This window comes from Neisseria sp. P0009.S010, from assembly GCF_051958545.1.
Lineage (GTDB): Bacteria > Pseudomonadota > Gammaproteobacteria > Burkholderiales > Neisseriaceae > Neisseria > Neisseria subflava_A.
In genome coordinates, this window is record NZ_JBQCVH010000001.1 from 228,903 (window position 1) to 286,573 (window position 57,671).

Sequence of the window (57,671 nt, forward strand, 5' to 3'; positions counted from 1 at the left end):
GGTCGGCGGCGTGCGTCCTCATCATTTCTGCCTGCCTGTACTCAAACGTGAAACCCACCGTCAGGCTTTGGTTGCTGCCGTTACCGGTGATAAGGCACACAAATTCTTCCTCGGCACGGACTCTGCGCCACATGCCAAAACTGCCAAAGAAAATGCTTGCGGTTGCGCCGGTATGTTCAGCGCGATGACCGCCATCGAGCTTTATGCTGAAGTGTTTGAGAAAGCAGGCGCGTTGGATAAACTGGAAGCCTTTGCTTCTAAAAACGGCCCACGTTTCTACGGTCTGCCTGAAAATTCCGATACCATCACATTGGTCAAACAAACGCAAACCGTTCCTGCCAGCGTATCTTACGGCGATGGCGAGCTTGTACCGATGAGGGCCGGTGGTGAGATTGAATGGACGGTGCAATATTAGATTTGCCGTCAATAAGGCATAAAAAGAAACAACCTGCTTGAAAGGGCAGGTTGTTTTTTATTGTCGTTCAGACGGCCTGTCATGGGGAGGGGAGGCATACAAGGCCGTCTGAAAACCGGATTAGAGTGTGTGTTTAGTCGGTCAACATGGATTTCAGCGCTTCCCAAGCCTGCGGCAGTTGGGTAAAGCCGTCCGAAGCCATCAAATGGCCGCCTTCGGGGATATGGGTAACAGGGCTTTTAAGTTTGGCCGCCATGTCCAAAGTCAGTTCAGGCGGAACATGGGTGTCATTGTCGGAAACCAGACAGTGTTTGGGCATGTCGATTTTGCGCAGGATGTCGAAATCGGGGGACGCTGCTTTAATGTAGGCATCAAGCGCGGGTAGGGGCGGCAGCGTATCGGCAAAACCTGCGGCAAGCAGCAGGCCGCCGATTTTTTGCGGCTGTTGGCGGCTGAGGAAATGAAGGAGGGTAATGCAGCCGAGGCTGTGGCCGACTAGGAAGGTATGGGCATCGGGCTTGCCGATGTGCTGGTCAAGGGTAAACTGCCACGCAGTCGTGCTTGGTTTGTCGGGATTGGGCATGGCGAGGGAGATTGCTTGTGTGCCGGTGCTTTTGATTTGGGCGCAAAGCCAGTCAAACCAGTTGCCGTGCGGATTGCCTTCAAAGCCATGTACGATATAAACGCGTCGATTCATGTTTCTCCTCCTTCAGACGGCCTGAGATTTTTGTCTAAATCTCTACCTGCAAGTGTTTATTATACCATGTTTGTTTATGTTTTATTGTTTGTTGCTTTGTAAGGATGATTGATTAAGCTTTTGTTGTTAAATGATATTTGCAAGAATAATAAAGCAAACAACACGGCAGGGGCGGATGGCTTTGCCGTGTTGTTCGGGTTTGAAATATATAGGCCGTCTGAAAAAACGGTTTAGAAATAGCCTTGTTTTTTGCGCTCTTCCATTGCCGCTTCCGATACGCGGTCATCCATGCGCGTGGCGCTGCGTTCGGAAATGGTTGCGGCGGCGGTTTCGGCAATGATGTCTTCGGGCGTGGCGGCAGTGCTGGCAACCGGGCAGGTGCAGGAAATATCGCCGACGGTGCGGAAGCGGACATCGCGGATTTGGGCAACTTCGCCTTCGCGTTTGGGGGTCAACGGGGTAACGGGAACGAGCAGGCCGTTTCGTTCGACAACTTCGCGTTTGTGGGTGTAATAAATCGGCGGCAGGGCGAGTTTTTCGCGTGCGATGTATTGCCAGATATCCAATTCCGTCCAGTTGGAAATCGGGAACACGCGCATGTTTTCGCCTTGGAACAGGCGCGTATTGTAGAGCGACCATAATTCAGGACGTTGGTTTTTAGGATCCCATTGGCCGAACTCGTCGCGGAAAGAGAAGATGCGTTCTTTGGCGCGCGCTTTTTCTTCATCGCGGCGCGCGCCGCCCATCAGTGCATCAAAGCCTTGTTCTTCAATGGTTTCAACCAGTGTAACGGCTTGGGCGGCGTTGCGCGAATCAGTTTCGCGGCGTAAGACGACGCTGCCTTTGCGGATGGACTCTTCTACGCTGCCGACCACAAGTTGTACGCCGGTGCGTGCGACCGTGTCGTCGCGGAACCGGATGACTTCGGGGTAGTTGTGGCCGGTATCGACGTGCAGGAGTTTGAACGGCAGCTTCAGCGGACGGCCTTCGATTTGGAAGGCTTTGACGGCAAGCGCCAGCAAGACGACGGAGTCTTTGCCGCCGGAAAACAGCAGGGCCGGGTTTTGGGCGTTGGCAATCACTTCGCGGATGATGTAGATAGACTCGGCTTCGAGCCAGTCGAGGTGGTGGTTTTGGATGGACATTTTTTCTCTACTTTGCAATCTTGGCGATAGCCGATACTTTAGTGAGGCCGTCTGAAAAAGGGAAAGAATGGTTTGTTTGTTGCAAAGATGTTTTTGTTATATTGCCCGAGTGTGTTTTCAGACGGCCTTTGCGCTTTAACTTATTTTTAACCCGATTTCTCTGACGAAGCGCCTGTCTTCGCGTACACTTTGGTTTTTTAGAAATGAGAATGGTTTATGTATCACGGCGAGAGATTTAATGCGTACAGCCATTTGGCCGGTTTCTTGTTGGCAGTGGCGGCCTTGGTGCTGATGCTGGTGAAAGCGGTGGAATCGGCGGACGGCTATCGGATTGCCGGTGCACTGACTTATGGAGTCTGCCTGCTGCTTCTGTATTTGGGCTCAACCTTATACCACAGTATTCCGCAGCCGAAGGCCAAGGCGATTTTGCAAAAGGTCGATCATTGCATGATTTATCTTTTGATTGCAGGCAGCTATACGCCGTTTACGCTGATTACCCTGCAGGGCGGTTGGGGTTGGTCGCTTTTCGGCGTGTCGTGGGGACTGGCTTTGCTGGGCATTATTCAGGAGCTGACGATTGGGCGTAAAAGCGAGAAGCGGTTGTTGTCGATGGTGATTTATGTGTTGATGGGCTGGCTGATTGTAGTGGCGGTATGGCCGCTGATACAGTCGCTTTCGGCCGGTGGATTATTTTGGCTGGTGTTGGGCGGTGTATTGTATAGCTCGGGGATTTATTGGTTTATCAACGATACGAAAATCCGCCACGGCCACGGTATCTGGCACTTGTTTGTCTTGGCAGGTAGTTTGACGCAATTTATCAGCATTTATTTTTATGTATTGTAGTTTCAGACGGCCTGAAATAAAAAACCTCTCAGTTTGACTGAGAGGTTTTTGTTTGTCGTCAACCTGGGTTTTTGTCGTGGAATTCGTGGAATTCATAGTTGTAGGTCAACTCTTTGCCGGCTTTGGTTTGTGCCAGATAATCATCGTAAACCGCACGGATTTCCTTACGTAGCAGGAAGAGGGCGATTAAGTTCGGCAAGACCATAAAGCCGTTGAACATATCGGACATACTCCAAACCAAATCCACTTTGCCCAATGTACCCAATACGATGGCCACCAAAACCAGCACGCGGTAGATGCCCAAGTGTTTGCCGCGGAACAGGAAGCGGATATTGGATTCGCCGAAGTAGTACCAGCCGATGATGGTGGTAAAGGCGAAGAAGGTCAGACAGACGGCGAGCAGTTGCGAACCGAAACCAGGGAAGGCTTTATTAAACGCCAGTTGGGTAACCGCCGCGCCAGTTTCGCCAGACAAGTTAGCGTCGGTCAGCAGGATAATCAGCGCGGTTGCCGTGCAGACCATCAGCGTATCGATAAAGATACCGATAAACGCGGCCATACCTTGTTGCACAGGGTGTTTGACGTTGGCGGTCGCATGAGCGTGCGGAGTCGAACCCATACCGGCCTCATTGGAAAACAGGCCGCGTGCCACGCCGAAGCGGACAGCTTCGCGCATACCGATACCGGCCGCACCGCCCAATACTGCTTCAGGATTGAAGGCAGCAACAAAGATACTGTGGAACATCGGGATGATGTGGTCGGAGAATTTGAACAAAATAATTACGGCACACAAGATGTAAATCACCGCCATAAACGGCACGACAAATTGCGCGATACCGGCAATGCGGTTGATGCCGCCGATGATGATCAGGCCGGCGAATACCGCCAAAGCAATGCCGACAGCCATCGGAGGAATATCGAAAGCCAAATTCATGGCCGAAGCGATGGAGTTGGATTGGGTCGCGTTACCGATGAAGCCCAGCGCGATAATCAAGGCAATGGAGAAAAAGCCGGACAGGAAACGTGCCGCGCCCCGGCCGATTTTCGGGGTCAGGCCGTGCGTGATGTAAAACGCAGGGCCGCCGATGTATTTGCCGTGGCTGACCACGCGGTATTTTTGCGCCAAAACGGCTTCTGCAAAAATGGTGGACATGCCCAAAATGGCAGACAGCCACATCCAAAAAATGGCACCCGGGCCGCCGGCGGTAATCGCAGTGGCGACACCGGCAACGTTACCGGTACCGATTTGCGCGGAAATCGCCACAGCAAGCGCTTGAAATTGAGACAGGGATTTGCCTTCGTGGTCTTTGTCTTTTTTGCTGAACAAGCCGCCGAAAACAGATTTGAAACCCGTCCCCAATTTGGTCACTTGCGGCGCGCCCAAGTACAGGGTAAAAAACAGGCCGATACCGATTAAGGCATAAATCAGCAGGTAGTCCCAAAGAACCAGATTGACTGCACCCACCAGAGCAGACAATATTTCTTCCATAATATAACCTTTAAGAAAAACAAATAAAAAGAAAATGATACGGGCAACTACTCCCGTTCATTTTCGCGGTTGGCAACAAGGGCGAGCAGGCCGTTTTGCCGTTTAATACCGGTTAAGTTGTTAACAATCCTGACCGATTTTGTCATCATACCGTAAACCTTCGTGAATTAAAACGGAAAACTGACAAAGGTTTGCCGCAAATATGCATCTTTAAAAAAGATTCTTTGTTTTTCAGACGGCCTGTTTTTGCAAATATTCGGGCCGTCTGAATATTTTGGGTAAAGGCAACTTATGATAAAATGCACGCCTTACAAATAAAGCACATCCCGCCTCAGCGCGTGAAAAAACGAAAGGAATCAATATGGCAGGTCATAGTAAGTGGGCAAATATCCAACACAAAAAAGCCCGACAAGATGCCAAACGCGGCAAAATCTTCACCCGTCTGATTAAAGAAATTACCGTTGCTGCCCGCATGGGCGGCGGCGATCCCGGCGCAAACCCGCGCCTGCGCCTGGCTTTGGAAAAAGCCGCCGAAAACAATATGCCTAAAGACAACGTGCAACGTGCCATCGATAAAGGTACGGGCAATCTGGAAGGCGTGGAATACATCGAGTTGCGTTACGAAGGCTACGGCATCGGCGGCGCGGCTTTGATGGTGGACTGTCTGACCGACAACAAAACCCGTACCGTTGCCGATGTGCGTCACGCGTTCACTAAAAACGGCGGTAACTTGGGTACCGACGGCTGCGTAGCGTTCAACTTCGTTCATCAAGGCTATTTGGTGTTTGAACCGGGCGTTGACGAGGATGCGCTGATGGAAGCAGCTTTGGAAGCCGGTGCGGAAGACGTGATCACCAACGACGACGGTTCCATCGAAGTGATTACCGCGCCGAACGACTGGGCAGGCGTGAAAGCGGCTTTGGAAGCTGCAGGCTACAAATCTGTTGACGGCGACGTTACCATGCGTGCTCAAAACGAAACCGAGTTGAGCGGTGAAGATGCGGTTAAAATGCAAAAACTGATTGATGCATTGGAAGATTTGGACGACGTACAAGACGTTTACACTTCTGCCGTGTTGAATCTGGACTAATGGTTTAAAGAACAAAAGGCCGTCTGAAATTTCAGACGGCCTTTTTATATTGAAACCAATCAGATTTTTCTGGTTTTCAACCAAGCCCAAAGCAGCAGCAATACGACGAAGCTGAAATATAAAACACTCCACACCGGCAGGGCGACGCCGAATAGATAGTCCGGCTCGGCGCAGTTGCCAAAGCCGCGGACGATGGGTTCAAACCAATCGAACAAAGGCCAGTCGCGCAGACGGAAGGTCCAAGGTGCGCCGCAAGAAGGGGCGGTGCCGGGCGGCAGGCTTTGCAACCAAATTTGATAGGCGGCGACACCGGCGCCGTAGACGGCCGGAGCAGCAATCAACAATGCCGAGAGCGAACGGGCAAATTTGGAAGATTGAGAACTGAACGCCGTAACAATGGCCAACAGCCCGACACCCAATACGCACAAGCGTTGCAGGATGCACAATACGCATGGGTTCATGCCCAAAACGTATTGGGAAATAAAGGAGCCGCAGGCGGCAAATATGGAGAGGACGACTAAAAATAAAACAGTCTTGCGGAAAAAGTTCATAAGATAAAACCTTTCAGACGGCCTGGACGCAAAACAGCCGATAAATAATGTTTACTTTAACACAAAACGCATATGCTTTTTTTGGTTTGACGGTTTTTTGCGTATGTTTGTTGATGTTGCGTAACCATATACATAGAAACAAAATGTGTCGTACAGAAAAGGCCGTCTGAAATGTTCAGACGGCCTTTAGGGGAGAGACGTTTTATTTTTTCCCGTGAGATTTTTTGACATCTGCTTCAGTAATCGTACCGCCGCCATTATTAAAGGCGTTCATGATGTAAGTGGCGACGGCGGCAACATCGGCATCATTGATGGCGGTAGAAGGCATGAAGCCGTTGTAAGGTTTGCCGTTCACTTTAATCGGGCCGTTGATGCCCTTGGTCATGCTTTGCAACAGGACTTGCGGTTTTTTGTTGATATAGTCGGACTGGAACAGTGGCGGGAACATGGCGCCACGGCCTTCGCCCTTTTTGCCGTGGCAGGCGGCGCAGTTGGTTTCGTAAATCTTTTGTCCTTTGCTCATCAGCGTGGCATCAGCGGCAAAAGCGGTTGGGAGGCTGAGTGCGGTCAGGAGGAGCAGGATAGGGCGGAGTGCAGTCATGATGTGTTCCTTTTTGAGTAGTGTTTTTGATGGCTACACGCTTGGTTTGCGTTTGAATAACTTGATGATAACGCTAAAGGCCGTCTGAAAGTGGATTTTTCAGACGGCCTTTGGTTTAGGTCAAATCCAGCCTTGCAGATTGGCCCGGCTTAATTGGGCAAGTGCGGTAATCCAGTCGGCGGAATCGTTGAGGCAGGGGATGTAACGGTATTCTTTGCCGCCGGCGGCGTGGAATTGTTCGCGTCCCATAATGGCGATTTCTTCCATGGTTTCGAGGCAGTCGGCCATGAAACCGGGGCAGAAGACGTCGAGTTTGGTCGTGCCTTGTTTCGGAAGTTCATCAAACAGGGCTTGTGTGCTGGGCTTGACCCATTGGGATTTGCCAAACTGGCTTTGGAAAGAAACGATGTATTCTTGTTCGGACAAGCCCAATGCCTGCGCGAGCAGTTTGGCGGTATGGTGGCACTCGTCAGGATAGGGGTCGCCGTCGTCATGATGCTTTTGCGGAATGCCGTGGAAACTCAACATCAGTTTTTCGCCGCGTCCGTTTTGGGCCCAATAGGCTTCAATATGCTGCTTCATGGCTTGAATATAAGCGGCATCGTCGTAATAACGGGAGACGGTGCGGATGCTCATTTGGTTGCGTTGCAGCAATAATTCTTGAAACACTTTGTCCAAAGCCGCGCCGGTGGAAGAGCCGGCATATTGAGGATAAAGCGGGATGACCAGCAATTTGCCCACGCCTTGGGCTTTGAGTTCCGCCAAAACGTCGGCAACGCTCGGGTTGCCGTAAGTCATGGCATGACGGACGATGACATCGGGCAAATGTTTGGCCAGGGCTTCTGCTTGGCGGTGTGTGTAAACCTCAAGCGGCGAACCTTCTTTAAACCAAACTTTCTCATAGGCATGCGCGCTTTTTTTGGGGCGAAAGGTCAATACCAAGCCGCGCAATATCGGTTGCCATAAGAGCTTGGGTAATTCGACAACGCGTTGATCAGACAGAAATTCTTTCAAGTAAGGCTTGACTGCGGCAGCAGTGGGTGCGTCGGGCGTGCCGAGGTTGAGCAGCAGGACGGCGGTACGGTTTTGTGCGGTATAGGCTAGGGCCGGTTCGGTATGGAAACGGGACATGATTGTGCTTTATTAATGAAGAATATTGAGGCCGTCTGAAAAGCAGTTTGACTCAAAACCTGGTTTCAGACGGCCTTTAAAAGGATTAATCCACACCACGGGCGCGGTTTTCATGGAATTGCGCCTGCCAATCGGCAAATTTGCCTTGTTCGATGGCTTCGCGCATTTCTGCCATGATGACTTGGTAGAAGTGTAGATTGTGGATGGTGTTGAGCTGTGCGCCCAAGATTTCGCCGACTCGGTGCAGGTGGTGCAGGTAGGAGCGGCTGAAATTCTGACAGGCGTAGCAGGTGCAGCTTTCATCAATCGGACGCTTGTCGAGTTTGTGTTTGGCGTTTTTGATTTTCAAATCGCCAAAACGGGTAAACAGCCAGCCGTTACGCGCATTGCGGGTGGGCATGACGCAGTCGAACATATCCACGCCGTGTGCCACGCCGTACACCAAGTCTTCAGGCGTGCCGACGCCCATCAAATAATGTGGCTTGTGTTCCGGCAGGATAGGGCCGACGGAGCGCAACATGCGGTACATTTCGGGCTTGGGTTCGCCAACGGACAAGCCGCCGATGGCCAAGCCGGGGAAGTCGAGCTCTTCCAAACCTTTCAGCGATTCTTCGCGCAAATCTTCATACATTGCGCCTTGTACAATGCCAAACAGGGCATTTGGGTTTTTCAGGTCTTCAAAAGCCTTTTTGCTTCGCTCCGCCCAGCGCAGGCTCATTTGCAGCGATTTTTGCGCTTGGCTGTGTGTTGCTTCGCCAGGAGTGCACTCGTCCAACTGCATCACGATGTCGGAATTCAATACGGTTTGGATTTTCATCGACACTTCGGGCGAGAGGAATAGTTTGTCGCCGTTGATCGGGCTTTGGAATGTACAGCCTTCTTCGGTCAGCTTGCGCATGTCGGACAACGAGAATACTTGGAAGCCGCCCGAGTCGGTCAAAATCGGCTTGTCCCAACCGATAAATTCGTGCAGGCCGCCGAATTGTTCGATGACTTCCAAGCCTGGGCGTAGCCACAGATGGTAAGTGTTGCCTAAGATGATTTGTGCTTTGATGTCATGCAGGTTTTGCGGGTTCATCGCTTTGACCGAACCGTAAGTGCCGACCGGCATAAATACAGGCGTTTCGATTTTGCCGTGGTTCAGTTCCAAAGTGCCGCGTCGGGCATGACCATCTTTTTTGTGTAAGGTAAATTTGAGCATAGTAATAATAGATTGGACGTTCGCGTGTGTGCGAAATGAAAGGGCAGATTATAAAGGATTTTTCGTTGGTTGACGGCTGGATTTTATCTTTGTCAAAACAATGCTTCAGACGGCCTGAATAATAGAAGAAATAAAAAATGAGGCATAAATCAAACAAAAATATCCAGGCCGTCTGAAAAGTATTTACAGATGCTTGCAAAAGGGAACACGCTTCGTTACAATAAGCGACTTAGATGAAGGCACATAGCTCAGTTGGTTAGAGCACCACCTTGACATGGTGGGGGTCGTTGGTTCGAGTCCAATTGTGCCTACCAAATTTCCATAACGGCTTTATGCCGTTATTTTTTAATGTTTTGGAGCTTTCTGATGTTGAACATTACCTTGCCGGACGGTTCGGTCCGCCAATATGAATCACCCGTTACCGTGGCGCAAATTGCAGCGTCTATCGGTGCAGGTTTGGCAAAGGCAACGGTAGCGGGCAAGGTTAACGGTAAATTGGTGGATGCTTGCGATCCGATTACCGAAGATGCCCACGTTCAAATCATTACGCCTAAAGACAAAGAAGGTGTGGAAATTATCCGCCACTCCTGTGCGCACTTGGTCGGTCATGCGGTCAAGCAGCTCTACCCTGATGCCAAAATGGTTATCGGCCCGGTCATTGAAGACGGGTTCTATTACGATATTGCAACTGAAAAACCATTTACGCCTGATGATGTAGCCGCCATCGAAGCGCGCATGAAAGAATTGATTGCACAAGACTATGACGTCGTTAAAGTGATGACGCCCCGTGCAGAAACCATCAAAATTTTCCAAGATCGCGGCGAAGAGTACAAATTGCGTCTGATTGAAGACATGCCTGAAGTGGAAGCAATGGGTATGTATCATCATCAAGAATACGTCGATATGTGCCGCGGTCCTCATGTTCCCAATACCCGTTTCTTGAAAAACTTCAAGCTGACCAAACTGGCAGGCGCATACTGGCGCGGCGACAGCAACAATGAAATGCTGCAACGTATTTACGGTACAGCCTGGGCAAGTAAAGACGAATTAAAAGCATATATCCAACGCATCGAGGAAGCGGAAAAACGCGACCACCGTAAGCTGGGTAAACAATTGGATTTGTTCCACCTGCAAGATGAGGCGCCGGGCATGGTGTTCTGGCATCCTAAAGGCTGGGCTTTGTGGCAAGTGATTGAGCAGCACATGCGCAAAGAGCTGAATGCTGCCGGTTATAAAGAGGTGAAAACGCCTCAGATTATGGATAAAACCTTCTGGGAAAAATCCGGCCACTGGGAAAACTATAAAGACAATATGTTCGTGACCAGTTCCGAAAAACGCGAATACGCGGTTAAACCGATGAACTGTCCGGGTCATGTACAAATTTTTAATAACGGCTTGCGCTCATATCGCGATTTGCCAATGCGTTTGGCTGAGTTCGGTTCTTGCCACCGCAATGAACCAAGCGGTGCGTTGCACGGTCTGATGCGTGTTCGCGGTTTTGTGCAAGATGATGCGCATATCTTCTGTGCCGAAGATCAAATCGTTGATGAGGCACGCGCATTCAATGAATTGCTGGTTCGCATTTACAAACAATTCGGCTTCCATGATGTTGCTGTGAAGTTGTCCCTCCGTCCTGAACAACGTGCAGGTTCTGACGAAGTTTGGGATAAAGCCGAACAAGGCCTGCGTGACGCATTGACTGCTTGCGGCGTAGAGTGGGAAGAGTTGCCTGGCGAAGGTGCATTCTATGGTCCTAAGATTGAGTACCATGTCAAAGATGCCTTGGGTCGCTCTTGGCAGTGCGGTACCCTGCAGTTGGACTTCGTATTGCCGGAGCGTTTGAATGCAGAATATGTAACAGAAAACAACGACCGTGCGCGTCCTGTAATGTTGCACCGTGCTATTTTGGGTTCATTGGAGCGCTTCATCGGTATTCTGATTGAAAACCATGCAGGCTCATTCCCATTGTGGCTTGCTCCGGTTCAAATGGTGATTATGAATATCACCGAAAACCAAGCAGATTATTGTCGCGAAGTGGCTGCTAAATTACAGGCAGCAGGCTTCCGTGTCGAATTGGATTTGCGTAACGAAAAAATCGGTTACAAAATCCGTGACAACAGCCAATACCGTTTCCCTTATCAAATCGTTGTCGGCGATAAAGAGAAACAAGAAAACAAAGTTGCGGTACGCCGCAAAGCAGAAGACTTGGGTTCTTTGAATGTAGATGATTTTATTGCACAATTGCAGCAAGAAATCACTGACGCCCTCGTCAATCATTAATTTTTATAGGAGTATTCATCATCGCTCAAGAACGCGAAGCACGAATCAATGGTGAAATTACCGCCAAAGAAGTGCGATTAATCAGTGAGTCAGGCGATCAGCTTGGTGTCGTTTCAGTTCGTGAAGCTTTGGCTATGGCCGAAGAGCAAGATGTCGATTTGGTAGAAATTTCCCCGACTGCCAAACCGCCCGTATGCAAACTGATGGATTACGGTAAATACAAATACCAACAAGCCAAAAAGCGCGACGAAGCTAAGAAAAACCAAAAGCAGGTACAAATCAAGGAAATTAAATTCCGTCCGGGTACTGATGAAGGCGACTATCAAATCAAGATGCGCAACATCAACCGCTTCCTTGCCGATGGTGACAAAGTCAAAGTGACATTGCGTTTCCGCGGTCGCGAGATGGCCCACCAACAATTGGGCGCCCAACTGCTTGAACGCGTAAAAGAAGAGTTGGCTGAAGTGGCGCAAATCGAGTCCTTCCCTAAAATGGAAGGCCGCCAAATGGTGATGATGATTGCGCCTAAGAAAAAATAAAGCTATAATGCAAGGCTTATTTCGATTGCCGCTCGGAATAAGGTTTAATTAGCGGCAAAAACCGTGGTATTTTGGGTTCCAAGTGTTTGAAATTTATTTCAAAACCCCTTATACCTTATCTAATAACGAATGGAGTTTTCCAATGCCTAAAATGAAAACCAAGTCTAGCGCGAAAAAACGCTTTAAAGTACTGGGTAACGGTGGTGTAAAACGCGGTCATGCGTTCAAAAGTCACATCCTGACCAAAAAAACCACTAAAACTAAACGTCAATTGCGCGGCACCGCTATGGTGGATTCACGCGATTTGGCTTCTGTTGCTAAAATGTTGCCCTACGCTTAAGGAGTTTAAAATATGCCACGCGTAAAACGCGGTGTTACCGCTCGTGCTCGTCACCAAAAAGTCTTCGCGTTAGCCAAAGGCTACCGCGGTCGTCGTAAAAACGTTTACCGTGTTGCCAAACAAGCGGTAATGAAAGCCGGTCAATACGCATACCGTGACCGTCGCCAACGCAAACGTCAATTCCGTCAACTGTGGATCGTTCGTATCAACGCAGGTGCTCGTGAAAATGGTCTGTCTTACAGCAAATTCATGAACGGCCTGAAACGCGCTGCTATCGAAATCGACCGTAAAGTATTGGCTGATTTGGCTGTATTCGACAAAGCTGCATTTGCACAATTGGTTGAAAAAGCTAAAGCTGCTTTGGCTGCTTAATTCGATAAGATTATTTAAAAAGGAAGCTTATGCTTCCTTTTTTCTTTTCTTAAAGAAATCCTATGTAGTTGATTTTCTTTCTTTAAACTCTATTTTTTTATACTAATTTGCGATAAAATAGGCCTCTCTTATCAAACGGATTGGCCGCAGTAAGACAAAAGGCCGTCTGAACGGGTTTGTAATCAAATCCAACAGACGGCTTTGTTGTTTCAGACGGCCTGCCATCAACAAACAGACGATAAACCACCATGGAAAATGTAAACCGTATCGTTGCAGAAGGTATTGCCGCTATTGAAGCCGCGCAAGACTTCAATGCCTTAGAACAAATTAAAGCACGCTATCTTGGTAAAACCGGCGAATTGACCGGACTTTTGAAAACTTTGGGTCAAATGTCTCCTGAAGAGCGTAAAACCATAGGCGCGCACATCAATGAATGCAAAAATCAGTTTCAGACGGCTTTTAATGCCAAACGCGATGCCCTGAATGAAGCCAAGCTGCAAGCCCAATTGGCTGCAGAAGCCTTGGATATTACTTTGCCGGGCCGTGCACAAGAGCATGGCGGTTTGCACCCAGTGACTTTGACTTTGCAACGTGTGGTTGAGCTGTTTCACGGTATGGGTTTTGAAGTGGCGGACGGCCCTGAAATCGAAGACGATTTCCACAATTTCCAAGCCTTGAATATTCCTGCAAATCACCCCGCGCGTGCGATGCAAGATACCTTCTATGTTGAAAACGGAGACGTTTTACGCACACACACTTCGCCTATTCAAATCCGCTATATGCTCGACAAAAAAGAGCCGCCTATCCGTATTATTGCTCCCGGCCGTGTTTACCGTGTGGACAGTGATGCCACTCACTCGCCTATGTTCCATCAGGCCGAAGGTTTGTGGGTAGAAGAGGGTGTCACTTTTGCCGATTTGAAAGCAGTGTTCACTGACTTTATCCGTCGCTTCTTTGAACGCGATGACCTGCAAGTACGTTTCCGTCCGTCTTTCTTCCCGTTTACTGAGCCTTCTGCCGAAATCGACATTATGGGTGAGAATGGCAAATGGTTGGAAGTAGGTGGTTGCGGTATGGTACATCCTAACGTGTTGAAAAATGTGAATATCGACCCTGAAAAATATACCGGTTTCGCTTTCGGTATCGGTCTCGACCGTTTTGCCATGTTGCGCTACAACGTCAATGACCTGCGCTTGTTCTTCGATAACGATTTGAACTTCTTGAAGCAGTTTAAATAAATTTCAGATGGTCTTTTGATAGGCCGTCTGAAAAGTGAATAGATATTACTGATTTCGTCTGATAAAAATTTGTTTCAGACGGCCTGATAGTAGAGAAAATAATATGCAATTTCCTTATTCGTGGCTGAAAACTCAAGCCAATCCTGATCTTTCTGCCGATAAACTGGAACATCTTTTGACCATGGCCGGTTTGGAAGTGGAAGAAATCGATACTGCCGCCCCTGCTTTCAGTGGCGTGGTTGTTGCCGAAGTAAAATCTGTTGAAAAACATCCTGATGCAGACCGTTTGAACGTTACCCAAGTTGATGCCGGTACGGGCGAGTTGGTTCAGATTGTTTGTGGTGCGCCAAATGTCAAGCCGGGTATTAAAGTGCCGTGTTCGTTGCCGGGTGCCGTTTTGCCGGGTAACTTTAAAATTAAGCCGACTAAAATGCGCGGCGTACCATCAAACGGTATGCTGTGTTCGACCAATGAACTGGGTTTGCCTGATGATGGTGTAGACGGTCTGCACATTCTGCCTGAAGATGCGCCTGTCGGTGCCAATATCCGTGAATACTTGGATTTGGACGATACGCTGTTTACGTTGAAAATTACGCCTAACCGCGCTGATTGCTTGAGCGTTAAGGGTATTGCGCGTGAGGTTTCTGCGTTGACTCAATGTGCGTTTAGGCCTGTTGAAATTCAGACGGCCTTTATCGGCAGTGAGAAAAAACAGGCTGTCCGTATTGACGCACCGGCCGACTGCGGCCGTTTTATCAGTCGCGTTATTGAAAATGTCAATGCGAAAGCGGCTACTCCCGATTGGATGAAACAACGTTTGGAACGCAGCGGTATCCGCAGCATTTCCGCATTGGTGGACATCGGCAACTATGTGATGCTGGAAATCGGTCAGCCTATGCATGTTTTCGATGCTGACAAGCTGTCAGGCAGTTTGATTGTCCGCCGTGCTCAAAATGGCGAGACTTTGGCGTGTCTGAACGAGAAGACGGTTACTTTGGCTGACAATACACTGGTGGTCGCTGATGAAAAAGGTGCGTTGAGCTTGGCCGGCTTGATGGGCGGCGAGGCAAGCGCGGTTTCAGATGACACGCAAAATATCGTACTGGAAGCTGCTTGGTTTGCTCCGGAGATTATTGCGGGTAAATCCCGTCAATACGGTTTTGGTTCGGATTCTTCTTTCCGTTTTGAGCGTGGTGTGGATTACCGCTTGCAAGCTGATGCCATTGAGCGTGCTACCGAATTGGTGTTGCAGATTTGCGGTGGTGCAGCCGGTGAAATGGTTGAAGCACAAGGCAAATTGCCCGAGGCAAAACAGGTCGAATTGCGTTTAGGCCGTCTGAAAACGGTATTGGGCGTTGAAATCCCTGCCGAGCAAGTCGAAATTATCTTGCAACACTTGGGTTTGCAGCCTGAGAAAACCGAAGAAGGCTTCCGTGTTACTTCTCCTAGCTTCCGTTTCGACATCGAAATCGAAGCCGATTTGATTGAAGAAATCGGCCGCGTTTACGGTTATGAGAATATTCCTGACGACTATACTTCAGGCCGTCTGAAAATGTTGGCCTTGCCTGAAACCAAACGCCCTCGTTTTGCGGTTTATAACGAAATGGCGGCTCGCGGTTACCGCGAAGTGGTCAGCTATGCGTTTGTGGATGAGCAATGGGAGCAAGACTTTGCTGCCAATACCAATCCTATCCGCCTGCAAAATCCGTTGGCGGCGCAGTATGCCGTCATGCGTTCTACGCTTATCGGCGGTTTGGTGGAAGTTTTGCAAAACAATTTGAATCGTAAGCAAAACCGTGTACGCGTATTTGAGATTGCCCGTGTGTTCAGCAAAGATTCGGCTGATCAATTTGTTCAAAACGAACGTATCGGCGGTTTGTGGTATGGCTCCGTGCTGCCTGAGCAATGGGGCGAGAAAACACGCAACGTGGATTTCTACGATATGAAAGCCGATGTTGAGAGCCTTTTGAAAAACAAGGAAGTATCCTTTGTTAAGACCGAACATCCGGCATTGCATCCTGGTCGTGCCGCCAATATTGTTTCAGACGGCAAAGTAGTTGGTTTTGTTGGCGAGTTGCATCCGAAATGGCTGCAAAAATATGATTTGCCACAAGCGCCGCTGGTATTTGAAATCGATATGGATACTGTATTGGGTCGTGAGAAAACCCGTTATCAGTCTGTATCCAAATTCCAAGCTGCACGCCGAGATTTGGCATTTGTAATGCCTGAAGCTGTGACGCATGATGATTTGTTAAATGCCCTGAAAGCGGCGGCGAACAAGCTGGTTCAAGAAATCAGCGTGTTTGACGTTTACCGCGGTACGGGTGTGCCTGAAGGCATGAAGAGCGTTGCTGTTAAAATTATTTTGCAGGATATGGAAAACACGCTGACAGATGAAGTCATCGAGCCTTTGGTTGCGAAAATGATTAAAGCGGCAGCCGAAAAAGACGCACAGCTTCGCGCTTAAAATTAAGATAAAAGTTGTCGCCAAAAATTGCCAATAATATTTGATTTTTTGGTGAAGACTTGATTTTTAAAAGAATTTTGGTAATAATTGCACCAGTTTGAATGAAGGTAAACACATGACACTAACTAAAGCAGAATTGGCTGATATTTTGGTCGACAAAGTCAGCAACGTCACCAAGAATGATGCCAAAGAAATCGTCGAGCTCTTTTTTGAAGAAATCCGCAGCACTTTGGCGCGTGGTGAAGAAATTAAAATTTCCGGTTTCGGTAATTTCCAATTGCGCGACAAACCTCAACGCCCAGGTCGTAACCCTAAAACAGGCGAAGAAGTGCCGATTACCGCACGCCGTGTGGTAACTTTCCATGCCAGCCAAAAACTTAAAGGCATGGTGGAGCATTACTATGACAAACAACAATAATCCGGTTATTCCTGCCAAGCGTTATTTTACGTTGGATGAAATGTGCCAATTGGTGCAAATCAGTCCGGCTCAGTTTGCCCAATGGCAACATGAAAATAATGTTGTGATTGGATACGGTGGCGATCGATATACGCGTTCAGATGTGGTTAAGTTGTTGAAACTGAAAGATACGTTTGAACCATATATCGATACGTTCAGCCGTGGTGCTTTGGATGCAAACGGCAATCCTGCTGCCAATGCAGAAGAAGTCCGTCATGGTCTGATGCAGATTTTGTCTGATTTGGAGCGTCATCTTGGTTCTGAACAACAAAATCACCATGTCGAGCTATAATCGATAAGAAAATTCTGATCAAAAGTGCGAAGGCATACAAAGATTTGCATAATTGATTCTAATAAAGGCTGTTTGAATGATTTTCAGACGGCCTTTATTGTTTTATATTGCTTTCAAAATATCAGAATCTTGATTGCAAATGATTCTATGAAATAGCCGTAAATGTTATACTTAGCCTCTTGTTTGCCGATTGGAAAGAACCAGTCATTAGATAATGCGGATAGATACCGCCTTTTCATGGCAGACTGAGGTTTTTAAAACAAATGTAACGGCAGAATAAACAGGCTGCCGGACAACATTCAAATCGATGAAATGGATAGCAGAAAATGAGCAGAATCCAACAAACTTTCTCAGCGCTCAATGGCGCAAAAGCACTGATTCCTTATATTACGGTGGGTGATCCCAGCCTTGAGACAACCTTGGCATTGATGCATAGCCTGGTGGCTAATGGTGCTGATATTTTGGAACTAGGTGTGCCGTTTTCTGACCCTATGGCGGATGGCCCGACTATTCAACGTGCGGCTGAAAGGGCGTTGGCAAATCATGTTTCTTTGCGCGATGTATTGGAAACAGTACGCTTGTTCCGCCAAACCAATGATAAAACGCCGGTTGTGTTAATGGGTTACTTGAACCCGGTACATAAAATGGGTTATCAGGCGTTTGCGCAAGCGGCTGCCGAGGCAGGCGTAGATGGCGTGTTGACCGTGGATTCTCCGGTAGAAACCATTGCGCCTTTGCATGACTCGTTGAAAGCGCAAGGTATTGATTGTATTTTCCTTATTGCGCCAACAACAACTGAGGAGCGTATTCAAACGATTGCCAAAGTAGCCGGCGGTTTTGTGTATTATGTATCGCTCAAAGGTGTAACCGGTGCTGCAAGTTTGGATACTGAAGAAGTTTCGCGTAAAATAGAGCTTTTGCGCAAATACATCGATATTCCGATTGGTGTCGGCTTCGGCATCAATAATGCGGAGAATGCGCGTAAAATTGGTGCGGTAGCGGATGCCGTTATTGTCGGCAGCCGTATCGTCAAAGAGATTGAAAGCCATGCGGGTAGCGAGGCCGAAGCAGTAGGTGCGTTGGTTAAAGAGTTGAAAGACGCGATTCGCTAATATTTTTTATTCCATTATTTCAGACGGCCTTACGTTTAACTGGCCGTCTAAATTCTGAATCCTAAGGAGTCATTCATGAGCTGGCTAGATAAAATTCTTCCTCCGAAAATTAAAAACCGAAGCAGTTCGTCCAGCGTCCCTGAAGGTCTGTGGCACAAATGTCCGTCTTGTTCGGCAACGGTTTACTCAACCGAGTTGAAACAAAACAGCGAAGTCTGCCCGAAATGTAATCATCACAATCCGCTTTCTGCGCGCGAACGTTTGGACCTGCTTTTGGATGAAGAAGGCCGTGAAGAGATTGCAGCCAATATTAAACCGACAGACCCGCTGAAATTTAAAGACAGCAAAAAATATCCGGATCGCCTTGCTGCTGCGCGCAAAGCAACCGGCGAAGACGATGCTTTGGTTGTTATGAAAGGCACCATGAACGGCCTGCCTGTCGTGGTGGCTGCGTTTGAATTCCGTTTTATCGGCGGCTCTATGGGTTCGGTCGTGGGTGAGCGTTTCGTTCAGGGTGTACGCCGTGCTGTTGCAGATAATTGTTCGTTTATTTGCGTGGCGGCTTCCGGTGGTGCGCGTATGCAGGAGGGTTTGAACTCTTTGATGCAGATGACGAAAACCAGCGCGGCTTTGCATTTGCTGACTGAAAAACGTCTGCCGTTTATTTCCGTATTGACCGACCCGACCATGGGCGGCGTATCTGCCAGCTTTGCCTTCTTGGGTGATGTGGTTTTGGCAGAACCGAATGCTCTGATTGGTTTTGCAGGTCCGCGCGTTATCGAGCAGACTGTACGCGAAACCTTGCCGGAAGGTTTCCAACGTGCAGAATTTTTGTTGGAGAAGGGCGCAATCGACCAAATTGTCGATCGCCGTTCCATGAAAAAACGTATCAGCGATTTGATTACTTTGTTGCGTCATGAAGGTAAAGTAACTGCTGCTTGATGAGCACAATAAGAAAGGCCGTCTGAAAATAATATTTCAGACGGCCTTTTTGATTATTGATGATTAAGCAGTCAATGCGGCTTTCAAAACCTTGTTGACTTCGCCCATGTCGGCTTTTCCGGTCAGGCGGGTTTTCAGTACGCCCATGACTTTACCCATATCTGCCATGCCTGATGCACCGGTTTCTGCAATAGTTGCTTCAACGACAGTTTTGATTTCTTCTGCAGACATCATTTGGGGCAGGTAGCGGTTGAGGATTTCGATTTCCGCGTTTTCTTTGTCAGCCAAATCTTGACGGCTGGCTTCGGTATAGATTTTGGCACTGTCTTTGCGTTGTTTCACCATTTTGGTCAGGATGGAGATGACTTTTGCGTCATCGGCTTCGGTACGCTCATCTACTTCAAATTGTTTGATGGCGGCATTAATCAGGCGAATGGTGCTTAAAGACACTTGGTCTTTGGCGCGCATGGCAGTTTTCATGTCTTCGGTTAATTGTGTTTTTAGGCTCATAATGTTCTCACTTTATATAAAGAGGCCGCCTGAAAAAACAAAACACACCACAAAGCTGCCCTTGCGGTGTGTCGTTTATCACAGGGCAGGCCTGTAATTAGTACATTTTAGGAGGCAGTTGTTGGCTGCGCAGACGTTTTTGCAGACGTTTGGCTGCAGCAGCTTTTTTGCGTTTGCGTTCAGTAGTTGGTTTTTCGTACGCTTCACGGGCGCGCAGTTCGGTCAACAGACCGGTTTTTTCTACGGCACGTTTGAAACGACGCATGGCAACTTCAAATGGTTCATTCTCTTTAACACGAATAGCAGGCATTTTATTTCCTTTAAATTTTGTTCAATCAAACCGTTTTAAGAAATAGAGGACGGTTTGTCATAATGGGGGAGTTGTTGTATCGCTGGTTTGCCTAGGGCAGGGCGGGATACGCGCCGTGATGTAAACATCACCTCCTAACAAGTCGGCTTTTGCCGTGCAAGTGACCTTTTCGGTCAGAAACAATCGGGCGATTATCTTATAAACCCGATAGTCTGTCAAGGTTGCAGGCCGTCTGAACGTTTGATTCTGTCTCACTTTTCAGACGGCCTATCTCGTATTAATAACGACCGGGAACCGTACCCATACGTTGTTTCAACGAAGTTTGCGGTTCGTTGAACAATGACGCGTAATAAGTCGCGTTGGTCATGACTTTTTTCACGTAATCACGGGTTTCGGTGAATGGGATGGTCTCGGCGTAGATGGCGCCTTCCAAAGGAGAAGAAGCCTGCCAGTTGCGGGCGCGGCCTGGGCCGGCGTTGTAGCCTGCGGTGGCCATCACTTCGTTATTTTGCAGGCGGCGTTTGGCATCTGCCATGTACCAAGTACCCATGCGGATGTTGCCGTCCATGGTGTAGAGTTCGCTGCTGCTCATGCCGATTTTGCCGGCGATTTCGCGGGCGGTCGCAGGCATGACCTGCATCAGGCCTTGTGCGCCGACGCTGGATTGTGCGCCCATGACAAAGCGGCTTTCTTGGCGAATCAAACCGTAAACCCATGCCGGGTCAATACCAGCCTGTGCGGCATAGCGGACGGTTAGGTCTTTAAACGGAGAGAGGTAGCGCAGTTTGTAGTTGAGTTTGTGGTCGGTACGGTCTGCACTGTTGATTGCCATGTCGTAGAACTGGTTGTCAAAAGCAACTTGTGCGGCAGTCAGCAGGTTGTCTTCGTTAAAGTCGCGGGTGGCAAAACGCCATTCTGCTTGTGCCTGACGGCGCATTTTAGAGTCGCCGTTGCTTTGGCTGTTTTTAAACAGAACCAATGCGCGTTTGATGGCACCGTCTTCGCTCATGCGGCGGACGTCTTTGGCATCGGCATCGGAAACATTGTTGCGCGTATTGATGCGGCTGCCTAGTTCTTCACCTGCCATTACGGCGTAGAAATTGCGGCCGGAAGCGGCGGCTTTTTCATACATTTCTTTGGCTTGGCTGCTTTTGCCTTGTGCGGCAAAGCTGCGGCCCAGCCAATATTGCCATGTCGGGTCTTTTTGCAGTTTTTCAGGCATATGCTGAATCACGCTTGCCAATTCGTCCCAACGTTGCAGGCGCAAAGCGGCGCGTGCGTACCATTCCAATTGTTCGTCGGTCAGTTGCTTGCGGTCGGAAACGCGGCCGTAGTAGCTCAAAGCAGTCGGCATGTTTTGGCTTTGTGCATGGTAGTGGCCCAATACGCCCCATGCAAAGCTGCGTTGTTCGAGGCTGAGGCCGGGTTCCATGTCGGACAGGGTGGCTGCGGCAGAAGCGGATTTGCGTGCATCTTTGCCGATTACGCTCAACAGGCTGTATTCGGTCGCACCTTGTGCGCCACCTTCAAAGGGGCTGCCCAATGCGGCGGCGAGGTTGCGTGCATCTGTGGTTTGGCTGTTGCTCAACAAGCCGCGCACGCGACGCCATGCGTCGTTGGTGTTCAGACGGCCTGAAGCTGCCGCGCTTTCAACCAAGCGGGTACAGCCGGCAGGCAGTTTGCTGGTCACGCGAACCAGTTCGGCGGCTTTGCTGTAATTGCCGCTGCTCAAATCAGCATAACATTGCACTTCTTGTGCGACGCCGGCAGCGTTCAATTTGCTGAATTCTTGACGGAACAAATCCCATTGGCCGCGCGCGCCCAAGGTTTTCAGCCATTCGTTGCGGACGTTTTCAGCCATTGCGCTGTCGCTGGCTTGGGATAAAAATTGTTGTACCCAAGCATCGTCGCCACGTTTGGCAGCATCGATGGCGCTTTGGTATTGGCTGTAATCGGACAGAACTTTGGATTCGCTGTCGGCGCGGCGTGAAGGAATAGAAGTAGATTTAGGCTGAACGACGGTTTCGGTTTTCGAAGCAGTCGGTGTGTTTTGGGTGGCGCACGCCGATAAAACAGCGGCGGTAATCAAGCTGAGGGAGAGAGGGAAAAGACGTTGAACGTTCATTGGATACCGTGTCGTTTTTAGAATCAAAATAGTTGCTTATTTTAAATGATTTATGCGGAATAACCGAATTACAAACCGATATTTACATTTTCAAAGCCTGGAAATGACTAAGGCCGTCTGAAATATGAAACACTTTTGAGGTATTCCTAATTCAGACGGCCTTTTATAAAGGAAGTCGTCAATCGGGTTTGTGTTCGATATAGTCTTGCGGTTTGTCGGCTTTGCTGGTGCGCGTAACCGTATATTCGCCTTCGATAATGTCTTCATCATCTTTGGCGGAGCTATAAGTCTGACGGCTTTGGAAAGACTGCGTAGAAGAAACGGCCGCGTTGCCTTTAAACGGAATCAGTAAGAGCAGGGCGACAGCGGTTGAAATAAAGCCTGGGCTGAGCAGGAAAACCGCGGCGGCGGTATAGCGAATCGGCCACAGCATCTGATAGAGGGAAATGTTTTGGCCGCTGCGGACGGCTGCGCCTGCGAGCAAAAGGCCGGAAATGCCGGTATGGCGCAGCATAAAGATACCGCTGATAAAGCTGAGAGCCATCACAAACAGCGTCCAGCCGCCACCTATCCAGTCGGCAACCCAGACGATGGACATAATTTCCAAAAAGATTAAAACCAAAAAACCGATTCCAAAATACTGCATAAGAGTTTGTTCCTTCATTCAACGGATAGTGTCGATTGTGTTCTATCTAGATAAAGATAAACCTTATTTTTTCAAGCAAATGCTGTGTGAAAAAGGGTAAACGGGTAATGAGACCGTCTGAACGGGGATAAAAAGAAGACAGATGTTTCAGACGGCCTTTAGATATTCTATCGCATCACATTGTTCCAATCGCTTTCAAAATAACTGACGAGAATTTGGTTGTTTAAATAATTTGCTTCAACCTTGCGCCTTGCCATATCAGGCGGAAAGCGAAACATTTCGGCAACGGTCTGGGCATTGAGATAGCGGGTGGGTACGTCGAATTTTTGCGGAATGGGGAAATTTTGGTCAAATCCTGCTAACACAAATCCCCATTCGCCAAAGGAAGGGACGTAAACATGATAGGGCGCGGTATTCAATTTGGTCGCCTCGAGGGTAGCAACGACCGACCAGTAGGCATTGGGTGCGAAATAAGGCGAAGTCGATTGCACAACAATCTTACCTTGCGGCTCAAGATGGCGGGCAACGAGGCGGTACATGGGGACGGAGTAAAGTTTACCAAGCGAGAAATTGGACGGGTCGGGTAGGTCGATGATGATAACGTCGAATTTTTCAGACGACCCTTCCAGCCATTTGGCGGCATCGTCGTTGACGACGTGCATTTTGTGATGGGACAGCGAGCCTTGGTTGAGGGCGCTTAAGGTGGCGGAGGTTCTAAAAGTAGCGGTCATATCGGGGTCGAGATCGACCAAAGTAACATTTTTGACTTGCGGATATTTCAAGACTTCGCGTGCCGCCAATCCGTCGCCGCCACCGAGAATCAGGACGCGTTCGGCGTTGGGAACCATCTGCATGGCAGGCAGGACGAGTGCTTCGTGGTAACGGGCTTCATCGCGTGAGGAGAATTGCAGGTTGCCGTTGATGTAGAGGCGGGTATCGTCTTTCCAACGGGTAACGACCAGCCGCTGGTAGGGAGAGTGGCTTTGATAAACGACGGGATCGCCGAAATAGCTTTGTTCGGCTTTGAAGGAAATGCGGTCGGCGTAGGCGAAGGTGATGGCGAGGATGGACAAGACAATCAGCGCACGCAGGCGGATGGCGCGGTAGCGTGGCAGTTCGGCTTTAAACACGCGTGCGGTCAGATAGGCGACGGCGGCATTGAGGATGCCGAACAATAAGGCGGAACGCGCCATACCGAGTTTTGGGGCGAGCAGGAGCGGAAATAATAAGGAGACGGCAAGTGCGCCCAAGTAGTCGAAGGTCAGGACTTTGGAAACGAGTTCTTTAAATTCCGCCCCTTTTTGGTTTAACACGCGCATGACCAACGGGATTTCCATGCCGACAACCATGCCGACAATCAGTACAAAAGCGTAGAGCAGGGTACGGAACGGGGCGGCGGATAAACCGAAGGCCACAAATAATGCCAGCGCGGAAATGCCGCCGATGATGCCGACCAGAAGTTCGATTTCGATAAATCGGTGCAACACGTCTTTATCTTTGATGTATTGGGTCAGGTGTGCACCTATGCCCATCGAGAAAAGATAAAGCCCGATGACGGAGGAAAACTGCAAAATACTGTCGCCCAAAAGATAGCTTGCGAGCGCGGCGATGATGAGCTCGTAGGCGAGGCCGCAGCTGGCGACGATGAAAACAGAGATAATGAGGGTGCGGTGGGCATTCATGATGACGTTTTTGTGGCTTGAGTGTGGGCAATGTAATGATTTTTAAGGTAGGCTGCAAGTTTATTTATAGGATGTAGAAAAGGCCGTCTGAACGAATTGTTTCAGACGGCCTTTAATCTGTCAGGCATTAATAGCGGTGTTTGAATACCATGCCCACTGCGTAAGAAGATTTTTTCGGCAAATCTTCGTCGTATTTCGGATTGACACTTTCTTTCAACCAGCCGGCGCCGAGTGTGGCGGTCGTCCGTTTGGAGAAGCTGTAATCAGTGCTGACGGCGACGTGTTTGTAGTTTTCGCCGATGGAGCTTTTACCGTAGGCAAAGCCGATTTGAGGTTTGAAATTGCCGATTTTATATGAACCCGACACCATAAATTCTTTGGTGTTGTTGATTTCTTTGTCTTCGTGTTTTATTTTTTTACCATTCTTCTCCTCCTCCCATGGCCCCCAGCAGCTGAAGCCGTCGCAAGTGTTTTTGGCGTATTGGAACGCGGCATCAACGGAGATTTTGTCTTTGCTGTATCCGGCCATGAAAGCGTGGGCTTGGAAGTCTTTGGTTTCGGATGGGGAGTCGTTGGGTGCGTATTCGGCAGCATAGTGCGCGTTAAAGCCGTTGTTGGGGTGGTAGTAGTCCACGCCCCAGCCGAAGACCCAGTCGCCGTCACGTTTTTTATCCGGCTTCCAGCCGTTGTTGTTACGCGGAGCATTGGAACCTGGGGAAACGTTGAATTTGAATTGGAAACCGTTTTTCCAAGGCGATTCATAAGCCATAGAAACACGGCGTTGGCCGAAACGGGAAATTTTACCGAATTCCAAAATCGGGCTGTTGGTGTCGAACGGATTCAGATAAATGCTGTTCATAGGGGTACTGATGTAACCCATTTTGACGGTGCCGAGGTTTTTGTAGCTGTTGAGCGCGACGTATGAGTCGGCGGTACCCCAGCCGCCCCAACTGTCGGAATCGAAGTAAATAAAGGAGCCAAGTTGCCATTTCAACCATAAGTCGTTGTTGAGCGGTACTTCATCGGAGAGATAAAGACTGGAACTTTTATCGGAAATGGTTGTAGAGGTTACACCGGTTTTATTGTTGTGTTCGACCTCGGTCATGATGTAGATGGTACCGCTCATTTTAGGTTCGGCGTGGGCGAAGCTTATGGAAGAACCGATGAGGGTAGTGGCAACAAAACAAGATAACTTGTTCATTTTGTTCTCCTTTTATGTCTTTTTCTTAATTGGGGACGGGAAATTCGGATAATCTTATTTGACAAATTATAAAAAATCAATACATTTGTAACTTATCGTAGGATAAATTGAAAAATAGTTTTCAGTTACGTATTTTTGTGTTAATTTGCCAACAATCTTAGGCGGTCGCTTTTATTTCGATGGTATAGGTAGTTTGAAACACTATTTTTATATCTAGAAATAGAGGATTTAACTGGGTTTAAAAACCTCAAATATTTGTAGTTAAGTGTAGTTTGAATAATCAGGTCGTCTGAAAAAGAAGAATACCCAAAAGAAGGAATGAAATATGGCCGGAAAAACCTATCCGCTGTTGGCTGCATCATTGGCCGCCGTATTTGCGTTGTCGGCGTGCAGCCGCGATGTCAAACCCGCCCCTGAGTTTAAGCGTACGGATTATGAGCGCGTGGTGGTCAGCAACGGCGTCGAGCCGGGCACGCTGGACCCGCAGATGAGCGGCGATATGGCGGCGGGTGCGATTATCCGCCAGCTGATGGATGGTTTGGTCGGTACGGATGCCGAAGGCAAAACCATTCCTGCTTTGGCGGAAAGATGGGAAAGCAAGGGCGAGCGTGTCTGGACTTTCCATCTGCGTGATGCCAAATGGAGCAATGGCGATCCGATTACCGCCGAGGATTTTGTGTACAGCTTCCGCCGTCTTGCCGATCCGGCCACGGGCGCACCTTTCGGCAGCTATTTGGTCGATGCCCAAGTGGAAAATGCGGAAGATATATTAAACGGCAAAGCCAAGCCTGAGACATTGGGCGTTAAGGCGTTGGACGCAAAAACCCTGCAATTTACGCTGATTGCGCCCGTACCTTATTTCCCCGATATGCTGATTCAGCAATTCACATTTCCGGTGCACCGCGCCACTGTCGAAAAATACGGCAACAAGTGGACGCAGCCCGGTCATTATGTTTCCAGTGGCGCTTATCTGTTAAAGGATTGGAAAGTCAACAGCCACATCAATATGGAACGCAACCCCAATTATTACGATAAAGACAAAGTGGCCATTCCGAAGGCGGTTTTCTTGTCAGGTAGCGGCGAGTACAACCGTTATCGCGCCAATGAAATTGATGTGACTTACGGTATTCCCAGCGATCAGGTCAAAGTGGCGGATATTGAGTTTCCGGGACAAGTGAAACGTACAACTTCTTTGTGCAGCTGGTATTTGGAGCCGAACCACGAAGCGGCGCCGTTTAACGATCCGCGCGTCCGCAAGGCACTCAATATGCTGACGCGCCGCGACATCGTCGTCAAAGTGGGTGGCCGTGGCGATACGCCTGCGTTCCAATTGACGCCGCCGCAAATGCAGGGCGTGATTCCTGTTTATCCGGAGTGGAAAGAGTGGACGCCTGAAAAACGCATCGAAACCGCACGCAAACTGTTGAACGAAGCAGGCTACAACGATGACCATCCGCTTGAGTTCGATATTTTGTACAGCACCAGCGAAGCATCCAAAAAACAAATTACTGCCGTGCAGTCGGTGTGGAAAGCTGCCATTCCGTTTATCCGTCCGACTTTGTCTAACGAGGAATGGAAAACTTATTTGGATACGCGCGCGCAAGGCAATTTCAAGGTTTCGTTCAGTGGTTGGTGTTCCGATTTTAACGATCCGGCGGGCATGCTCAATATTTTGAAATCCAACAACTCAAACAATGCATTCCGCTACAAAAGCGCGGCGTTTGACACATTTATGAACAATACGCTGAAAGATGGCGTCAGCAAGGAAGCGCGCAGCCAGCTCTATGCCGATGCGGAGAAGCAGCTTCAAGAAGACGCTACACTGATTCCGTTGTATCATCAGGTTGAAGTGCGTATGGTCAAACCCGATATTATCGGCTATTCCGACAAAGACCCTTTACGGAACTACACAGTCAAGAACTGGTCGTTCGCACCGAAAAAATAGATTGATTATAGACAGCACAAGTTTTCAGACGGCCTTGATGACAGAGGCTGTCTGAAACAACAGGAGACATAACACATGAAATCTGTACAACAACGTTTGTCCGCTTTACGCGAAGCCATGAAAAAACATGGCGTGGACGCGTTTGTCATTCCTTCCGCCGATCCACACCTTTCCGAATACCTGCCCGAGCATTGGCAGGCACGTCGTGATTTTTCCGGCTTTACCGGTTCGGCCGGCACTTTGGTGGTGACCGCCGATAAAGCAGGCGTGTGGACGGATAGCCGCTATTGGGAACAGGCAGGCCAACAGCTTGCGCCAAACGGCATCGAGCTGCAAAAAATGGGCGTTGATGCGCCTTATACCGAGTGGTTGGCACAAAATCTGCCCGAGGGCGCAGTGGTCGGCGCGCCTGCCGATATGTTCGCACTCAGCGGCGAGCGCGGTTTGAAACAGGCACTTGCCGCCAAAAACATCCGCCTCGAATATCCTGAAACCTTGTTGGACGAAGTGTGGGACGACCGTCCTGCATTGCCGACTCCGGAAATCTACGTTCACCATCCCGACTATGTTTCCGAAACTGCGGCCGAAAAACTGGCTCGTATCCGTGCGGCTATGAAGGAGCAGGGCGCAGATGCGCATTTGGTTTCTTCTTTGGACGACATCGCTTGGATTACCAATCTGCGCGGCGATGATGTGCCGTTCAACCCTGTGTTCTTGTCCCATCTGTTTATCAGTCAAGACAAAGCCGTATTGTTTACCGATGCAGGCCGTCTGAAAGCCGAATCTGCCGAAGCCTTGAAAGTGGCAGGTTTTGAAGTATTGCCTTATGCGCAAGCGGCGGATTACTTGGCAAGTGTTAAGGGCGCATTGCTGATTGATCCGAACAAAACCGCCGTCGGTACTTTGCGCCGCCTGCCTGAAGACGTCCGTTTGATTGAAGCCATCCACCCAAGCACATTCTTCAAATCGGTTAAATCCGATGCCGACATCGCCCATATCCGCAATACCATGGCGGAAGACGGCGCGGCATTGTGCGGCTTCTTTGCCGAGTTTGAACAAATCTTGGCAGACGGCGGCGAATTGAGCGAGCTGGACATCGACGGCATGCTCTACAAACACCGCAGCCAACGTCCCGGCTTTATTTCGCCAAGTTTCGACACCATCGCCGGCTACAATGCCAATGCCGCCTTGCCTCATTACAGCGCGACACCGGAAAACAACAGCAAAATCAAAGGCGACGGTATGCTGCTGATTGATTCCGGCGGCCAATACTGGGGCGGTACGACCGACATTACGCGCGTGGTGCCTGTTGGCAATCCGAGTGCGGCCATGAAGCGCGATTACACTTTGGTGTTGAAAGCGCATATTTCTCTGGCGGAAACCATTTTCCCTGAAAACATCAAAGGCCCGATGATTGATGCCATCTGCCGCAAATCGCTCTGGCAGGCACAATGCGATTACGGTCACGGTACAGGTCATGGCGTGGGCTATTTCCTCAATGTGCATGAAGGTCCGCAAAGCATTGCCGTTGCCGCCGTGCCGCAACCGCATCACGCGATGAAGTCAGGCATGCTGACTTCCAACGAGCCGGGTCTTTACCGTCCGGGCAAATGGGGTATCCGTATCGAAAGTTTGGTAATCAACCGTCCGGTTGAAAACCCAGAGGAAACCGAGTTCGGCAAATTCCTGTATTTTGAAACTGTTACCCTCTGCCCAATCGATACGCGCCTTATCGATACCAAACTGATGACCGGCAGCGAAATCGAATGGCTGAACCAATATCACGCTGAAGTGCGCCGCCGTCTCGAGCCTTTGACAGAAGGCGCGGCCAAAGCATGGCTGATTGAACGCACCGAACCTTTGGCGCGTTAACGTGAAAGGCCGTCTGAAACGGCGGATACAAAGTTTCAGACGGCCTTATAACAACAATTATCTAAAAACTAAAAAACCTTACCCGACTCCGAATAAAAACAATAACCCGGTCGGAATAGAGAGAGAAACCGGCGCGGCGACGTTACAGATGCCTGCTGCCATTCATCCGATTTCCGCTTCAGGTCAGCTTGTTTTCACGAGTCCGGTATGTTCAGACAGGACAGCCTGATTATGTTGAAATTCATCATCAAACGGATATGTGCTTCCATCCCGACCATGCTGGTGTTGATTACCGTATCTTTTTTCCTGATGCGGCTTGCACCGGGCAGCCCGTTCACAGGTGAACGCAATTTGCCGCCTGCGGTCATGGCCAACATCGAAGCCAAATACCACCTCAATGATCCGATGTACCTCCAATATTTCCACTACCTCAAGCAGTTGGCACAGGGAGATTTGGGGCCGTCGTTCAAATATAAAGATTTCAGCGTTAATGAGTTGCTTGCCCAATCCCTGCCGGTATCGGCAGAACTTGGCTTCTACGCCTTTTTGATTGCCGCCATCTTCGGTATGTTTATCGGCATCATCGCCGCCTTAAAACAAAACAGTTGGCTGGATTATTCGCTGATGAGCGGTGCGATGACTGGTATCGTCGTTCCCAGCTTTGTGATGGCGCCGGTATTGGTGTTGGTGTTTGCCGTCAGACTGCAATGGCTGCCTGCAGGCGGCTGGAACGATGGCGCACTGATGAACTTGATTTTGCCTGTCGTTACTTTGTCCATCGGTTATGTGTCCAGTATCGCGCGGATTACGCGCGGCGCGATGATCGAAGTATTGAACAGCCCCTTTATCCGCACGGCACGCGCCAAAGGCCTGCCCATGAGCCGCATCATCCTGCGCCATGCGCTGCGTCCCGCCATGCTGCCGATTGTTTCTTTCTTAGGTCCGGCATTCGTCGGCATCATTACCGGCTCCATTGTGATTGAAAACGTGTTCGGTATTCCCGGCGTCGGACAATTATTTGTCAACGGCGCGCTTAACCGTGACTACGGCATGATTTTGGGTTTGACGATTTTGGTCGGCATCATGACCATTTTGTTCAACGCCATCCTCGATATTCTGTATGCCATTATTGACCCGAAAATCCGTTATTAATCCCATTTGCGCAAAGGCCGTCTGAAATGTTCAGACGGCCTGAAGAAAGAATAAAAAGCGAGAGAGAACATTATGTTATTTAAAAAGAAGCAGACTCAGGCCCTCGCAGAGGCAGCAGAATACGCCCAAGTACACGGCAAAAGCCTGTGGAGTGACGCATGGCGGCGTTTTAAACAAAACAAAGCGGCGGTGTACAGCATTATCATCCTGTTGCTGATCAGCATTTTTGTGATTGTGGCGCCATGGATTGTCCGCTACACCTACGACTTTACCGACTGGGACAATATGCAGATTCCGCCGTCCTTTTCTACCCATCACTATCTGGGTACGGACTTGCTCGGCCGCGATTTGTTGTCGCGTGCGGCAACCGGCGGACGTATTTCCTTGCTGGTCGGTGTGGCCGGCGCATTGGTGGCTGTTGTCATCGGTACGCTTTATGGTGCGATTGCCGGCTTTATCGGCGGTAAGCTCGATTCGCTGATGATGCGCTTTTTGGAAATTTTGAACGCGTTTCCGTTTATGTTTTTCGTGATTCTGCTGACCACGTTCTTTGGCCGCAACTTGCTTTTGATTTTTGCCGCCGTGGGTTTGGTGTCTTGGTTGGACGTGGCGCGTATCGTGCGCGGTCAAACCTTGAGCTTGAAGCATAAAGAGTTTGTCGAAGCGGCGCGTGTGAGCGGCGTGGCAAAACGTAAAATCGTGACGCGCCACATTATTCCGAATGTTTTGGGCGTGGTGATGGTGTATGCCTCTTTGCTGGTGCCGGGCATGATTATGTTTGAATCTTTCTTGAGCTTCTTGGGCTTGGGCGTGCAAGAGCCGATGACCAGTTGGGGTTCGATGTTGCAAGAAGGCGCGATTTCTATGGAAGCTGCACCATGGCAGCTGCTCGTGCCGAGTTTCTTCTTGGTAACCACTTTGTTCTGTTTCAACTTTATCGGCGACGGCCTGCGCGATGCGCTCGACCCGAAAGACCGCTAAACCGCAACCAAAAGGATAATCAAAATGACAAAACAGTTACTGGTTGTAGAAAATCTGGACATCAATTTTGAATTGCATGAAAAAAACGTGCACGCCGTGCGTAATGTCAGCTTTAAAGTGGCAGAGGGCGAAACATTGGCTTTGGTCGGCGAATCCGGCTCGGGCAAGTCTGTAACATCTATGTCCGTTATGCGCCTGCTGCCTGAGAAATTTGCCCGATACAGCAAAGATTCGCGCATTACTTTTGACGGCATTTCCATTTTGGATGCCGATGAGAAAACCCTGCGTGATTTGCGCGGCAACCGCATCAGCGTGATTTTCCAAGAGCCGATGACCTCGCTCAATCCGTTTATGCGTATCGGTGCGCAACTGATTGAAGCGGCGCGTGTGCACAATAGAAAGCTCGGCAAAAAAGAAGCAGGACAAAAAGCATTGGCATTGCTGGAGCGTGTGGGCATCAAAGAAGCCGAGCGCCGCATGAAACAATATCCTCACGAGTTTTCCGGCGGTCAGCTGCAACGCATTATGATTGCCATGGCACTCATTAATGAACCTGACCTGTTGATTGCCGATGAGCCGACCACAGCTTTGGATGTGACCATTCAAGCCGAAATTCTCGATTTGCTCCACGATTTGCAACAGCAAATGGGCATGGCGATTATCTTCATTACCCACGATTTGGGTTTGGCGGAACACTATTCCAAAACCGTCTGCGTTATGCGTAACGGTGAAATTGTCGAGCGCGGCAAAATCAAAGAAGTATTTGCTCATCCGAAACACGAATATACCGCCGAACTCATCAATGCCATTCCAAAAGGCATGAAAGAGCCGGAAGAAAACAACGCCGGTGTGTTAATCGATGCCGATAATGTCAATGTTTCTTTCGTATTGAAGCAAAACTTTTTCGGAAAGCCGCTCAAAACTTTTGACGCCGTCAAAGGCATCAGCCTCAAAATTAAAGAAGGCGAAACATTGGGCGTCGTCGGCGAGTCCGGTTCCGGCAAATCTACGCTGGGCAAAGCCGTCATGCAGATGCTGCCTTATACCGGCCATATTTCCTTTGAAGGCAAAGACCTGAAAAACTATACCGCCGAAGAAGCACGCCGTCTGAAATCGCAACGGCAAATTGTGTTCCAAGATCCGTTCGGTTCGCTTTCCCCACGCCTGACCGTTGGTGAGATTATTGGCGAAGGTTTGACGGTTCATCATCCTGAAATGACCAAAAAAGAACGTATCCAACGCGTTTTGGAAGTCATGAAGGAAGTGTCCCTGCCGCTTGATGCGCTCAACCGCTATCCGCATGAATTCTCCGGTGGCCAGCGTCAGCGTATCGCTATTGCACGCGCCGTTATCCTGCGCCCGAAATTCATCCTTTTGGACGAGCCGACCTCTGCACTTGACCGCTCCGTACAATCCAAAGTGGTCGAACTTTTGCGCGACTTGCAGAAGAAATACGGCCTGACTTATATGTTCATCAGTCATGATTTGTCTGTCGTGCGCGCTGTCAGTGATAATGTGATTGTGATGAAGCAGGGCGAAATGGTTGAGTACGGCAGCGCGGATCAGATTTTCTACCATCCGCAAAACGATTACACCAAACGTTTGATTAACGCCGCATTTGATTTGTAGAAAAGGAAAAGGCCGTCTGAAAAGAAATTTTCAGACGGCCTTTTTAAGCGGAGGCTTTTTTCATCTAATTAGCGCTGCTATTGCCTATGCCTGTGCGGCATCCAATGCCTGCGCCAAGTCGGCAAGCAAATCATCGATATGCTCGATACCGACGCTCAGGCGTACCATGTCGGGGCTGACGCCTGCTGCGGCGAGTTCTGCATCGTCAAGCTGACGGTGGGTCGTTGTGGCAGGATGGGTAGCCAGCGATTTGGCATCGCCGATATTCACCAAACGCAGGAAGAGTTGCAGTGCGTCAATGAATTTCGCGCCGGCTTCACGGCCGCCTTTAATACCAAAACTCAGCAAACCTGAGGCTTTTCCGCCGTAGTCGCGGTCAATCAAAGCTTTATACGGACTGTCAGGCAGTGCAGGATAGTTCACCCATTCGACCCGCGGATGTTTCTTTAAGAATTCGGCTACTTTTAGGGCGTTTTCGCAATGACGTTCCATACGCAGGGCGAGGGTTTCCAAACCTTGAAGCAGTAAAAATGCGCTGTGCGGAGACAGGGCGGCACCGGTATTACGCAATGGGACGACGCGAGCGCGGGCAATGTAGGCGGCTGCACCAAAATGTTCGCAGTAGTTTATGCCGTGGTAAGACGGATCAGGCTGATTGAAAGTTTTTTCAAAGCGCGGATTGCCTGCCCATTGGAATTTGCCGCCGTCGATAATGGCACCGCCAATCGTTGTACCGTGACCGCCGATGTATTTGGTCAAGGATTGGATAACAATGTCGGCACCGTGCTCGATCGGGCGGAACAATGTGGGCGTAGCAACGGTGTTGTCCACCATCAGTGGCAGCCCTTGAGCGTGCGCGGCTTGTGCGAATGCTGGAATATCAACGACATTGATGGCGGGATTGCCGATAGATTCGCAATACACCAGTTTGGTGCGGCTGTCGGTATTGGCAGCAATTTCTTCGGGTTTGGCCGGATCGATAAAGCGTACTTCTATGCCTTGGCGCGGCAGGCTGTGGGCAAAGAAATTGTAAGTGCCGCCGTAGAGCGTTTTGGTTGCGATGATGTTGTCGCCTGCTTCAACCAAGGTTTGAACGGCATAGGTAATTGCCGCCATACCGCTGGCGACAGCCAATGCGGCGATACCGCCTTCCAAACGGGCAACGCGTTCTTCCAAAACGGCAGTGGTCGGATTCATCATACGGGTGTAGATATTGCCCGCTACATCAAGATTGAACAAGTCTGCGCCGTGTTGCGTGTTGTCGAAAGTGTAGGAAGTGGTTTGGTAAATGGGGACAGCAGCGGATTTGGTAGTTGGTTCGGATTGATAGCCTGCATGCAGGGCAATGGTTTCCCGTTTCATTTAAATATCCTTGTAGCGATTAAATAATGATAAATAGAGGCCAGTAGTAACGGATTTGAAGGGCAAACTTTCTATAATGGAAAAGTTTGGATGCAGCAATATACGGCCTTTCCTATAAGAAAGATTACCATGAGCGACACGCAACTGACCCAAGAAGAACGATACCACATTCAAGACCTGTCCTACCACCACACCATCATCGAATGACACCCCATCATAATGCCGTTTACCGCGACCTTCTCAAGATGAAAGCAACGGCAGTACTCTGTGGCAACATCTTGGAATATGCAGCAACCCTACTGCAAACGATACGGCGGCACATGGCTCTAAGGCAAAATGCACGATCGCGTCTGCATAGAAAACGCCCCTCCATGGTCGAGCAAAAATTCTGCATTGGTGATAGGTAGGCCGATACCCTTGACGGCAAAGATTAGAAAAGTAAATACCTTTGAAAATTCCCCCAAATTCTTAAATGTCTGGGTGGGGCTTTAGGGATTTGGGGGATTTCAAAGGTATTAGGCCGTCTGAAACTATGTTATAGAAAGTTTCAGACGGCCTTTACGGGATTCTTTGGATTTGAAAATAAAAAAGACTTGAATCATCAAGTCTCGCATTTCATTTTCACTAGATAAAAAAATATTAAGAATGGCGGAAGCGGTGAGATTCGAACTCACGGAGGGCTATCAACCCTCGACGGTTTTCAAGACCGTTGCATTAAACCGCTCTGCCACGCTTCCATTCTTGAAGCCGTAATATTAATGGAACTTACGGTCTTTATCAAGAGGTATTTTAGAAAAAATATCTAGGATTCTGTTTTTATTTGGATTGTTCTTCACGCATGAATATCCATTCGGCTTCGTTTGAAGCTGCTTCATTGAATGAATAGCCCTCGTAGTCGAAATTTTTGAGCATTTCAGGCTCGGTAATGCCGTGTTCTGCCGCGTAGCGCACCATCAAACCGCGCGCACGTTTGGCGTAGAAGCTGATGATTTTGTATTTGCCGTTTTTCTCGTCTTTGAAAATCGGTGTAATCAGGCGTGCGTTGAGTTTTTTGGTGTTGACAGATTTGAAATATTCTTGTGAGGCGAGGTTGATTAAAACGTCGCTATCGGCCTGCTTCAGCGTTTGGTTGAGTAGGTCGGTGATTTTATCGCCCCAAAATTCGTAGAGGTTTTTGCCGCGTGAGTTGGCAAAGGCTGTGCCCATTTCCAAGCGGTAGGGTTGCATCAAGTCGAGCGGGCGCAGTACGCCGTATAAGCCGGAGAGCAGGCGGACGTGTTGTTGCAGGTAGTCGATTTGTTCCGGTTTGAGCGTATTGGCGGCGATGCCTTCATAGACGTCGCCGTTGAACATAAATACGGCCTGTTTGGCGTTTTCAGGGGTAAACGGCGTGTGCCATACGGCATTGCGTTCGGCGTTGAGCAGGGCGATTTTGTCGGAAACATGCATCAGTTCGGCGATTTGTTGAGGGGCAAGCTGGCGCAACTCCTGCATCAGGATTTCTGCTTCGGGCAGAAGGTCGGGCAGGGTAAAGCTGCTGATGGGGGAGGGGTCTTTTTCGTTGAGGTTTTTGGCTGGGGATAAGACAAAAAACATAATAATTTCGGCTTTGAAATGAATAATGTGTGGGATTGTAGGTTTAAAATCGAGGAAGAACAAGACGGGAGAAACGCATTAATTGAATGCTTTTATTGAAACGTATTTCTGTTGAAAGTAAAATTCGAAGCTTCCCCCTGTTTCTGACATTTCTATTTGAGGAGAATATCATGTCTAAAACCATTATCCATACTGACAAAGCCCCTGCCGCGATTGGCGCATACAGCCAAGCAGTCCGCGCAGGCGATACGGTTTATATGAGCGGTCAGATTCCTTTGGATCCGGCTACGATGACTGTGGTCGGCAATGGCGACTTCCGCGCCGAAGCAGTGCAAGTATTTAAAAACCTGCAAGCCGTAGCCGAAGCGGCCGGCGGTTCTTTGAACGATATCGTCAAACTCAATGCTTATTTGACCGATTTGGCCAACTTTGCCGTGTTCAATGAAGTGATGGCTGAATTTATCGAACAACCTTTCCCTGCGCGCGCGGCGGTTGGCGTAGCCAGCCTGCCTAAAGGCGTTCAGGTTGAAGCGGAAGCAGTATTGGTTTTAAACGCATAATTGATGTTTCAGACGGCCTGGGCTGGGCTTGAGGCCGTCTGAAAAGAATAACAACGGAAAACAATAATAATGGCACATTACGCAATCGGAGATATTCAAGGCTGTTTTGACGAGCTGACTTTGTTGCTTGCCAAAATCGGCTTTAATCATGGTACGGACACCCTTTGGCTGGTCGGCGATATTGTCAATCGCGGCCCGAAGTCCTTGGAAACCCTGAAATTTGCCAAAGAGCATGACAGCAGTGTGCAAATGGTTTTGGGCAATCATGATTTACATCTTTTGGCAGTCGGTTGCGGTGAAGGAACGCTCAAGCGCAGTGATACGGTTGAGCCGATTTTGACCCATCCTGATAGTCATGCCATGCTTGACTGGCTGCGTCATCAACCGCTTTTGGTACGCGGCGACAGGCATGTAATGGTGCATGCCGGTATTTTGCCGCAATGGTCGGTTGATAAAGCCGAAAGCCTTGCCAGAGAAGCTGAGGCTGAATTGCAAGGTAAAAAATACAGGAAATTTTTTGGCAAAATGTACGGCAACAAGCCGACCGAGTGGACGGACGATTTGACAGGCTATGAGCGCCTACGCATGATTATCAACGTCTTTACCCGTATGCGTGCGCTGACGTACAAAGGCGAATTGGATTACGAATATAAATCCACTCTGAAAAAAATGCCGCTTTACCTGCGCCCTTGGTTTAAAGCGCCCGATAGGCAGAATTTGGATTATATTACCGTGTTCGGACATTGGTCGTCATTGGGCTACGTTAATACCGATCAGGTTATCGCTTTGGATACCGGCGCGTTGTGGGGCGGAGAGCTGACAGCGGTCAATTTGGATACCAATGAAGTGATACAGGTACCGTCCTTGGGCGGATTGGATTGGAAAACGGCATTGAAATAGTTTGGATAAGATAAAAGGCCGTCTGAAATGTTTCAGACGGCCTTTTCGTATTTTGTTAATCCAGAGAAGGCAGGAGTTTGTCCGGATTCATAATGCCATAAGGGTCGAGCTGATTTTTGATGGCATGCATCAGAACGAGTTCGGCTTGCGTACGCACACGGGGCAGCCAATGTTTCTTGATGATGCCTACGCCGTGTTCCGCGGCAATCGTACCGTGGCAGGCAAGGATGTTTTCATAAACGATGGTATTGACGGCGTCTTCGTATTGGTAGGCTTCGTTACTCAATACGTTGGGCAGGAATGTATTGTAATGCAGGCTGCCGTCGCCTAAATGTCCGAAGCAGACAATTTTTATGCCGGGAAAACGGGTTTCCAAGGCAGGGGCGCATTGGCGGACAAAGGCGGCCACTTGGGCGATAGGGACGGCGATGTCGTGTTTGATGCTGGTGCCGAGTTTGCGTTGGGAAGCGGAAATATTTTCACGCAAGGCCCATAAGTCGGAGCGCTCTTGCTCGGATTGCGCCAAAATGCTGTTTTCCCATCCGCTTTGATAGAGAAATTCGGCAAGCTTTTCATCCAGTCCCGCATCGGGAACAGAGTCTGCAAGTTCAATCAAAATATGCCATTCCGCATCGGCAGGCTTTTTGAGTTGGCTGAATTCCGAAGATAAATCGAGGGCAAAGCGGCTGATCAGCTCGAAGCTGGTCAAGCGCTCGGCAAAATGGCCTTGCACCGCAGTCAAAAGCGAGACTGCGGATTCAATATCGTCTAAACCTACCCATGCGGTCGCTTTGGTTTTGGGCTGGGCAAAGAGTTTGAGTGTGGCGGCGGTAATGATACCCAATGTTCCTTCGCTGCCGATAAAAAGATGGCGCAAGTCGTAGCCAGTCGTGTTTTTGTGCAGGGGCTGAAGGTGGGAAACCAGTTCGCCGTTTGGTAAAACGACTTCCAAACCCAATACCAAATCACGCATGCTGCCGTAACGCAAGACATTTAAACCGCCGGCATTACAGGCGATATTGCCGCCGATTTGGCAAGAGCCTTCGCTGGCAAGGCTGAGTGGAAACAGTCGTCCGGCTTCGGCTGCTGCCTTCTGAGCATTTTGCAAAATCACGCCTGCTTCAACCGTCATGCTGTTGTCCGCAAGGTTGATATCGCGGATGCGGTTGAGCTTGGAGAGGTTGAGCAGTACACCTTCGGTGGTTACCGTTGCGCCGCATAATCCGGTATTGCCGCCTTGCGGGGTTACGCGGATGCGGTTTTCAAAACAGAAACGCATGATTTTCTGCACGCTTTCGACAGAGTTCGGCTGTAAGACAATATCCGGCGAAGAAACAAAACGGCGACGTTGGTCGTTTAACAAGGCCGGAGTGGCTTCGATGATTTCAGAGGTGGAAAGAAACTCAGCAAAACGGTCGTGAAGGTGCATGGCAGTCAGGCGGAAAAGTCGGGAAAGGGAGTATGAAGAATGTAAAAAAGCAGGATACGCAATGGTATCCTGCTTTTCTTATATTCAAAAGAATATTATTTAGCAGCTTCAGAAGCAGCAGAAGCAGCGGCTTCAGTAGCAGAAGCAGCAGCTTCGGTAGCAGAAGCAGCGGCTTCAGTAGCAGAAGCAGCAGCTTCAGTAGCAGCAGCTTCGGTAGCAGAAGCAGCAGAAGCAGCAGCTTCAGTAGCAGATGCAGCGGCTTCAGAAGCAGCAGAAGCGGCAGAAGCAGCAGTTTCAGCAGCTTTATCAGCACCGCCACAAGCGGCCAAAGCTAAAGACAACAAAGCAGCAGCGAACAGAGATTTTTTCATTTTTAAGAACCTTTTTTAAATCGATTTAAACTAAAAATAGCCGTCAAACGGCCTGTACAGTAGAAATTCATTGCTGAATTTTTCGTTATTATGCCCCACGGGATTGGTCAATGCAACGTTGCTTAACCGTTTGCATACTAAAATCAATACAAAATTAGCGAAAATAATGTAAATCAGGGGAGTAGGTAAAAAATAATCTAAAAATATTCATAATTAATGAAAATTTTAAAAATCATTTGTATTCAATAGCTTGATTATTTTTAACTGTTGTTGGATTTAAGGGTTTGGAATGTTTTTGCGTTTGGGGATTTTTTTGTAATTTAGCAACTTTGTGTTGTGAAAAAGCAACTTTTATGGATTGGAATCATTCAATTTTGTTTTTTATATGGACTTTTTCGGTTTTGTTGTGTTCACCAAAAGTATTTGTTTAAGGTAAACCGATTGTTTAGTTACAGCTGTGATAGAATAGCCTGAACTTGACTTTTAAATATTGATTAAGGATGACATGATGTCTATTGTTAAAAATTCCGTAGTTTCCCTGCATTATGAAATGTACGATGCAAACAACCAGTTGTTGGACAAAACCGAAGAGCCGATTGCTTACCTGCATGGCGGTTATGACGGTATTTTCCCTTTAGTGGAAGAAGCGTTGCACGGCAAAAATGTAGGCGATACCGTTGAAGTGGCTTTGTCCCCTGAGGATGCTTTCGGCGAACAAGATCCTGAGCTGGTACGCATTGAAGATGTAAGTGTATTCCCTGTTGAAGTTGAAGTTGGCATGATGTTTGAAGCCGATGATCCGGAAACAGGCGATGTATTGATTTATCGTGTAACCGATGTTGCCGATGGTAAAGCCGTAGTAGACGGCAACCATCCTTTGGCCGGTATGAAAGTATTGTTCAAAGCGACCGTTGAAGGTGTGCGCGATGCGACTGAGGAAGAAATTGCCCACGGCCACGTACATGGCCCGCACGGTCATCACCACCACTAATCAGGCTTGAAACATGATAAAGGCCGTCTGAAAAGGAACGAAACCTTCCTTTTCAGACGGCCTTTAAGTTTTTACAAGACAGATAAATAGGAAATTTTGGCGCAGGTCAAATCAAACAGGGAAATATGGATTTTGTTAGAGACTACAATGAATTACATATAACGGTGCGACAAAATCTGTATTAAGATTCAGATATTGGTAAAACAGGCAGAATGCAATGAGTGAGACATTGGAGCAGCAGGCTCTAGAGGCCGGTATTGATTTAGGCTACCACGACATCAACGGTACATATCATGCGACCAAACCTGAAGTTTTGGAATCGATTGTCGCTGTTTTAGACAAAAGCAAACCGGATTTAGACGGCCTTTATCTGGATACGATGGTCGCGCATGAAAACGGCGAAGAATCTTTACAGATACCGTCTGAATTTCATGGTGCGGAAGCGGTCGTATTGATTGATGAGGCGGATGAGTACCAGACCTTGACTTTATATCCGGGCGACAACGATACGCTTTGGATTAAGCTGCCCCAACTGGCTTGCGGTTATTACATATTGTCGGCCGAGACCGGCGGTAAATGTTGTCTTGTACGCCTGATTGTTGCGCCTGAATCGGTTTACCAACCCAAACTGCTTGCCAATGGCGGTCGGATGAATGGTTTGACCATGCATTTGTACAGCCTGCGTTCCGAGCGCAACTGGGGCATAGGCGACTTTACCGATTTGCTGAACCTGATGAAATATGCGGCTGAGAAAAAGCTGGATTTCGTCGGTATCAACCCTTTGCACGCCTTGTTTACCAGCAAGCCTGCCTTTGCCAGCCCGTATAGCCCTTCTTCGCGCGAATGGCTCAATCCGATTTATTTGGATGTTGAGAAGGTCGGTGCGTTTACTTATAACGAACAACTGAAAAACTGGCTGGCACAACCGAAAATCCGTCAGCGCATCGCTGCTTTGCGTATCACGGAAACGGTGACTTATACGGCGGTTTGGGCATGCAAGCGTGATGCGCTGCACATGGCGTTTAACGCGTTTGAACAGGATACTTGCGAAGCTGCGGCAAATGAACGCGCTGCATTTGAAGCATTTGTTGCGGACAAAGGCGAGGCTTTGCAGGGCTTCGGTTTGTTTGAGGCTTTGGACCAGTATTACAGCCGTCCCGGACAAGTGGGTTGGCAGTCATGGCCGTCTGAATTTCATCAACCTGATGGCGAAGCCGTAGAAAAATTTGCGCGCAGTCATGAGCGGGAAATCCGTTTTTATATGTGGCTGCAATGGCTTTGCGCGGAGCAATTGCAAGAAGTCAACCAAGCCGCTGCCGAATACGGTGTCAAACTCGGCATTTACGGCGATTTAGCGGTCGGCGTGGCGCGAGGTAGCGCGGATACTTGGTTAAACCGTCAAGATTATTGTATGGACGTATCGGTCGGTGCGCCGCCCGATCCTTTAGGGCCGACAGGGCAGAATTGGAATTTGCCGCCGCTTAATCCGTCGATGTTGAAGCATACGGGCTATGAGAAGTTTGCCCATTTGTTGCGCGAAAACATGCGCCTGTATGGCGTGTTGCGGATTGACCATGTGATGGCATTGTGTCGTTTGTGGTGGGTTTTAAACGATAAAACAGCAGATTTCGGCGCATATGTGCATTACGATGCCGAAGTGATGTTTGCTATTTTGGCATTGGAAAGCCAGCGCAACCGTTGCGTCATCATCGGCGAGGATTTGGGTACGGTACCCGATCAAGCGCGTTATCTGCTCAACCGCTATCAGGTGTTCTCCTACAAAGTGATGTATTTCAGCAAGGGCTGGAACGGTTTTCAGTTACCTGAAGAATACCCCGAGCAGGCGATTACGGTCATCAGCACCCACGATGTCGCGCCGCTGGCAGGCTATTGGACAGGCAAAGATTTGGATACGATGTTCAAACTCGGTACTTTGCCTGATGCAGCCGCTTTTCAGACGGCCTTGGACGAGCGCGAACACGATAAAGCCGATTTGCTGGATAAATTGAAAGAAACCGGCTGTCTGGGTGCGGACGTACAAATGCCGGCAAAGGCCGATGAAACCTTGCTGGCGGCTTTGCATAAATACGGCGCATTGAGCCGCAGCAAGCTTTACGCCGTACAACTGGAAAACCTGCTGGGCGTCATTGACAATCTGAATGTCCCGGGTGTAACCGAAGGCTATCCGAACTGGGCACAAAAAATGCCGGTTTCTTTGGAAGATTTCCTACAACACCGCCTCATGGGCGGCCAACTTGCCATTATTGACGAGGTACGCATGAAAACAAACAGCCAAATCAAGGCTTATCATGAACTTGACCAAATCGAGCGCGATACGGTCGAAAGCCTGTTTCTTGCCACCCACAGCGATTTGTTCGCTTATTTGGGACGACACAGCCTTGCAGAGGGCGATGAAGTGGTGCGCGTTTTGATTCCCGGCGTAGTAAGCGTGGATATCGTGAACCGCCGCAGCGGCGAACTCATCGTGCCGTCTGAAAAAATTGATGAACGCGGTTTCTTTGTGGCCGTTTTGCCCGATGATGCGCCCGATTACGCTTTGCGTATCCGTTACACCGAAGACACCGAGCCAGTGATTGAAGAAGACCCTTATCATTTCGGCTCTGCGTTGCAAGATATGGATTCCTGGCTGTTGGCCGAAGGCAAGCACCTGCGTCCTTATGAGGCTTTAGGCGCGCATTTTGCCGAGTTGGACGGCGTGAAGGGCGTACGTTTTGCCGTATGGGCGCCAAATGCGCAACGCGTTTCCGTTATCGGCGAATTTAATAACTGGGATGGCCGCCGCCATGTGATGCGTTTCCACCGCGACAACGGCATTTGGGCCATCTTTATTCCTGCCGTCAAACTCAATGCCCTCTACAAATTTGAAATCCGCGATGCCAACGGCGATGTGCGCGAAAAAGCCGACCCGTATGCCTTCGGTGCGGAACTGCGCCCGACCACGGCATCTATCGTGCGCGGTTTGCCTGACGAAGTGGAAGAACCGGCTTTCCGCGCTCGCGCCAATGCCATTGATGCGCCCATCAGCATTTATGAAGTGCATTTGGGTTCGTGGAAACGCAATCCGGAAAACAATTTCTGGCTGACTTATGAAGAGCTGGCCAAAGAACTGGTGGCATACGTCAAAGACATGGGCTTTACCCATATCGAGTTTTTGCCTGTTTCCGAATATCCGTTTGACGGCTCATGGGGCTATCAGGCAACCGGTTTGTATGCGCCGACCAGCCGTTTCGGTTCGCCGGAAGAATTGCGCGCATTGATTAAAGCCGCACACGACGAGGGTATCAGCGTTATCCTCGACTGGGTAGTCGGCCATTTCCCAACCGACGACCACGGCCTGGCCAAGTTTGACGGCACTGCGCTGTACGAACACGCCGACCCGCGCGAAGGCTACCACCAAGACTGGAACACCCTAATTTACAACTTTGGCAGAAACGAAGTGAAAAACTTCCTGCAAGGCAACGCCCTGTATTGGATAGAACGTTTCGGCTTTGACGGTATCCGCGTTGACGCGGTTGCTTCCATGATTTACCGCAACTACTCGCGTAAAGACGGCGAGTGGATTCCGAACCAATACGGCGGCCATGAAAACCTCGAAGCCATCGCTTTCCTGCGTGATACCAACACCATGTTGAAAGAGGAAGTTCCGGCTGCGACTGAAATCGCCGAAGAATCTACTTCGTTCGCCAACGTCACCCGTCAAGAAGGTTTGAATTTCAGCTTCAAATGGAATATGGGCTGGATGAACGATACCTTGCGTTACATGATGGAAGACCCCATCAACCGCAAATATCACCACAACAAAATGACTTTCGGCATGATGTACCAGTACAGCGAGAACTTCGTCCTGCCGCTTTCTCATGACGAAGTCGTACATGGCAAACGCTCGCTACTCGGACGTATGCCCGGCGACTGCTGGCAACAATTTGCCAACCTGCGCGCCTACTACGGCTTTATGTACGGCTTCCCCGGCAAAAAACTCTTGTTTATGGGCAGCGAGTTTGCGCAAGGCCGCGAGTGGAACTACAACGAAGGACTGGATTGGTTCTTGCTGGAGCAAGAGGGCGGCTGGCACAAAGGCGTACAAGACTTCGTGCGCGAATTGAACCATGTCTATAAAGACAACGCGCCGCTTTACCAATTAGACCAATGGCCTGAAGGCTTTGAGTGGCTGGTTGCCGATGACGGCGACAATTCCGTATTCGTTTTCGAGCGCCGCGACCGTGAAGGCAACCGCGTTATCGTCATCAGCAACTTCACGCCTGTAGTGCGCGAAGGCTACCGTTTTGGTGTGAATTCTGCCGGCGAATACCGCGAAATCCTCAATTCAGACGACCTGCATTACAAAGGCAGCGGCGTTTCTGCCGGCGCAATGGTGGAGACAGAAGAAGTTTGGTCGCATGGCAAACCAAACTCCCTGTCTGTTACCGTACCGCCGTTGGCAACCGTGTACCTGTATCAGGCGGCAGTCAAAGACGAAGCGTAAATCAACTTTGAGGGTGGGCATCATGTCTGCCTAATCAGCTGAAAATTAAAAGATAGTGATATCAATATGATTCAAGGCCGTCTGAAAGATTTTCAGACGGCCTTATATTGGACACGAAACCAAATACATACCAAGGAATCATTCTATGACTGCCAAATCATGGCATATCGAGGAAGGCAAGCCTTATCCCATGGGCGCGACCCTGACGAGCAAGGGCGCGAATTTCACCTTGTTTTCCATCAATGCCGAAAAGGTCGAATTGTGTCTGTTTGATAAGGATAAAGAAACCCGTTTGGAGATGCCTTCGCGGCGCGGTTCGGTATTTTACGGATTTGTGCCAGACGTTAAGGCAGGGCAGCGATACGGTTTTCGCGTGTATGGACGTGAAAACGCAGAATACGGCTCATGTTTTAATCCCAACAAATTGCTGATTGACCCGTATTCCAAAAAAATTGACGGCAAACCAAGCTACCGTACCGCTGAAGAAATGGCATGGTTCAGGCCGGAAGATGAACGCGACAATGCCGCCGTTGCGCCGAAAAGCGTCGTGGTCGGACGCAGCCGATTTAATTGGGCCAAAGATTGCCGTCCGGAAATACCGTGGGGCAAAACCGTTATTTATGAAGCCCATGTCAAAGGGTTGACCAAGCAGTTCCCCGATTTGAAATATGCAGGCACTTATAAAGCCTTGAGTGATAAACGGGTTTTGGCCTATCTTCAAGAGTTGGGGGTAACGACGGTCGAGCTGCTGCCGATTCATTATCATCTGGACGAATACCATCTTCAGCAGATGGGCTTGAGCAATTATTGGGGCTACAACACTTATTCTCATTTTGCCGTCGAGCCGTCTTATGCCGACAATCCCGAGTGTGCGGCGGCGGAGTTTAAACAAGCGGTCAAAGCCTTGCATCAGGCTGGTTTGGAAGTGATTTTGGATGTCGTGTACAACCACACGGCAGAGCAGGATGATAAAGGCCCGATGCTGTGTCAGCGCGGTATCGACAACACCTTATGGTATTGGCACACCCCTTACGGCAATTATGAAAACTGGTCGGGTTGCGGCAATACGCTCAATATTGTCCGGCGCGACGTTACCCGTTGGGCGGCAGACAGCCTGCGCTATTGGGCGGAAGAGTTTCATATCGACGGCTTCCGTTTCGATTTGGGAACCGTATTGGGACGCGAGCCTGATTTCCAATCGTACGGCCGTTTTTTCCAAGTCCTGTATCAAGACCCGGTTTTGGCTGGTTTGAAGCTAATTGTCGAAGCATGGGACATCGGCGAGGGCGGCTATCACTTGGGCAATTTCCCACAACCTTTTGCCGAATGGAACGGCCGTTTCCGTGATGATATGCGCGCGTTTTGGTCATGGGAAAGCGGCAATTTGGGCGCATTTGCCGAACGCTTGGCCGGGTCGTCCGATATTTTCAACCACAGCGGCCGTCACCCGTCTGCCAGCATCAACTTCATCACTGCACACGACGGCTTCACTCTGCGCGATTTGGTCAGCTACAACGAAAAACACAACGAAGCCAACGGCGAAAACAACCGCGACGGGCATAATGAAAACATCAGCTTCAACCACGGCGTAGAAGGCGAAACCGATGATGAAGAGGTTTTGCTCAACCGCGAATACACTTCCAAAGCGCTGCTTGCCTCCTTGTTTTTATCCAACGGTACGCCCATGCTTTTAGCCGGCGATGAGTTCGGCAACAGTCAGCAAGGCAACAACAACAGCTACTGCCAAGATAATCCGATTACATGGTTGGATTGGCAAAATGAGCCTCATGAGTTGCAAAATTACACTCAAGAACTGATACGCGTCCGCAGCCAAATCAAGCTGCTGACAGATGATTGCTGGTGGGAAAAAGAGCGTGTGCAATGGCTTAATGCCGATAGCAGCCCGATGACCGAATATTGTTGGCAAAACAGGGGCAGCAAGGCGATTCAGATTGTTTTGGACGATGAATGGCTGCTGTTGGTCAATGCCAAACGTAGTCGTCAGTTATTTAACCTGCCTCAAGGCAATTGGAAAATTTCTTGCGTACCATCTGAGAAATTTAATTACGAAGAATCAGGAAAATGTGTTGTTGAGCATATGGGAATTTGGATTTTACATAAAACAAATTAAATGAGAATTAAACTATTGGTTGATTAACTCTTTGATATTTTGTCAGTATTTTCTGATTTGCAGCTTAGTAATATAAATTGAAAATGCCAATAAGATGATGAATGGTTTAACTGTTAATTGAATGTTTTATAAAGAAAAATATATCCTTTTTTTGAATCTTTCCGCTATAATCTCCTTAGTTTGTAACAAATCTACGCACCATTCCTTTCAGACGGCCTGTTGCCGTTGTCAGGCCGTCTGAAAACCGAGTTTCGTTGTTTTTAATAAAACCATCAGGCGCGTTGTCCAGTGCCTCACGCTAGAGAAAGGCTTCCATGGCTAAGAAAAAACTCCCCATCTCCGGTTACGATTATGTAATGCCTAAACCGGACGCCGAAACCATCCGTAAATCCATCGTTTACAAGCTGATTTTCATCTTGGGCGTAGATCCGAAGGAGGCAACTTCACACCAATGGCTCAACGCCGCCATGCTTGCCGCGCGTGACCTGATTGCAGAAGATTTCCTCAAAACACGCCGCGCCCACATCGACAACAGCAAACGCATGGTTTATTACCTGTCTATGGAATTCCTGCTCGGCCGTTCATTTGTCAACGCGCTGATTAACGAAGGCGTTTATGCCGAATTTGAAGAAGCCTTCAAGCAATTGGGCAAAGAATTTGCCGATGTTTGCGAACAAGAAGAAGATCCGGGTTTGGGTAATGGCGGTTTGGGCCGTCTGGCCGCCTGCTTCCTCGACTCTTTGGCAACCCTGCGCATTCCGGCCATGGGCTACGGCATCCGTTACCAATACGGTATGTTCAAACAAGAAATCGTGGATGGCCAACAAGTTGAAAAACCTGATTTGTGGCTCGACCAAGATTTGGCATGGCAGTTTGCCCGTCCGAACAAACAATATTCCGTCCGTTTCGGCGGTCAAGTGTTGAACTTGGGCAACAAAAAAGAATGGCAGCCGAGCGAAGAAATTTCTGCTTGGGCATACGATGAAATCATTCCGGGCTATGGCGGCGAATGTGCCAACCCATTGCGCTTGTGGACCGCACACGCAGGCAACCTGTTTGACCTTGCTGACTTCAACCGAGGCGACTATGCCTCTGCCGTTCGCGCACAAAACAGTGACGAAAACATCTCACGCGTTCTGTATCCGAACGACTCTACCGATTCCGGCCGCGAATTGCGCCTGAAGCAAGAATACTTCTTGGTTTCCGCTTCCGTTCAAGACATCGTCGCCCGCCACAAATGCCGTTTCCCAAGCATCCGCACTTTGGCGGACGAAGTCGCCATCCACTTGAACGACACCCATCCGGTGCTCGCTATTCCAGAATTGATGCGCATCCTGATTGACGAAGAGGGAATTGCATGGACTGAAGCATGGAATATGTGCTGTAAGATTTTCTCTTACACCAACCACACATTGATGAGCGAAGCCTTGGAAACTTGGCAGGTTGACCTGATGGGCCGTCTGCTGCCGCGTCACTTGGACATCATCTTTGAAATCAACGCCTACTTCCTCAATGCCTTACGCGCCATCGGTAACTTCGACGACGACTTTGTCCGCCGCGTATCCATCATTGATGAAACCCACGGTCGTCGCGTCCGCATGGCATGGCTGGCGGTCATCGGTTCGCACAAAGTCAACGGCGTGGCAAAAATCCACTCCGATTTGATGACCACATCCATCTTCGCCGACTTTGCCAAAGTGTTCCCGGAACGCTTTACCAACGTAACCAACGGCGTCACCCCGCGCCGCTGGATCAACATCGCCAACCCGGGCCTGACCAAATTCTTGGATAAACATCTGGGCGACGAAGACTGGCGTCTGCATTTGGATAACCTGACTAAGCTCAACGACAAAGTGGACGATGCCTCCGTACAGGCAGAATTCGGCGAAGTGAAAAAAGCCGCCAAAGAGCGTCTTGCCAAATACATCGAAACCGAGCTGGGCATCAAGGTTAATACCGATGCACTTTTCGACATCCAAATCAAACGTATCCACGAGTACAAACGTCAAGCATTGAACGTGATGCACATTGTCGACCGTTACAACAAAATCCTGGAAAACCCTGATTTCGATTGGCAGCCGCGTGTGTTCATCTTTGCCGGTAAAGCCGCTTCCGCCTATTACATGGCGAAGAAAATCATCCGATTGATTAACGACGTTGCCAAAGTCATCAACAACGACACCCGTATCCGCGACCTGATTAAAGTCGTTTACATCCCGAATTACAGCGTCAGCCTTGCCCAAATCATCATCCCAGCCGCCGATTTGCACGAACAAATTTCACTGGCAGGTACAGAAGCATCCGGTACCAGCAACATGAAATTCGCCCTTAATGGCGCGCTTTGCATGGGTACGCTGGACGGCGCGAACGTTGAGATTTTGGAAAAAGTCGGCGCGGACAACTGCTATATCTTCGGTAACACCGTAGAACAAGTCGAAGAACTCCGCCGCAATGGTTACGACCCATTGAGCTATATCGAGCGAGACAGCGACCTACGCCGCGTCGTCAACCAAATCAGCCAAGGCACTTTCTCTCCCGAAGAGCCAAACCGCTACAACGACGTGTTGCAACCATACGGCGACTTCTATCAACTGATGGCCGATTTCCGCAGCTACATCGACACGCAATACAAAGCGGACGAACACTACCGCAACGTATCCGCATGGCGCAAATCAGCCTTGATCAACATCGCCAACATGGGCTTCTTCTCATCCGACCGCTCCATCGCCGACTACTGCCGCGATATTTGGTACATCAAACCATTGAGCGAAAAAGAATTGCCCAGCAGAAATTAAGTGTTGAGCAGATAGCGAAAGCCGATACATCGGAAAGGTGTATCGGCTTTTTTCAGACGGCATGAAATAGAAAGGAGTAAAACAGTATGGTTATATTGTTGCTTGAGCGTATTTCTAAATGACTCAATTTAAAATCGATATTTAAAATTTAGTAGCCATTCATTCTGACGGTAGCGGTAATGTGCTGTATTGCTATGGGAGACTGAGCGTCTGAAACGAAATTCAGGGTACACACCTTTAAGGTTCCACTGCGGAAAGCCTATAGCGGCTATCATCATGTATTGATTGTCGCGCCGCCGTCTGTTATCACTGACAAAACTTGCAGCGTCATAAAGACTGCGGCGGTGAAGCAGGATGGTGTTGAGGTAAGTACCGCTTGAAAAAAAACTATATGCGCCCAGCCGTGTCGTATATTCCTTGCTGGAAGAAGATTTTTCGGGATAGGCTTTGCGTGTGGCATCGAAGTTGGCGAACAGTCCGCTTTTGGGTGTAAGAGAAAATTCTGCCCCTACGCCCAGTTCGTATTGCTTATAGTCGGCAAAATAATCTTTGTTTTGTCCGCTGTATCCGGTCTTTTTTGCTCCGGCATGTGAGTTAATGCGCCAGCGTGGGGAGAGTGTGTGCGACCAGTCAACATCCGCGCCCCATACGCGGTAGTGGGTGTGGCTGTTGCGGAAGTCGTATTCGAAATAGGGTAGCAGGGAAAAGGAGGAGCGTGTGTCGGCATAGGCGTATCCCGCGTACAGCGAACCGTTGTGATAGCTGTAATCCGGCATGGCCGCCGAATCTTTGTCTTTTTCCGTGTAGCGGTTGCCGTACAGGACACCGCGTACCTGTACACCATGATGCCCTTTGAGCGGAACGGTTTTTTCGGCGGTCGCGCTATAGGATAAGAAGGTCGAATCCGTTGGCGCAGGCAGGGTGCGCTCCATCAGGCACATGCCCGCGATTTCCCACACGCATTGGCTGATGCCGTTGCCTTGGTTTACATTGCTATTGTAGCCGTAGCCGAGGCTGATTTGGCCGTGCCAGCGGCGGCGTTTGCCCAGTTCGGATAGGTAGTTTTCCACGATGGGGCGGGTTTCAGCAGGAATATCTGTTTTCAGAACTTTCTCAAACGCGGCGGCGGACTCTTTGTTTTGGTTGTCTTCGGCATAAAACCGCCCCGCTTCGAGCAGCAGGCGGGGGTTGCCGGGTTCGGCTTCCAAGGCCGTCTGAAAACTGTTCCCCGCCGTGCGGAAATCCCCTTCGTCCCGTTTTTGCAGCGCATCGGCCAAATGAATCAGCGCGGGTTTGTGTTGCGGCAGTTTTGCGTAGCGGGCGGCGAACTGCCGCACTTTGTGCCACTGCCGCGCGTTGAGGGCGTGGTAAATCGCACTTTCCAGTTCTTCTGCCGTATCGCCGACTTGGTAGACTGTACCGTCTATCATGATGTAGCTGTCGTTTTCTCCCACTTCCCCGTGTGCCTGTTCCGTGTCCAGCCAGTCACTTTCTCGATATTGCTGCGTTTGGCGGCTGCTCTCATCCAGCAGGCGGCGGCGTTCATCTGCGGCATCGTTGGACGGAGCGGCAAGGCAGACCGTACAGAGCGGTAGAAAAAGCAGGCAGAAGTGGTGTTTCATGGGATGGGGTCCTTTGGGCGGAGAGGCTGTCTGAAAGAAGTAAAAACAGAAATTCCGCAAGGCAATGCAGGTTTGCACGGCACTTCGAAAACAGGTCAGCCGCAGTATATTTATGCCTACTGCGGCTGCGGTTAAAAAACGGCGGTTTTCCTGATTGCGGGAACGGACGGCCAAACGCCGAAAACACCGGCATTCCCTAATCGCATAAGCAGGCAAGGTTATTTTTTCGCGCCGCCGAAGGCTACGTCTTTATCTGCGCCTGCACGATCCACGATACCTGCCAAGGCTTCCGCTCCGCTACCATAGAAGCGTCCGGTAATATGCTCGGTATTTTTATGGTTATCAAATTTACCGCTGCTTTCGATTTTGGTATTGGCAAAATTGATGCTGTCTCCGGCGCGGGAAATAGTGCCGGCCAGTTCATTTTTACCTGTTCCATAGTTGGCGGTCAGTACGCCGGTATAGAAATCATTTTTCCCTGGAGTATGCTTGTTAATACCTAATACATTGTATTTCGCATTGACCAGTTTCGGCATATTAGCTGTCGGATTCTCACCCACGAACCAAACCGTGCGGTTGCCGTCGTTCATATTCAAATCCGTGCTGTTGGCAATCTGATTGCTGTTGCCTTTGCGCGGTGCCCATTCGCCGAAGAAGACGTTGGTTGCCGCAGTCGGCACTTTGGCAAAGGTCATGCCGCCGAATTTCGGTGCAATCGGCAACAGCGGGTCAGCCATTTGGCGTACGCTGAACACCTCGGTGTTGTTGGCGCGTTTTTCATACCAAACTTGTCCAAGTTTTTTCGAGCTGAACCAGCCCAATACGGGATTGACATCACCTGGGGTGAGGTATCTCGGATTGGCCGCACCGTTTACATTGGCGTTCTGATTGCCGCCGTTGATGGGTGCGTTGCCGTATTTGGTGCGGATGCGTTGCGCGGGGCCGGCTTGGAGGTTGATGGAGTTGGACAGGCCGTTGCCGGTGCTGACCTTAATGCCCGCCGCACCTGCACCGAAGGGCAGGGAATCGGATTCAGCAGCTTGAATTAATTGCCCTTTACTTGAATCACCACCTTTAACTTCTACTGAATAAGCAGAACTGAAGGCTGCAGTCAGAAGGACGGCGAGGGTTAATTGTGATGCTTTCATGATTTTTCCTTTTAAAGAAAAGATATGGTGGATACCGCTGTTTTGTCTCGAGCGGCAAGGTGTATCGGGTGTTACCGATAGGGCGCATATTAATATAAATAAAAATATAAATCTAATTAAAACTCATTATCAAATGTAAAGTGCGGATTGCATTTGTTAATATTTTATTTTTAATATCATTGCATTATCATCTAAGAAATACAAAAATTATAGTAACGGTAACAGGTTGTAGCCGACGGGCAGATTCCTGCCCGTCGGCTACATAGGATACAGTCAAGCCTTAAAACCTACCCTTGATGCCGAAGGTAACTGTCCTGCCCGGGCCGGGGACCGGGGTGCTGGACATCGGGTCTAGATAATAGCGGTTGGCAAGGTTGGTCACGCCGAAATTTAAGTCTATATGTTTCCCTATGCGGTAGCGGGCATAGGCATCAAGCAGGGTGGCGGCGTGCCAGCCGTAGGGTTTGCCGTTGCGCTCATACACCTGCCCTGCGCCGTCGGCAATCAGCTTGTCGTAGTTTTTCCGCTCCGCCTTGCTGTGATGGATGGCGCGCATGCCCAATTCCAGTTTTTCGTTGAAGAAGCGCGTGCCGACATCGAGGGTAAGCGAATATTTCGGCTGCAAGGACTGGAAGAAGCGGCTGAGGCCGAAGCCGCCTTCAAGGCATTCGGGTACGCGTTGCAGGTAATAGTCGAATTTGAAGGCGATGCCCTTGTCGCACACCATATGTTTCAAGCGGTAAGTGCCGCCGAAGGAGGCAAAGAAGCGGCCGCTGTCGAGGCGGCTTTGCAGTTCTAGCCCCTTGCTGATTGCCTTGTCGTATTGGATCATGCCGCCGTCCATATTCGAGGTGTCGATTTGGTTTTTGATTTTGTTGCTGTAGTAGGTGAGGCGGATATCGCCTTGGCGCAGCTTGGCGAAATGCGGGGCGAAATTGAAGTTGTAGCCGACTTCCCAGTTGGTGCTTTTTTCCGGCTTCAGGCTGTATTCGGCCACGGTCTCGCTGCCGTACAGACCGCCGCTGCCGGTGGCGGCGGTCAGTTCGTAAAGGCTGGGGAAGCGGCTCATGCGGGCATAGCGGGCGAAGAGGCGGTGGTTGTCGGCAAGATCGTAGCTGACCGACAGCATGGGCGACCAAGAATGCGCGCGCTGTTCCTGCGGCATGCGCCAGCGGTCGGCTTCGCCGAATTGATGCCGGATCCAAGCGGTACGATTGTAACGGTCACCATATTTCAGCACAGAGTCATTGTTGGTCGCTGACGGAATTTGGTTTTCATTGGCCATTCGGACTGCTGTTTCTTCTACTGAATTAAAACCAAATCCCATGTGGGAACCAGGATAATAACGGCGATAGCTGCCGCTTTTTCCCTGCGGATTGTTTACCCTTTCGCGGTACATTTCCGGCGTAATCTGCACTTTGCCGTGATCAAATTTGCCTGCAACCATTGGAATAATCTGCTTACGGCGCAGGACATAGAGTACATCGTTGTTTTTATCCGCTTGATGGCTTTCAATCAGGCTGCCGTCTACTTTTTGGTAGAAGCGTGTGTTATCGACGAATGTATCGCCCGGATGGTAGTCGTAGCCGTTTTTTTCCTTAAAGCGGCGGTTGAGCCTTTGATATTCTTCAACCTGCCCCCCGATTCTATCAGGGTCATAAAGCTGCTCCATCCGCCGCTGGTTGGCAATATCTTCTTCATCCGCCAATTCGTAATAAGGCATCATCAGGCCGGTAACATAACTGTCCGAACCCAGGCCGTACTGATACCAGGGGTTGCGCGCGGCACGCTGCCGCACCAGTTCGATATTGCGCCCTTTAAAGTTCTGATAGCGCACGCCTGCCTGTATGTTCAGGCGGGAAGTCGGTTTCCAGTCGAAGACCAGGTTCGCGCCCCATTCGCGCTTTTTCGCCGACTGCGGGCCGCCCAAGGCCGCCATGCGGGTCAGTACGCCGAACGTGTTCATCAGGTCGGCGCTGTTAGCGATGTCGGTGCGTTCTTCCAGCGTTTCGCGCTGGTAGTCGGCGGCAAGGGTGAGGCTGAGTTTGTCGGAAAGGCGGAAGCGGTTGCTGAGGTTGAAGCCGTTGCGGACGACGTCGGTACGCTGCCGTGCGCCGGGAATGATGATGCGGTCGGGATGTTCGATGTAGTAGCGTTCCTGATTCAGCTTTTGCTTCAGCTCCGCTAGATTCATCATCTTACCGATTTGGTTGGTTTGGTCGGTCATCACATTTTTATCGGCGGGCGTAATGGCGTAGTAGCCGCCCGTATGCCCCATCCAGCGGTCGGTAATCGCACGGTTGTTTTCATCGTACTGGGCCAGCCTGCGGGCGATTTTGTCGGGCGTGTCTTCTATCATGCGCAGCACTTCTTCATGGGTTCGTGCCGAACCGTAGGCGTTCCACGTCATCGCGTCTTCGCAGCTTTCCGTTCTAAGACCGGGAGACTGCCGTTTGCGTATGTTGCACCAGTACCAGATGTCGTAGTCCATGTCGGGCGTGGTTACGCCGACGACGGGGCCGCCGCTCTGATGGCGGTTGCTGTCGGTCTTCACCCGCCACATATCGGCCTGAAAATCTATCCACTTGTTGTCCTGCGGCTTCCATTCGTAGCCGATTTTGTAGGTTTTACTGTCGATTTTCGTCCCTATCCCTGGTGCCTGCTGCGCGGGGTCATTTAGGGATTGTTCGCTGAAACCGAGTATCCATGCCGTTATCAGGGGGTTGATTTCACCGAAGCCGATTTTGTTGTCCATATATTGCAGGCTGATTTTCTGATTGCCCGGCAGATACCAGTTGTTTTTCAGCAGCAGGGTTTTGGTGTCGGTGTGGCTGTTCATGATTTCTTCGCCCGGCCTGAACAGGACGGCCATATTCGGCACCAGGCTGGCGGAAGATTTGCAGAGTATGTCTTTTTCCCGTTGCGATTTGTCGGGATACTGGTCGTAACAGGCATCCGCACCGTAAATGGGGTTGTTGAGGTAGCTCTGATAACCGCGTTTGCCCGCGTAGTAGTTGCCCTTTTGACGGTGGCTGTATGCGGCAAGGCCGTCTGTAATGTCGGTTTTAAAGGCGGCGGACAGCATCAGCTGCCTGTCGTCTTTGAAGTTGGTGTGGCTTTTGCCGCCCGAGAATTTCGTGTCGGCTATGCCTTCGTCCAACAACAGGGCGGTGGGGGAGGGTTTGCCGGTATAGCCGGTCAGCACGTCCGCCATACCCGGTGTGCCGTCCGCCGTCGCGCCTATGGGAGAGAGGGTGCGGTAGTCGCGGCCTAAGAATGGGCGCAAGTCGTTTTTCTGCGCTACGGTGTTGCCGGAAAACTCGGTTTTGACTTCGATTCCCCAGTTTCTCCCTTCGGGGATGATGTCGGAAGGTTCGATGGTGCGGATAGACATCGCGCCGCCGACGCCCGATTTCACGCCGCGCGTGAGGGCCGGGCTTTTTTCCACCGCGATGCTGCGGAACAGGGCGGGGTCGAGGTAGTTGCGGTCGCCCACGCCGTAGTTGTTGAGCCAGACATCGACCGTCTGCTCCGTACCGTCCAGCGTTACGGGGATACGGCCTTTGCCGGTGATGCCGCGTATGTTGGGCGTAATCGCGCCGCCGGCGGTGCGGGTGTTCATGTTGTACACGCCGTTTAGGCCTTTGAGCACGTCGCCGGCGGATTGGACGCGGTAGCGTTCGAGGTATTCTTTGCCGACATAGGCGTTGGAGACGTTTTTGTAATACACGTCGTCCGCGCCTTTTTGGTCGTTGGTACGTTTGCCACTGACAACAACGGTATCCAATTCCTGGTATTGTTCTGGTCGAGCTGAGGTTTCGATGGTATTGGCAACGGTTAATGTACTGAACGCGCTGGCAAGGCTGAGAATGATTATTTTGGGTTTGGGAGTAAAAGCAGACATAGTTTCTCTTTGTTAAGAACTTAATATAATAGGTTAAAATACTCTTTTATATAAAAAATATAAAATTTTTAAATATTATTAATATTTATATCATAATTGATTATTCTTATCATTATTGAAATAATTTAATAAATAGTCGTTTTTATCATAATTTTATTTGGATAATATTCAGATAAATAGAGAGATGAAAAGGCCGTCTGAAAATTTTCAGACGGCCTTTTATTTCATTTGCTTTGAGAATCAATCAAGCAAGATTATTTCTCAGCTTCTTCAAAACCGACGACTTCGAGGCCGAAGCCGGTGAGGCCGGTGAAGGATGAAGGCTGGCCGAGGACGCGCAGTTTTTTGACGTTGAGGCCAGCGAGAATTTGTGCGCCTATGCCGTAGCTTTTGCTGTCCCATTTGTAGGCTTGGTTTGCGCCTTTGGGCAGGGTGCGGTCGAGCAGGGTGGCGCCGTCTTCGGTACGGTGCAGGAGGATGACTACGCCGCTTTCGGCTTGTTGGATGCGCTCAAGGGCTTTGGGCAATGACCAGGAATGGCGCGGGTTGGCTTGGATGAAGTCCATGACGCTGAAGGGTTCGTGGACGCGGACGAGGGTTTCTTCGTCGGCGGTTGGTGTACCTTTGACGAGGGCGAGGTGGGTTTCGCCTGAGAGTTTGTCGACGTAAACGTGTTGTTGGAACTCGCCCCACGGGGTTTGTACGGGTGCGTTGCCCATGTCTTCGAGCAGGCTTTCGGTGCGGCTGCGGTATTCGATGAGGTCGGTAATGGTGCCGATTTTGAGGTTGTGTTCTTCGGCGAATTTCATCAGTTCGGGCATGCGCGCCATGGTGCCGTCGTCGTTGATGATTTCGCAGATGACGGCGGCGGGAATCAGGCCGTTCATTTGTGCCAGATCAACGCCGGCTTCTGTGTGTCCTGCGCGGACGAGTACGCCGCCTTTTTGGGCACGCAATGGGAAGATGTGGCCGGGTTGGACGATGTCTTCTGGTTTGGCGGATGGGGAAACGGCGGTTTGAATGGTCAGGGCGCGATCGGCGGCGGAGATGCCGGTGGTAATGCCGTGGGCGGCTTCGATGGAGACGGTAAAGTTGGTACCGTA

At 49.7% G+C, this 57,671-nt stretch carries 45 protein-coding genes, 2 tRNA genes and 1 pseudogene (2 of these 48 cut by a window edge); 26 read left to right on the plus strand and 22 right to left on the minus strand.

Translation table 11 applies throughout. The features are described 5' to 3' along the window. Window positions 1-415, plus strand: partial view of a dihydroorotase gene (gene pyrC / locus ACTHSN_RS01060; protein WP_440365012.1) — the final stretch only. The gene continues 620 nt to the left of window position 1, outside the view; 415 of the gene's 1,035 nt are visible here — the last part of the coding sequence; its start codon lies off the left edge, out of view; the stop codon is at window positions 413-415. A gap of 133 nt (window positions 416-548) precedes the next feature. Here pyrC and ACTHSN_RS01065 read toward each other — a convergent pair whose 3' ends face one another. Further along, window positions 549-1,112: an RBBP9/YdeN family alpha/beta hydrolase gene (locus tag ACTHSN_RS01065; protein ID WP_107768822.1), complete on the minus strand. Its 564-nt coding sequence runs from the start codon at window positions 1,110-1,112 to the stop codon at window positions 549-551. A gap of 230 nt (window positions 1,113-1,342) precedes the next feature. Further along, window positions 1,343-2,257 (minus strand): sulfate adenylyltransferase subunit CysD, encoded by a 915-nt coding sequence (gene cysD, locus ACTHSN_RS01070; protein WP_199903852.1) that lies wholly within the window; start codon window positions 2,255-2,257, stop codon window positions 1,343-1,345. Between the two features lie 216 nt (window positions 2,258-2,473). Between cysD and trhA the strand changes: the two genes are divergently transcribed. Then, a complete protein-coding gene (trhA, locus tag ACTHSN_RS01075; RefSeq protein ID WP_049322741.1) occupies window positions 2,474-3,100 on the plus strand; it encodes a PAQR family membrane homeostasis protein TrhA in 627 nt (208 codons plus the stop codon). Between the two features lie 58 nt (window positions 3,101-3,158). On the opposite strand, the gene ACTHSN_RS01080 is transcribed toward trhA, so the two are convergent. Continuing rightward, entirely contained in the window at window positions 3,159-4,589 is a 1,431-nt protein-coding gene (locus ACTHSN_RS01080) for an alanine/glycine:cation symporter family protein (protein ID WP_049322742.1), read from the minus strand. Between the two features lie 361 nt (window positions 4,590-4,950). Between ACTHSN_RS01080 and ACTHSN_RS01085 the strand changes: the two genes are divergently transcribed. Then, window positions 4,951-5,679: a YebC/PmpR family DNA-binding transcriptional regulator gene (locus ACTHSN_RS01085; RefSeq protein ID WP_003745951.1), complete on the plus strand. Its 729-nt coding sequence runs from the start codon at window positions 4,951-4,953 to the stop codon at window positions 5,677-5,679. Window positions 5,680-5,738: 59 nt separating this feature from the next. Here the strand turns inward: ACTHSN_RS01085 and ACTHSN_RS01090 are convergent, their stop codons facing one another. The 4 genes from ACTHSN_RS01090 to tgt form a co-directional block, all read right to left on the minus strand. After that, the gene (locus tag ACTHSN_RS01090; RefSeq protein WP_049322743.1) at window positions 5,739-6,230 is read right to left on the minus strand and encodes a disulfide bond formation protein B; all 492 of its coding nucleotides are present in this window, start codon (window positions 6,228-6,230) and stop codon (window positions 5,739-5,741) included. Window positions 6,231-6,432: 202 nt separating this feature from the next. Continuing rightward, entirely contained in the window at window positions 6,433-6,831 is a 399-nt protein-coding gene (locus ACTHSN_RS01095; protein WP_003745956.1) for a c-type cytochrome, read from the minus strand. Between the two features lie 120 nt (window positions 6,832-6,951). Further along, the gene (gene hemH / locus ACTHSN_RS01100) at window positions 6,952-7,962 is read right to left on the minus strand and encodes a ferrochelatase (protein WP_049322744.1); all 1,011 of its coding nucleotides are present in this window, start codon (window positions 7,960-7,962) and stop codon (window positions 6,952-6,954) included. Between the two features lie 85 nt (window positions 7,963-8,047). Continuing rightward, window positions 8,048-9,163: a tRNA guanosine(34) transglycosylase Tgt gene (gene tgt / locus ACTHSN_RS01105; RefSeq protein ID WP_049322745.1), complete on the minus strand. Its 1,116-nt coding sequence runs from the start codon at window positions 9,161-9,163 to the stop codon at window positions 8,048-8,050. Between the two features lie 237 nt (window positions 9,164-9,400). On the opposite strand from tgt, the gene ACTHSN_RS01110 reads away from it, so the two are divergent. From ACTHSN_RS01110 to accD, 11 genes are all read left to right on the plus strand, one after another. After that, window positions 9,401-9,477, plus strand: a tRNA-Val gene (locus ACTHSN_RS01110). Between the two features lie 52 nt (window positions 9,478-9,529). After that, a complete protein-coding gene (gene thrS / locus ACTHSN_RS01115; protein WP_049322757.1) occupies window positions 9,530-11,443 on the plus strand; it encodes a threonine--tRNA ligase in 1,914 nt (637 codons plus the stop codon). A gap of 17 nt (window positions 11,444-11,460) precedes the next feature. Then, window positions 11,461-11,982, plus strand: coding sequence for a translation initiation factor IF-3 (infC, locus tag ACTHSN_RS01120; RefSeq protein ID WP_079453677.1), 522 nt, complete (start codon window positions 11,461-11,463; stop codon window positions 11,980-11,982). A 142-nt stretch (window positions 11,983-12,124) separates the two neighbouring features. Then, window positions 12,125-12,322, plus strand: a complete 198-nt coding sequence (gene rpmI, locus ACTHSN_RS01125) for a 50S ribosomal protein L35 (RefSeq protein ID WP_003675505.1) — start codon at window positions 12,125-12,127, stop codon at window positions 12,320-12,322. A 12-nt stretch (window positions 12,323-12,334) separates the two neighbouring features. Then, window positions 12,335-12,694: a 50S ribosomal protein L20 gene (gene rplT, locus ACTHSN_RS01130; protein ID WP_003675502.1), complete on the plus strand. Its 360-nt coding sequence runs from the start codon at window positions 12,335-12,337 to the stop codon at window positions 12,692-12,694. A gap of 248 nt (window positions 12,695-12,942) precedes the next feature. Next, window positions 12,943-13,932, plus strand: coding sequence for a phenylalanine--tRNA ligase subunit alpha (gene pheS / locus ACTHSN_RS01135; RefSeq protein WP_003683075.1), 990 nt, complete (start codon window positions 12,943-12,945; stop codon window positions 13,930-13,932). 103 nt (window positions 13,933-14,035) lie between these two features. Beyond that, window positions 14,036-16,399 (plus strand): phenylalanine--tRNA ligase subunit beta, encoded by a 2,364-nt coding sequence (gene pheT / locus ACTHSN_RS01140; RefSeq protein WP_107768813.1) that lies wholly within the window; start codon window positions 14,036-14,038, stop codon window positions 16,397-16,399. A 115-nt stretch (window positions 16,400-16,514) separates the two neighbouring features. Beyond that, window positions 16,515-16,817 (plus strand): integration host factor subunit alpha, encoded by a 303-nt coding sequence (locus tag ACTHSN_RS01145; RefSeq protein ID WP_003680933.1) that lies wholly within the window; start codon window positions 16,515-16,517, stop codon window positions 16,815-16,817. Then, window positions 16,801-17,148, plus strand: coding sequence for a hypothetical protein (locus tag ACTHSN_RS01150; RefSeq protein ID WP_063076401.1), 348 nt, complete (start codon window positions 16,801-16,803; stop codon window positions 17,146-17,148). The genes ACTHSN_RS01145 and ACTHSN_RS01150 overlap by 17 nt, the downstream gene beginning before the upstream one ends. 326 nt (window positions 17,149-17,474) lie before the next feature. Beyond that, entirely contained in the window at window positions 17,475-18,260 is a 786-nt protein-coding gene (gene trpA, locus ACTHSN_RS01155) for a tryptophan synthase subunit alpha (RefSeq protein ID WP_070461439.1), read from the plus strand. Window positions 18,261-18,335: 75 nt separating this feature from the next. Continuing rightward, on the plus strand, window positions 18,336-19,202 hold the full coding sequence (gene accD / locus ACTHSN_RS01160) for an acetyl-CoA carboxylase, carboxyltransferase subunit beta (protein ID WP_070461440.1): 867 nt from the start codon (window positions 18,336-18,338) through the stop codon (window positions 19,200-19,202). 63 nt (window positions 19,203-19,265) lie between these two features. Here accD and ACTHSN_RS01165 read toward each other — a convergent pair whose 3' ends face one another. The 6 genes from ACTHSN_RS01165 to ACTHSN_RS01190 form a co-directional block, all read right to left on the minus strand. Beyond that, a complete protein-coding gene (locus ACTHSN_RS01165) occupies window positions 19,266-19,712 on the minus strand; it encodes a GatB/YqeY domain-containing protein (protein ID WP_070461441.1) in 447 nt (148 codons plus the stop codon). A gap of 97 nt (window positions 19,713-19,809) precedes the next feature. After that, window positions 19,810-20,022 (minus strand): 30S ribosomal protein S21, encoded by a 213-nt coding sequence (rpsU, locus tag ACTHSN_RS01170; RefSeq protein ID WP_003680926.1) that lies wholly within the window; start codon window positions 20,020-20,022, stop codon window positions 19,810-19,812. Between the two features lie 277 nt (window positions 20,023-20,299). Further along, window positions 20,300-22,147: a lytic transglycosylase domain-containing protein gene (locus ACTHSN_RS01175; RefSeq protein ID WP_070461442.1), complete on the minus strand. Its 1,848-nt coding sequence runs from the start codon at window positions 22,145-22,147 to the stop codon at window positions 20,300-20,302. A gap of 178 nt (window positions 22,148-22,325) precedes the next feature. Then, window positions 22,326-22,793: an FxsA family protein gene (locus ACTHSN_RS01180; protein ID WP_070461443.1), complete on the minus strand. Its 468-nt coding sequence runs from the start codon at window positions 22,791-22,793 to the stop codon at window positions 22,326-22,328. Window positions 22,794-22,960: 167 nt separating this feature from the next. Next, a complete protein-coding gene (locus ACTHSN_RS01185; RefSeq protein WP_440365029.1) occupies window positions 22,961-24,478 on the minus strand; it encodes a polyamine aminopropyltransferase in 1,518 nt (505 codons plus the stop codon). A 124-nt stretch (window positions 24,479-24,602) separates the two neighbouring features. Beyond that, entirely contained in the window at window positions 24,603-25,676 is a 1,074-nt protein-coding gene (locus ACTHSN_RS01190) for a porin (RefSeq protein ID WP_440365013.1), read from the minus strand. Window positions 25,677-26,001: 325 nt separating this feature from the next. Between ACTHSN_RS01190 and ACTHSN_RS01195 the strand changes: the two genes are divergently transcribed. The 5 genes from ACTHSN_RS01195 (at window position 26,002) to ACTHSN_RS01215 (ending at window position 33,255) form a co-directional block, all read left to right on the plus strand. Continuing rightward, complete coding sequence (locus ACTHSN_RS01195) at window positions 26,002-27,621, plus strand: ABC transporter substrate-binding protein (protein WP_107768808.1); 1,620 nt, start codon at window positions 26,002-26,004, stop codon at window positions 27,619-27,621. Window positions 27,622-27,696: 75 nt separating this feature from the next. After that, window positions 27,697-29,493 carry an aminopeptidase P family protein gene (locus ACTHSN_RS01200; protein ID WP_070461447.1) on the plus strand — a complete coding sequence of 599 codons (1,797 nt, stop codon included), beginning with the start codon at window positions 27,697-27,699 and terminating at the stop codon, window positions 29,491-29,493. Window positions 29,494-29,724: 231 nt separating this feature from the next. Continuing rightward, a complete protein-coding gene (oppB, locus tag ACTHSN_RS01205) occupies window positions 29,725-30,645 on the plus strand; it encodes an oligopeptide ABC transporter permease OppB (RefSeq protein WP_036472303.1) in 921 nt (306 codons plus the stop codon). Between the two features lie 72 nt (window positions 30,646-30,717). After that, window positions 30,718-31,626: an oligopeptide ABC transporter permease OppC gene (oppC, locus tag ACTHSN_RS01210; RefSeq protein WP_003683112.1), complete on the plus strand. Its 909-nt coding sequence runs from the start codon at window positions 30,718-30,720 to the stop codon at window positions 31,624-31,626. 24 nt (window positions 31,627-31,650) lie between these two features. Further along, window positions 31,651-33,255, plus strand: coding sequence for an ABC transporter ATP-binding protein (locus ACTHSN_RS01215; RefSeq protein WP_070461448.1), 1,605 nt, complete (start codon window positions 31,651-31,653; stop codon window positions 33,253-33,255). Window positions 33,256-33,339: 84 nt separating this feature from the next. On the opposite strand, the gene ACTHSN_RS01220 is transcribed toward ACTHSN_RS01215, so the two are convergent. Continuing rightward, window positions 33,340-34,617, minus strand: a complete 1,278-nt coding sequence (locus ACTHSN_RS01220; protein ID WP_070461449.1) for an O-acetylhomoserine aminocarboxypropyltransferase/cysteine synthase family protein — start codon at window positions 34,615-34,617, stop codon at window positions 33,340-33,342. A gap of 194 nt (window positions 34,618-34,811) precedes the next feature. On the opposite strand from ACTHSN_RS01220, the pseudogene ACTHSN_RS01225 reads away from it, so the two are divergent. Further along, window positions 34,812-35,018: pseudogene (locus tag ACTHSN_RS01225) on the plus strand (IS30 family transposase); the annotation flags it as partial. Window positions 35,019-35,263: 245 nt separating this feature from the next. Here the strand turns inward: ACTHSN_RS01225 and ACTHSN_RS01230 are convergent. Together ACTHSN_RS01230 and yaaA are read right to left on the minus strand one after the other, a co-directional pair. Then, window positions 35,264-35,354 (minus strand) — tRNA-Ser (locus ACTHSN_RS01230). Window positions 35,355-35,433: 79 nt separating this feature from the next. Then, window positions 35,434-36,213, minus strand: coding sequence for a peroxide stress protein YaaA (gene yaaA, locus ACTHSN_RS01235; protein ID WP_070461517.1), 780 nt, complete (start codon window positions 36,211-36,213; stop codon window positions 35,434-35,436). A gap of 170 nt (window positions 36,214-36,383) precedes the next feature. Here yaaA and ACTHSN_RS01240 point away from each other — a divergent pair, with 170 nt between their 5' ends. Together ACTHSN_RS01240 and ACTHSN_RS01245 are read left to right on the plus strand one after the other, a co-directional pair. Beyond that, window positions 36,384-36,773: a RidA family protein gene (locus ACTHSN_RS01240; protein WP_003746001.1), complete on the plus strand. Its 390-nt coding sequence runs from the start codon at window positions 36,384-36,386 to the stop codon at window positions 36,771-36,773. Between the two features lie 69 nt (window positions 36,774-36,842). Then, window positions 36,843-37,673, plus strand: coding sequence for a symmetrical bis(5'-nucleosyl)-tetraphosphatase (locus ACTHSN_RS01245; RefSeq protein ID WP_070461450.1), 831 nt, complete (start codon window positions 36,843-36,845; stop codon window positions 37,671-37,673). Between the two features lie 55 nt (window positions 37,674-37,728). Here ACTHSN_RS01245 and ACTHSN_RS01250 read toward each other — a convergent pair whose 3' ends face one another. Together ACTHSN_RS01250 and ACTHSN_RS01255 are read right to left on the minus strand one after the other, a co-directional pair. Then, window positions 37,729-39,102 (minus strand): FAD-binding oxidoreductase, encoded by a 1,374-nt coding sequence (locus ACTHSN_RS01250; protein WP_070461451.1) that lies wholly within the window; start codon window positions 39,100-39,102, stop codon window positions 37,729-37,731. Window positions 39,103-39,197: 95 nt separating this feature from the next. Beyond that, window positions 39,198-39,473, minus strand: coding sequence for a hypothetical protein (locus ACTHSN_RS01255; RefSeq protein WP_107810829.1), 276 nt, complete (start codon window positions 39,471-39,473; stop codon window positions 39,198-39,200). 508 nt (window positions 39,474-39,981) lie between these two features. On the opposite strand from ACTHSN_RS01255, the gene ACTHSN_RS01260 reads away from it, so the two are divergent. The 4 genes from ACTHSN_RS01260 to ACTHSN_RS01275 all read left to right on the plus strand — a co-directional run bounded on the left by ACTHSN_RS01260 (window position 39,982) and on the right by ACTHSN_RS01275 (window position 49,894). Next, complete coding sequence (locus ACTHSN_RS01260) at window positions 39,982-40,464, plus strand: FKBP-type peptidyl-prolyl cis-trans isomerase (protein ID WP_070461453.1); 483 nt, start codon at window positions 39,982-39,984, stop codon at window positions 40,462-40,464. A gap of 217 nt (window positions 40,465-40,681) precedes the next feature. After that, entirely contained in the window at window positions 40,682-44,968 is a 4,287-nt protein-coding gene (glgB, locus tag ACTHSN_RS01265) for a 1,4-alpha-glucan branching protein GlgB (RefSeq protein WP_070461454.1), read from the plus strand. Window positions 44,969-45,113: 145 nt separating this feature from the next. Beyond that, window positions 45,114-47,099 carry a glycogen debranching protein GlgX gene (gene glgX, locus ACTHSN_RS01270; protein WP_440365014.1) on the plus strand — a complete coding sequence of 662 codons (1,986 nt, stop codon included), beginning with the start codon at window positions 45,114-45,116 and terminating at the stop codon, window positions 47,097-47,099. A 314-nt stretch (window positions 47,100-47,413) separates the two neighbouring features. Next, the gene (locus ACTHSN_RS01275) at window positions 47,414-49,894 is read left to right on the plus strand and encodes a glycogen/starch/alpha-glucan phosphorylase (RefSeq protein ID WP_440365015.1); all 2,481 of its coding nucleotides are present in this window, start codon (window positions 47,414-47,416) and stop codon (window positions 49,892-49,894) included. A gap of 128 nt (window positions 49,895-50,022) precedes the next feature. Here the strand turns inward: ACTHSN_RS01275 and ACTHSN_RS01280 are convergent, their stop codons facing one another. The 4 genes from ACTHSN_RS01280 to ribBA form a co-directional block, all read right to left on the minus strand. Continuing rightward, on the minus strand, window positions 50,023-51,516 hold the full coding sequence (locus ACTHSN_RS01280) for a surface lipoprotein assembly modifier (RefSeq protein ID WP_440365016.1): 1,494 nt from the start codon (window positions 51,514-51,516) through the stop codon (window positions 50,023-50,025). A gap of 218 nt (window positions 51,517-51,734) precedes the next feature. Continuing rightward, entirely contained in the window at window positions 51,735-52,664 is a 930-nt protein-coding gene (locus ACTHSN_RS01285) for a Slam-dependent surface lipoprotein (protein ID WP_070838356.1), read from the minus strand. Window positions 52,665-52,944: 280 nt separating this feature from the next. Further along, on the minus strand, window positions 52,945-56,568 hold the full coding sequence (tdfG, locus tag ACTHSN_RS01290) for a TonB-dependent receptor TdfG (RefSeq protein WP_440365017.1): 3,624 nt from the start codon (window positions 56,566-56,568) through the stop codon (window positions 52,945-52,947). Between the two features lie 254 nt (window positions 56,569-56,822). Further along, a protein-coding gene (ribBA, locus tag ACTHSN_RS01295; protein WP_107792507.1) for a bifunctional 3,4-dihydroxy-2-butanone-4-phosphate synthase/GTP cyclohydrolase II crosses the window boundary here: on the minus strand, window positions 56,823-57,671 show its 3' portion. It continues 492 nt past the right edge of the window; only the last 849 of its 1,341 coding nucleotides appear in the window; its start codon lies off the right edge, out of view; it ends in the stop codon at window positions 56,823-56,825.

Bases quoted from the DNA above. Each gene is read 5' to 3' on its own strand.
- ACTHSN_RS01065 (WP_107768822.1), bottom strand. From the start codon at position 1,112: ATGAATCGACGCGTTTATATCGTACATGGCTTTGAAGGCAATCCGCAC.
- cysD (WP_199903852.1), bottom strand. From the start codon at position 2,257: ATGTCCATCCAAAACCACCACCTCGACTGGCTCGAAGCCGAGTCTATC.
- trhA (WP_049322741.1), top strand. From the start codon at position 2,474: ATGTATCACGGCGAGAGATTTAATGCGTACAGCCATTTGGCCGGTTTC.
- ACTHSN_RS01080 (WP_049322742.1), bottom strand. From the start codon at position 4,589: ATGGAAGAAATATTGTCTGCTCTGGTGGGTGCAGTCAATCTGGTTCTT.
- ACTHSN_RS01085 (WP_003745951.1), top strand. From the start codon at position 4,951: ATGGCAGGTCATAGTAAGTGGGCAAATATCCAACACAAAAAAGCCCGA.
- ACTHSN_RS01090 (WP_049322743.1), bottom strand. From the start codon at position 6,230: ATGAACTTTTTCCGCAAGACTGTTTTATTTTTAGTCGTCCTCTCCATA.
- ACTHSN_RS01095 (WP_003745956.1), bottom strand. From the start codon at position 6,831: ATGACTGCACTCCGCCCTATCCTGCTCCTCCTGACCGCACTCAGCCTC.
- hemH (WP_049322744.1), bottom strand. From the start codon at position 7,962: ATGTCCCGTTTCCATACCGAACCGGCCCTAGCCTATACCGCACAAAAC.
- tgt (WP_049322745.1), bottom strand. From the start codon at position 9,163: ATGCTCAAATTTACCTTACACAAAAAAGATGGTCATGCCCGACGCGGC.
- thrS (WP_049322757.1), top strand. From the start codon at position 9,530: ATGTTGAACATTACCTTGCCGGACGGTTCGGTCCGCCAATATGAATCA.
- rpmI (WP_003675505.1), top strand. From the start codon at position 12,125: ATGCCTAAAATGAAAACCAAGTCTAGCGCGAAAAAACGCTTTAAAGTA.
- rplT (WP_003675502.1), top strand. From the start codon at position 12,335: ATGCCACGCGTAAAACGCGGTGTTACCGCTCGTGCTCGTCACCAAAAA.
- pheS (WP_003683075.1), top strand. From the start codon at position 12,943: ATGGAAAATGTAAACCGTATCGTTGCAGAAGGTATTGCCGCTATTGAA.
- pheT (WP_107768813.1), top strand. From the start codon at position 14,036: ATGCAATTTCCTTATTCGTGGCTGAAAACTCAAGCCAATCCTGATCTT.
- ACTHSN_RS01145 (WP_003680933.1), top strand. From the start codon at position 16,515: ATGACACTAACTAAAGCAGAATTGGCTGATATTTTGGTCGACAAAGTC.
- ACTHSN_RS01150 (WP_063076401.1), top strand. From the start codon at position 16,801: ATGACAAACAACAATAATCCGGTTATTCCTGCCAAGCGTTATTTTACG.
- trpA (WP_070461439.1), top strand. From the start codon at position 17,475: ATGAGCAGAATCCAACAAACTTTCTCAGCGCTCAATGGCGCAAAAGCA.
- accD (WP_070461440.1), top strand. From the start codon at position 18,336: ATGAGCTGGCTAGATAAAATTCTTCCTCCGAAAATTAAAAACCGAAGC.
- ACTHSN_RS01165 (WP_070461441.1), bottom strand. From the start codon at position 19,712: ATGAGCCTAAAAACACAATTAACCGAAGACATGAAAACTGCCATGCGC.
- rpsU (WP_003680926.1), bottom strand. From the start codon at position 20,022: ATGCCTGCTATTCGTGTTAAAGAGAATGAACCATTTGAAGTTGCCATG.
- ACTHSN_RS01175 (WP_070461442.1), bottom strand. From the start codon at position 22,147: ATGAACGTTCAACGTCTTTTCCCTCTCTCCCTCAGCTTGATTACCGCC.
- ACTHSN_RS01180 (WP_070461443.1), bottom strand. From the start codon at position 22,793: ATGCAGTATTTTGGAATCGGTTTTTTGGTTTTAATCTTTTTGGAAATT.
- ACTHSN_RS01190 (WP_440365013.1), bottom strand. From the start codon at position 25,676: ATGAACAAGTTATCTTGTTTTGTTGCCACTACCCTCATCGGTTCTTCC.
- ACTHSN_RS01195 (WP_107768808.1), top strand. From the start codon at position 26,002: ATGGCCGGAAAAACCTATCCGCTGTTGGCTGCATCATTGGCCGCCGTA.
- ACTHSN_RS01200 (WP_070461447.1), top strand. From the start codon at position 27,697: ATGAAATCTGTACAACAACGTTTGTCCGCTTTACGCGAAGCCATGAAA.
- oppB (WP_036472303.1), top strand. From the start codon at position 29,725: ATGTTGAAATTCATCATCAAACGGATATGTGCTTCCATCCCGACCATG.
- oppC (WP_003683112.1), top strand. From the start codon at position 30,718: ATGTTATTTAAAAAGAAGCAGACTCAGGCCCTCGCAGAGGCAGCAGAA.
- ACTHSN_RS01215 (WP_070461448.1), top strand. From the start codon at position 31,651: ATGACAAAACAGTTACTGGTTGTAGAAAATCTGGACATCAATTTTGAA.
- ACTHSN_RS01220 (WP_070461449.1), bottom strand. From the start codon at position 34,617: ATGAAACGGGAAACCATTGCCCTGCATGCAGGCTATCAATCCGAACCA.
- yaaA (WP_070461517.1), bottom strand. From the start codon at position 36,213: ATGTTTTTTGTCTTATCCCCAGCCAAAAACCTCAACGAAAAAGACCCC.
- ACTHSN_RS01240 (WP_003746001.1), top strand. From the start codon at position 36,384: ATGTCTAAAACCATTATCCATACTGACAAAGCCCCTGCCGCGATTGGC.
- ACTHSN_RS01245 (WP_070461450.1), top strand. From the start codon at position 36,843: ATGGCACATTACGCAATCGGAGATATTCAAGGCTGTTTTGACGAGCTG.
- ACTHSN_RS01250 (WP_070461451.1), bottom strand. From the start codon at position 39,102: ATGCACCTTCACGACCGTTTTGCTGAGTTTCTTTCCACCTCTGAAATC.
- ACTHSN_RS01255 (WP_107810829.1), bottom strand. From the start codon at position 39,473: ATGAAAAAATCTCTGTTCGCTGCTGCTTTGTTGTCTTTAGCTTTGGCC.
- ACTHSN_RS01260 (WP_070461453.1), top strand. From the start codon at position 39,982: ATGTCTATTGTTAAAAATTCCGTAGTTTCCCTGCATTATGAAATGTAC.
- glgB (WP_070461454.1), top strand. From the start codon at position 40,682: ATGAGTGAGACATTGGAGCAGCAGGCTCTAGAGGCCGGTATTGATTTA.
- glgX (WP_440365014.1), top strand. From the start codon at position 45,114: ATGACTGCCAAATCATGGCATATCGAGGAAGGCAAGCCTTATCCCATG.
- ACTHSN_RS01275 (WP_440365015.1), top strand. From the start codon at position 47,414: ATGGCTAAGAAAAAACTCCCCATCTCCGGTTACGATTATGTAATGCCT.
- ACTHSN_RS01280 (WP_440365016.1), bottom strand. From the start codon at position 51,516: ATGAAACACCACTTCTGCCTGCTTTTTCTACCGCTCTGTACGGTCTGC.
- ACTHSN_RS01285 (WP_070838356.1), bottom strand. From the start codon at position 52,664: ATGAAAGCATCACAATTAACCCTCGCCGTCCTTCTGACTGCAGCCTTC.
- tdfG (WP_440365017.1), bottom strand. From the start codon at position 56,568: ATGTCTGCTTTTACTCCCAAACCCAAAATAATCATTCTCAGCCTTGCC.